General features: G+C 74.8%; 48 protein-coding genes, 3 pseudogenes and 1 riboswitch (2 of these 52 cut by a window edge). Of the genes and pseudogenes, 22 read left to right on the top strand and 29 right to left on the bottom strand.

The features are described from left to right. Both ACIPXM_RS28945 and ACIPXM_RS28940 read left to right on the top strand, forming a co-directional pair. A protein-coding gene (locus ACIPXM_RS28945) for a beta-glucosidase (RefSeq protein WP_401661317.1) crosses the window boundary here: on the top strand, positions 1 to 2,421 show its 3' portion. 171 nt of this gene lie to the left of the window's left edge; the window shows 2,421 of its 2,592 coding nt (coding positions 172-2,592); its start codon lies beyond the left edge, outside the window; it ends in the stop codon at positions 2,419 to 2,421. Positions 2,422 to 2,472: 51 nt separating this feature from the next. Next, positions 2,473 to 3,153, top strand: a complete 681-nt coding sequence (locus tag ACIPXM_RS28940) for a DedA family protein (protein ID WP_401661315.1) — start codon at positions 2,473 to 2,475, stop codon at positions 3,151 to 3,153. A gap of 71 nt (positions 3,154 to 3,224) precedes the next feature. On the opposite strand, the gene ACIPXM_RS28935 is transcribed toward ACIPXM_RS28940, so the two are convergent. Continuing rightward, the gene (locus ACIPXM_RS28935; RefSeq protein WP_401661313.1) at positions 3,225 to 3,770 is read right to left on the bottom strand and encodes a gamma carbonic anhydrase family protein; all 546 of its coding nucleotides are present in this window, start codon (positions 3,768 to 3,770) and stop codon (positions 3,225 to 3,227) included. A 213-nt stretch (positions 3,771 to 3,983) separates the two neighbouring features. Here ACIPXM_RS28935 and ACIPXM_RS28930 point away from each other — a divergent pair, with 213 nt between their 5' ends. Then, positions 3,984 to 4,814, top strand: coding sequence for an acyltransferase (locus ACIPXM_RS28930; RefSeq protein WP_401661310.1), 831 nt, complete (start codon positions 3,984 to 3,986; stop codon positions 4,812 to 4,814). Between the two features lie 55 nt (positions 4,815 to 4,869). Here the strand turns inward: ACIPXM_RS28930 and ACIPXM_RS28925 are convergent, their stop codons facing one another. Next, positions 4,870 to 5,739 carry an EamA family transporter gene (locus ACIPXM_RS28925; protein WP_401661447.1) on the bottom strand — a complete coding sequence of 290 codons (870 nt, stop codon included), beginning with the start codon at positions 5,737 to 5,739 and terminating at the stop codon, positions 4,870 to 4,872. Positions 5,740 to 5,843: 104 nt separating this feature from the next. Between ACIPXM_RS28925 and ACIPXM_RS28920 the strand changes: the two genes are divergently transcribed. After that, the gene (locus ACIPXM_RS28920; RefSeq protein ID WP_401661307.1) at positions 5,844 to 6,416 is read left to right on the top strand and encodes a helix-turn-helix domain-containing protein; all 573 of its coding nucleotides are present in this window, start codon (positions 5,844 to 5,846) and stop codon (positions 6,414 to 6,416) included. Between the two features lie 66 nt (positions 6,417 to 6,482). On the opposite strand, the gene ACIPXM_RS28915 is transcribed toward ACIPXM_RS28920, so the two are convergent. Then, the gene (locus ACIPXM_RS28915; RefSeq protein WP_401661305.1) at positions 6,483 to 6,920 is read right to left on the bottom strand and encodes a CoA-binding protein; all 438 of its coding nucleotides are present in this window, start codon (positions 6,918 to 6,920) and stop codon (positions 6,483 to 6,485) included. Positions 6,921 to 7,055: 135 nt separating this feature from the next. Here ACIPXM_RS28915 and ACIPXM_RS28910 point away from each other — a divergent pair, with 135 nt between their 5' ends. From ACIPXM_RS28910 to ACIPXM_RS28900, 3 genes are all read left to right on the top strand, one after another. Beyond that, the gene (locus tag ACIPXM_RS28910) at positions 7,056 to 7,682 is read left to right on the top strand and encodes a YigZ family protein (protein ID WP_401661302.1); all 627 of its coding nucleotides are present in this window, start codon (positions 7,056 to 7,058) and stop codon (positions 7,680 to 7,682) included. A 111-nt stretch (positions 7,683 to 7,793) separates the two neighbouring features. Continuing rightward, positions 7,794 to 8,969 (top strand): exonuclease SbcCD subunit D, encoded by a 1,176-nt coding sequence (locus ACIPXM_RS28905; RefSeq protein ID WP_401661299.1) that lies wholly within the window; start codon positions 7,794 to 7,796, stop codon positions 8,967 to 8,969. Then, a complete protein-coding gene (locus ACIPXM_RS28900; RefSeq protein ID WP_401661297.1) occupies positions 8,966 to 12,052 on the top strand; it encodes an AAA family ATPase in 3,087 nt (1,028 codons plus the stop codon). The genes ACIPXM_RS28905 and ACIPXM_RS28900 overlap by 4 nt, the downstream gene beginning before the upstream one ends. Before the next feature lie 45 nt (positions 12,053 to 12,097). Here the strand turns inward: ACIPXM_RS28900 and ACIPXM_RS28895 are convergent, their stop codons facing one another. The 8 genes from ACIPXM_RS28895 to ACIPXM_RS28860 all read right to left on the bottom strand — a co-directional run bounded on the left by ACIPXM_RS28895 (position 12,098) and on the right by ACIPXM_RS28860 (position 24,203). After that, entirely contained in the window at positions 12,098 to 12,547 is a 450-nt protein-coding gene (locus ACIPXM_RS28895) for an Lrp/AsnC family transcriptional regulator (RefSeq protein ID WP_401661294.1), read from the bottom strand. A gap of 89 nt (positions 12,548 to 12,636) precedes the next feature. Then, positions 12,637 to 14,361: a DUF885 domain-containing protein gene (locus ACIPXM_RS28890; protein ID WP_401661291.1), complete on the bottom strand. Its 1,725-nt coding sequence runs from the start codon at positions 14,359 to 14,361 to the stop codon at positions 12,637 to 12,639. A gap of 614 nt (positions 14,362 to 14,975) precedes the next feature. Beyond that, the gene (locus tag ACIPXM_RS28885) at positions 14,976 to 16,370 is read right to left on the bottom strand and encodes a GNAT family N-acetyltransferase (RefSeq protein ID WP_401661289.1); all 1,395 of its coding nucleotides are present in this window, start codon (positions 16,368 to 16,370) and stop codon (positions 14,976 to 14,978) included. 76 nt (positions 16,371 to 16,446) lie between these two features. Further along, positions 16,447 to 19,239 carry a DUF6493 family protein gene (locus ACIPXM_RS28880; RefSeq protein ID WP_401661287.1) on the bottom strand — a complete coding sequence of 931 codons (2,793 nt, stop codon included), beginning with the start codon at positions 19,237 to 19,239 and terminating at the stop codon, positions 16,447 to 16,449. After that, complete coding sequence (locus ACIPXM_RS28875; RefSeq protein WP_401661285.1) at positions 19,236 to 20,654, bottom strand: SWIM zinc finger family protein; 1,419 nt, start codon at positions 20,652 to 20,654, stop codon at positions 19,236 to 19,238. Before ACIPXM_RS28875 ends, ACIPXM_RS28880 begins: the two co-directional genes overlap by 4 nt. A gap of 114 nt (positions 20,655 to 20,768) precedes the next feature. Next, positions 20,769 to 22,364, bottom strand: a complete 1,596-nt coding sequence (locus tag ACIPXM_RS28870; RefSeq protein WP_401661283.1) for an alkaline phosphatase D family protein — start codon at positions 22,362 to 22,364, stop codon at positions 20,769 to 20,771. A gap of 155 nt (positions 22,365 to 22,519) precedes the next feature. Then, a complete protein-coding gene (locus ACIPXM_RS28865; protein ID WP_401661281.1) occupies positions 22,520 to 23,941 on the bottom strand; it encodes a PLP-dependent aminotransferase family protein in 1,422 nt (473 codons plus the stop codon). A 100-nt stretch (positions 23,942 to 24,041) separates the two neighbouring features. Beyond that, complete coding sequence (locus tag ACIPXM_RS28860; RefSeq protein WP_401661278.1) at positions 24,042 to 24,203, bottom strand: hypothetical protein; 162 nt, start codon at positions 24,201 to 24,203, stop codon at positions 24,042 to 24,044. Positions 24,204 to 24,244: 41 nt separating this feature from the next. On the opposite strand from ACIPXM_RS28860, the pseudogene ACIPXM_RS28855 reads away from it, so the two are divergent. Continuing rightward, positions 24,245 to 25,141: pseudogene (locus tag ACIPXM_RS28855) on the top strand (DMT family transporter); the annotation flags it as partial. Between the two features lie 54 nt (positions 25,142 to 25,195). On the opposite strand, the gene ACIPXM_RS28850 reads toward ACIPXM_RS28855, so the two are convergent. Beyond that, positions 25,196 to 26,032: an alpha/beta fold hydrolase gene (locus ACIPXM_RS28850; protein ID WP_401661275.1), complete on the bottom strand. Its 837-nt coding sequence runs from the start codon at positions 26,030 to 26,032 to the stop codon at positions 25,196 to 25,198. Positions 26,033 to 26,195: 163 nt separating this feature from the next. Here ACIPXM_RS28850 and sigJ point away from each other — a divergent pair, with 163 nt between their 5' ends. Then, positions 26,196 to 27,158, top strand: a complete 963-nt coding sequence (sigJ, locus tag ACIPXM_RS28845) for an RNA polymerase sigma factor SigJ (protein ID WP_401661273.1) — start codon at positions 26,196 to 26,198, stop codon at positions 27,156 to 27,158. Positions 27,159 to 27,471: 313 nt separating this feature from the next. After that, a complete protein-coding gene (locus ACIPXM_RS28840; RefSeq protein ID WP_401661271.1) occupies positions 27,472 to 28,221 on the top strand; it encodes a GntR family transcriptional regulator in 750 nt (249 codons plus the stop codon). Between the two features lie 84 nt (positions 28,222 to 28,305). On the opposite strand, the gene ACIPXM_RS28835 is transcribed toward ACIPXM_RS28840, so the two are convergent. Next, complete coding sequence (locus ACIPXM_RS28835) at positions 28,306 to 29,463, bottom strand: ROK family transcriptional regulator (protein ID WP_401661269.1); 1,158 nt, start codon at positions 29,461 to 29,463, stop codon at positions 28,306 to 28,308. Between the two features lie 185 nt (positions 29,464 to 29,648). Between ACIPXM_RS28835 and ACIPXM_RS28830 the strand changes: the two genes are divergently transcribed. Further along, positions 29,649 to 30,020 carry a hypothetical protein gene (locus ACIPXM_RS28830; RefSeq protein ID WP_401661267.1) on the top strand — a complete coding sequence of 124 codons (372 nt, stop codon included), beginning with the start codon at positions 29,649 to 29,651 and terminating at the stop codon, positions 30,018 to 30,020. Between the two features lie 88 nt (positions 30,021 to 30,108). On the opposite strand, the gene mug is transcribed toward ACIPXM_RS28830, so the two are convergent. The 3 genes from mug to ACIPXM_RS28815 form a co-directional block, all read right to left on the bottom strand. After that, positions 30,109 to 30,633 (bottom strand): G/U mismatch-specific DNA glycosylase, encoded by a 525-nt coding sequence (gene mug / locus ACIPXM_RS28825; protein WP_401661264.1) that lies wholly within the window; start codon positions 30,631 to 30,633, stop codon positions 30,109 to 30,111. Positions 30,634 to 30,713: 80 nt separating this feature from the next. Continuing rightward, on the bottom strand, positions 30,714 to 32,156 hold the full coding sequence (gene purB / locus ACIPXM_RS28820; RefSeq protein ID WP_401661261.1) for an adenylosuccinate lyase: 1,443 nt from the start codon (positions 32,154 to 32,156) through the stop codon (positions 30,714 to 30,716). 178 nt (positions 32,157 to 32,334) lie between these two features. Continuing rightward, a complete protein-coding gene (locus ACIPXM_RS28815; protein ID WP_401661258.1) occupies positions 32,335 to 33,126 on the bottom strand; it encodes an SGNH/GDSL hydrolase family protein in 792 nt (263 codons plus the stop codon). A 64-nt stretch (positions 33,127 to 33,190) separates the two neighbouring features. Here ACIPXM_RS28815 and ACIPXM_RS28810 point away from each other — a divergent pair, with 64 nt between their 5' ends. Continuing rightward, entirely contained in the window at positions 33,191 to 34,219 is a 1,029-nt protein-coding gene (locus ACIPXM_RS28810) for a maleylpyruvate isomerase N-terminal domain-containing protein (protein ID WP_401661255.1), read from the top strand. Between the two features lie 190 nt (positions 34,220 to 34,409). Here the strand turns inward: ACIPXM_RS28810 and ACIPXM_RS28805 are convergent, their stop codons facing one another. The 7 genes from ACIPXM_RS28805 to bioB form a co-directional block, all read right to left on the bottom strand. Then, positions 34,410 to 35,426 carry a hemolysin family protein gene (locus tag ACIPXM_RS28805; protein WP_401661252.1) on the bottom strand — a complete coding sequence of 339 codons (1,017 nt, stop codon included), beginning with the start codon at positions 35,424 to 35,426 and terminating at the stop codon, positions 34,410 to 34,412. Next, positions 35,423 to 36,790 (bottom strand): hemolysin family protein, encoded by a 1,368-nt coding sequence (locus tag ACIPXM_RS28800; RefSeq protein ID WP_401661250.1) that lies wholly within the window; start codon positions 36,788 to 36,790, stop codon positions 35,423 to 35,425. Before ACIPXM_RS28800 ends, ACIPXM_RS28805 begins: the two co-directional genes overlap by 4 nt. A 277-nt stretch (positions 36,791 to 37,067) precedes the next feature. Next, positions 37,068 to 37,514: a GNAT family N-acetyltransferase gene (locus ACIPXM_RS28795; RefSeq protein ID WP_401661247.1), complete on the bottom strand. Its 447-nt coding sequence runs from the start codon at positions 37,512 to 37,514 to the stop codon at positions 37,068 to 37,070. A gap of 136 nt (positions 37,515 to 37,650) precedes the next feature. Beyond that, the gene (locus ACIPXM_RS28790; protein WP_401661244.1) at positions 37,651 to 37,995 is read right to left on the bottom strand and encodes a VOC family protein; all 345 of its coding nucleotides are present in this window, start codon (positions 37,993 to 37,995) and stop codon (positions 37,651 to 37,653) included. 14 nt (positions 37,996 to 38,009) lie between these two features. After that, positions 38,010 to 38,780 (bottom strand): dethiobiotin synthase, encoded by a 771-nt coding sequence (gene bioD / locus ACIPXM_RS28785; protein ID WP_401661241.1) that lies wholly within the window; start codon positions 38,778 to 38,780, stop codon positions 38,010 to 38,012. 118 nt (positions 38,781 to 38,898) lie between these two features. Beyond that, positions 38,899 to 40,179, bottom strand: coding sequence for an adenosylmethionine--8-amino-7-oxononanoate transaminase (locus ACIPXM_RS28780; RefSeq protein ID WP_401661239.1), 1,281 nt, complete (start codon positions 40,177 to 40,179; stop codon positions 38,899 to 38,901). Further along, positions 40,172 to 41,440: a biotin synthase BioB gene (gene bioB, locus ACIPXM_RS28775; RefSeq protein ID WP_401661237.1), complete on the bottom strand. Its 1,269-nt coding sequence runs from the start codon at positions 41,438 to 41,440 to the stop codon at positions 40,172 to 40,174. Before bioB ends, ACIPXM_RS28780 begins: the two co-directional genes overlap by 8 nt. Before the next feature lie 143 nt (positions 41,441 to 41,583). Here bioB and ACIPXM_RS28770 point away from each other — a divergent pair, with 143 nt between their 5' ends. From ACIPXM_RS28770 to ACIPXM_RS28760, 3 genes are all read left to right on the top strand, one after another. Beyond that, a complete protein-coding gene (locus tag ACIPXM_RS28770) occupies positions 41,584 to 42,807 on the top strand; it encodes an 8-amino-7-oxononanoate synthase (RefSeq protein WP_401661234.1) in 1,224 nt (407 codons plus the stop codon). A 63-nt stretch (positions 42,808 to 42,870) separates the two neighbouring features. After that, entirely contained in the window at positions 42,871 to 43,482 is a 612-nt protein-coding gene (locus ACIPXM_RS28765; protein WP_401661232.1) for a hypothetical protein, read from the top strand. Between the two features lie 210 nt (positions 43,483 to 43,692). Next, positions 43,693 to 44,124, top strand: coding sequence for an ATP-binding protein (locus ACIPXM_RS28760; protein WP_401661229.1), 432 nt, complete (start codon positions 43,693 to 43,695; stop codon positions 44,122 to 44,124). A gap of 140 nt (positions 44,125 to 44,264) precedes the next feature. Here the strand turns inward: ACIPXM_RS28760 and ACIPXM_RS28755 are convergent, their stop codons facing one another. The 4 genes and pseudogenes from ACIPXM_RS28755 to ACIPXM_RS28740 form a co-directional block, all read right to left on the bottom strand. Then, entirely contained in the window at positions 44,265 to 44,741 is a 477-nt protein-coding gene (locus ACIPXM_RS28755; RefSeq protein WP_401661227.1) for a C40 family peptidase, read from the bottom strand. Between the two features lie 3 nt (positions 44,742 to 44,744). After that, positions 44,745 to 44,942: riboswitch (cyclic di-AMP (ydaO/yuaA leader) on the bottom strand. 315 nt (positions 44,943 to 45,257) lie between these two features. Further along, complete coding sequence (locus tag ACIPXM_RS28750; RefSeq protein ID WP_401661445.1) at positions 45,258 to 45,542, bottom strand: hypothetical protein; 285 nt, start codon at positions 45,540 to 45,542, stop codon at positions 45,258 to 45,260. 55 nt (positions 45,543 to 45,597) lie between these two features. After that, positions 45,598 to 45,726: pseudogene (locus ACIPXM_RS28745) on the bottom strand (ATP-dependent Clp protease proteolytic subunit); the annotation flags it as partial. 103 nt (positions 45,727 to 45,829) lie between these two features. Beyond that, on the bottom strand, positions 45,830 to 46,879 hold the full coding sequence (locus ACIPXM_RS28740; protein WP_401661224.1) for an ABC transporter permease: 1,050 nt from the start codon (positions 46,877 to 46,879) through the stop codon (positions 45,830 to 45,832). 108 nt (positions 46,880 to 46,987) lie between these two features. Here ACIPXM_RS28740 and ACIPXM_RS28735 point away from each other — a divergent pair, with 108 nt between their 5' ends. The 7 genes and pseudogenes from ACIPXM_RS28735 to ACIPXM_RS28705 all read left to right on the top strand — a co-directional run bounded on the left by ACIPXM_RS28735 (position 46,988) and on the right by ACIPXM_RS28705 (position 52,438). Then, entirely contained in the window at positions 46,988 to 47,632 is a 645-nt protein-coding gene (locus ACIPXM_RS28735; RefSeq protein ID WP_401661221.1) for a TetR/AcrR family transcriptional regulator, read from the top strand. Between the two features lie 136 nt (positions 47,633 to 47,768). Continuing rightward, positions 47,769 to 48,071, top strand: coding sequence for an urease subunit gamma (locus tag ACIPXM_RS28730; RefSeq protein WP_401661219.1), 303 nt, complete (start codon positions 47,769 to 47,771; stop codon positions 48,069 to 48,071). Between the two features lie 16 nt (positions 48,072 to 48,087). Then, positions 48,088 to 48,393: pseudogene (locus tag ACIPXM_RS28725) on the top strand (urease subunit beta); the annotation flags it as partial. A gap of 85 nt (positions 48,394 to 48,478) precedes the next feature. Next, positions 48,479 to 50,200: an urease subunit alpha gene (locus ACIPXM_RS28720; RefSeq protein ID WP_401661217.1), complete on the top strand. Its 1,722-nt coding sequence runs from the start codon at positions 48,479 to 48,481 to the stop codon at positions 50,198 to 50,200. Positions 50,201 to 50,217: 17 nt separating this feature from the next. Further along, positions 50,218 to 50,892: an urease accessory protein UreF gene (locus tag ACIPXM_RS28715; RefSeq protein WP_401661214.1), complete on the top strand. Its 675-nt coding sequence runs from the start codon at positions 50,218 to 50,220 to the stop codon at positions 50,890 to 50,892. 86 nt (positions 50,893 to 50,978) lie between these two features. Continuing rightward, a complete protein-coding gene (ureG, locus tag ACIPXM_RS28710) occupies positions 50,979 to 51,656 on the top strand; it encodes an urease accessory protein UreG (protein WP_401661211.1) in 678 nt (225 codons plus the stop codon). An 11-nt stretch (positions 51,657 to 51,667) separates the two neighbouring features. After that, the gene (locus ACIPXM_RS28705) at positions 51,668 to 52,438 is read left to right on the top strand and encodes an urease accessory protein UreD (RefSeq protein ID WP_401661208.1); all 771 of its coding nucleotides are present in this window, start codon (positions 51,668 to 51,670) and stop codon (positions 52,436 to 52,438) included. On the opposite strand, the gene ACIPXM_RS28700 is transcribed toward ACIPXM_RS28705, so the two are convergent. Together ACIPXM_RS28700 and ACIPXM_RS28695 are read right to left on the bottom strand one after the other, a co-directional pair. Then, complete coding sequence (locus ACIPXM_RS28700; protein ID WP_401661205.1) at positions 52,418 to 53,584, bottom strand: hypothetical protein; 1,167 nt, start codon at positions 53,582 to 53,584, stop codon at positions 52,418 to 52,420. The genes ACIPXM_RS28705 and ACIPXM_RS28700 overlap by 21 nt on opposite strands. 26 nt (positions 53,585 to 53,610) lie before the next feature. After that, a protein-coding gene (locus ACIPXM_RS28695; protein WP_401661202.1) for a CDP-glycerol glycerophosphotransferase family protein crosses the window boundary here: on the bottom strand, positions 53,611 to 56,063 show its 3' portion. 1,294 nt of this gene lie beyond the right edge of the window; only the last 2,453 of its 3,747 coding nucleotides appear in the window; the start codon falls outside the window, past its right edge — the gene reads right to left on this strand; it ends in the stop codon at positions 53,611 to 53,613.

Below are 56,063 nucleotides of genomic sequence, written 5' to 3'. Positions count from 1 at the left end.
ACCCCGCCCGCCCCGGGCACCGGCACCCCGGCCGACGCCCGGGTCGACGAGCTCATCGCCCGCCTCACCCTCGACGAGAAGACCGCGCTGCTGCACGGCGCCACCGACCCCGAGAGCCTCGGCCAGGCCGGACACGTGCCCGGCGTGCCCCGGCTCGGCATCCCGCCGCTCCGCCTCGCCGACGGCCCCGCCGGAGTCCGGGTCGGCAAGCCGGCCACCGCGCTGCCCGCGCCCGTGATGCTCGCCGCCGCCTTCGACCCCGGACTCGCCCGCGCGTACGGCCGGGTCATCGGCCACGAGGGCCGCGCACTCGGCCAGGACGTGCTGCTCTCACCGATGGTCAACCTGATCCGCACCCCCTACGCGGGCCGCAACTTCGAGACCTTCGCCGAGGACCCGCTGCTCTCCGCCGACCTGGTCGCCGAGGAGATCCGCGGCATCCAGGCCGAGGGACTGATCGCCACCGTCAAGCACCTCGCCCTCAACAACCAGGAACGCGACCGCACCCTCGTCGACGTCCGGGTCGGCGAACAGACCCTGCACGAGACCGAACTGCGCGGCTTCGAGGCCGCCGTCGACGCGGGCGCGGGCGCCGTCATGGCCGCGTACAACAAGGTCGACGGCGCCCACGCCACCGAGAACCACGCCCTGCTCACCGAGATCCTGCGGGACCGCTGGGGCTTCGAGGGCTGGGTGATGAGCGACTGGGAGGCCGTCCACTCCACCGGGCCCGCGCTCACCGCGGGCTGCGACATGGAGATGCCGGGCGGCGAGCACTACGGCGCGCCGCTGGCCCGTGCCGTGCGGGACGGCCTGGTCACCGAGGCCGCCGTCGACACCGCCGTCCGCCGGATCCTGACCGTACGCGCCCGGTTCGGGCTGCTCGACCAGGCGCCGCCCGCCCGGCCCGCCCGTGACGCCGAGGCCGGGGCCCGGCTCGCCCACCGGGTCGCCGTCGCCGGAGCCACCCTGCTCCGCAACGAGCGCGGCACCCTCCCGCTCGGCGCCCCCGCCGCCCGCGCCCTCGCCGTCATCGGCGCCACCGGCGCGGTCCCGTTCGTCAGCGGCGGCGGCAGCGCCCATGTCGTCCCCGACTCCGCCGTCAGCCCGCTCGACGCGCTGCGCGCCCGCGCCGCGGCCGAGGCCGGAACCGCCGCCTCCGTCACGTACACCCGCGGCGTCGACCCCTACGGCAAGCCGCTCGCCGAGACCGGCGGCCGCCTCGCCCCCGACACCTCGCCCGACGAACTCGACGACCGCACCGTCCCGGCGGGCCGGACCTGGACCCACGAGGCCACCCTCACCACCACCACGGACGACGACTGGAGCTTCTTCGTCCACTACGACGGCGGCGAGCGCCCCACCGTCACCCTCGACGGCACCGAACTCTTCCCGGTCCGCGCGGGCGTCGCCGAGTACTTCGCCGGTGGCCTGCTCGGCCGCGCCCCCGACGGCCTCGCGCTGCGCCGCGCCGACCGCAGGCTGAGCGCGGGCGCCCACCGGCTCACCGTGACCGCGCGCGCCGGGACCGGGCGCCTCCGCTTCCGGCTGCGGGCCACCGACGGCACCACCCGCGCCGCCGACACGGCCGCGGCCGTCGCCGCCGCCCGGGCCGCGCACGACGTGGTCCTCTTCGCCTACGAGGACGCCACCGAGGGCCGCGACCGCACCGGACTCGCGCTGCCCGACGGCCAGGAGGCCCTGATCTCCGCCGTGACCGCCGCCAACCCCCGTACCACCGTGGTCCTCAACACCTCGTCCGCGACCACCATGCCCTGGCTGGAGCGGACCGGCGCCGTGCTCCAGATGTACTACCCGGGCCAGGAGGGCGGGCGGGCCACCGCCGCCGTGCTGTTCGGCGACGCCGACCCCGGCGGCCGGCTCACCCAGACCTTCCCGCGCACCGAGGACGCCCACCCCACCGCCGGTGACCCGCGCCGCTACCCCGGACAGGGCGGTGTGGAGGAGTACTCCGAGGGTGTCCACATCGGCCACCGCTGGTACGACATGCGGGGCGTGGAGCCGCTGTTCCCCTTCGGCCACGGCCTCTCCTACACCACCTTCCGGTACGCGGACCTCACCGCCGTCCCCGCCGCCGACGGACTCCACGTCACCTTCACCGTCGTCAACACCGGGCCCCGCACCGGCATCGAGGTCGCCCAGGTGTACGTCGGGCCCTCGCCGGACCTGACCGCGCTCGGCGTCGACCAGCCGGTCCGGGCCCTCGCCGGATACCGCCGCCTCGAACTCGCGCCCGGCGAACGGCGCCGGGTCACCGTCCCGGTGGCCGCCCGCACCCTCTCCTCCTGGGACCCGGCCCGGCACACCTGGGTGCTCGGCACCGGGCCGCGCGAGGTGCGCGTCGGCGCCTCCTCACGTGCGCTGCCGCTGCGGACCGTGGCCCGGGTGCGGACACCGTGACCGGGTAGGCTGCCCGGGTTCGGTCGCCGACACCCCGGAAGAGGACCCGCCGTGCACGTCCAGGAGTGGCTGGAGACGATCCCCGCGGTCGCCGTCTACGCGCTGGTCGGGGTGGTGATCGGCCTGGAGAGCCTGGGCATCCCGCTCCCCGGCGAGATCGTGCTCGTCAGCTCGGCCCTGCTGGCCTCCCAGCACGGCGAGATCAACCCGTACGTGCTCGGCGCCTGCGCCAGCGCGGGCGCCATCATCGGCGACTCCATCGGCTACGCGATCGGCCGCAAGGGCGGCCGGCCGCTGCTGACGAAGCTGGGCCGGAAGTTCCCCAAGCATTTCAGCGAGGCCAACATCGGCCTGGCCGAGCGGTCCTTCGAGAAGTGGGGCATGTGGGCGGTCTTCTTCGGCCGCTTCGTCGCCCTGCTGCGGATCTTCGCCGGGCCGCTCGCGGGCGTGCTGCGGATGCCGTACTGGAAGTTCCTCATCGCCAACGTCTTCGGCGGCATCCTCTGGGCGGGCGGCACCACCGCCGTCATCTACTCGGTCGGCATCGTCGCCGAGGCATGGCTGAAGCGCTTCTCCTGGCTGGGACTGGTGCTCGCGGTCCTCATCGGCCTGGCGTCGATGCTGATCCTGAAGAACCGCGCGAAGAAGGCCGCCGCCGCGATGCGGGACGAGGAGCAGGGCCAGGCGCCGGACCGGAACCCGTCCCCGGCGGCCCCCGCCCCGGCGGAGTAGCGGGGGCGGGTCCGGGGCCCGGGCCCGGCGGCACGTTCCCGCCAGGCCCGCTCGCCGACTCGGCCGCTCGGCTACTCGGCGAAGGTCTCCGCGTGCGCCTTCGCCAGGTGCAGATACATCTCGGCGTTCAGCCGGATGCCCGCCAGCTCCTCCTCGGTCAGCGGCCGGCGCACCTTCGCGGGCACCCCCGCCACCAGCGAACCCGGCGGCACCTCCATGCCCTGCGGTACGAGGGCCTGCGCGGCGACCAGCGAACCGGCGCCGATCCGGGCGCCGTTCAGGACGGTGGCGCCCATCCCGACCAGGACGTCGTCCTCGATCACACAGCCGTGCACGGTCGCGTTGTGCCCGATCGTCACCCGCGCGCCGATCCTGACCGGGAAACCGGGGTCGACGTGCACCGTGCAGTTGTCCTGGACATTGGCGTCCTCGCCGACCTCGATCGGCCCGCAGTCCGCCCGCAGCACCGCGTGGTACCAGACACTGGCCCGCGGCCCCAGGGTGACGTCGCCGAGCACCACCGAGGTCGGCGCCGTGAAGGCGGTCGGGTCGACGCTCGGCTCCTTGCCGCCCACACCCCTGATCAACGTGCCGGTCACGTCCGTCGCCTCTGCCATCGTTCCGCTCCTGATCTCGTTCGTCGAACCGCTCGTCGAATCGGTCGTCGCGCCTTGCCCGGCAGCCTAGGGCCTGTCTGACAATTCCCGTCGGGTCCGGCCCGCCCGGCACTATCCGACGCGAATTGTCAGACAGGCCCTAGTCGCGGCCCATGACGGACATCACAGCGCACCGCACTGATCAGGCACGACACCGGCCACTACGGTGTCCGGGTGCCCCGGAACCGAAACACGTTCTCCTCGCTGACCGCCTGGCGCCGCCGGGTCGTGGCCCGTGCCCTGCAGGGCGGCTGGCGGCGGATCCAGCAGGCGGGTGCCGTCACCGCCGAACACCCGGGGCGGCTGCGCTTCCGCCGGCTCGGCGCGGGCACCCGGCTGGCGTTCCCGCAGGGCACGGTGTTCGGCGAGGAGTGGATCGAGGTCGGCGCCTGCTGCATCATCGCCGAACAGGTCACCCTGACCGCCGGGATGCTGCCCGGGTACGACCTCGGCGAGGACACCGTCCTCACCCTCGGCGACGGGGTCGTCCTCGGCCGCGGCAGCCACGTCATCGCGGACGCGCCGATCACCATAGGCTCCGACACCTACTGCGGCCCGTACGTCTACATCACGTCCACCAACCACAGTTACGACGACCCCGAGGTGCCGGTCGGACGGCAGTGGCCGCGCTCGGCCCCCGTCGTCATCGGCCCCGGCTGCTGGCTCGGCACCGGCGCCGTGATCCTGCCCGGCGCCCGGCTCGGCCGGAACGTCGTGGTCGCGGCCGGAGCCGTCGTACGGGGCGAGGTCCCCGACCACGCGGTCGTGGCGGGCGCCCCGGCGAAGGTGGTCCGCTCCTACGACCCCGAACGCGGCTGGCAGCCACCGCTGCGCACCCCCGCGCCCCGGCCGATCCCCGAGGGCGTGACGGCCGCACAACTGGCCGCGCTGGCGGCCCTGGAGGACCTGGCGGACCTGGGCGAGCTCGACAAACTCGACGAGCTCGGCACGACGGACCCGTCGGAGAGCCTGGGGCGGGGCGGCCTGGCGGACGCGGAGCGCTGACGGCGCCGCCGCGGGTGCCGGTGCCGGGCGGCGGGACGCGCCGGTACGGGGCCGGTCAGCCGGTCGCCAGCAGCACCGTGCCCACCAGGGCGAGGCCCGCGCCCGCCGCCTGCACCGCCTTCAGGCGTTCCTTGAGGACCACGCGCGCGGCGAGGGCCGTGACCACCGGGTAGAGGCTGGCGAGGACGGCGGCGACGGTGATCGGGCCGCGCTGGGCGGCGATCGCGTAGGTGCCGTTGGCGGCGACGTCCGCGAGGCCGATGAAGGCGAGCGCCGGGAGCGCGGCGCCGACGGCCCGCAGACCGCCGCCGTCCTCGGGGAGCATCGGGCCGCCGCGCCGGACCGAGAGCCACAGCGCGCCGCCGCCGACCACCACATTGGTCACCCGCTGCACGAACAGCGCCAGGAACAGGCCGGTGACCGTGGTGGACGCCTCGGCTATCAGGGCCATCACCGCGCCGAAGCCGAACGCGGCGAGGATGGTGAGCAGCACCGCCCGGCGCCGCACCGGGGCCCCGCGCAGCTCCGGGCCGCCCGCCAGGACCACGCCGACGATCGCGACGGCGATCCCGGCGAACTGCGCGAGCCCCGGGCGGTCGCCGACGAAGAGGCCCACGGCGACCGGGACCACCACGCCGAGCGAGCCGAGCGGCGAGACCACGCCCATCGGGCCGAGCGCGAGGGCGCGGTAGAAGGCGAGCATCGCGGCGGGGCCGATGACACCGGCCGCGACCGCGTACCAGAGCAGCGGACCCGCCTGGTCGAAGGCCCCGGTGGCGAGCACGATCGTGCCGAGGACCACGACGGCGATCGTCTGCGAGACCACGACCACGGTCAGCGCCGGGAAGCGCCGGGTGAGCAGGCCGCCGCCGAAGTCGGCGAGGCCGAAGAGCAGGCTGGTGCTCAGGGCGAGCAGCGCCGTCAGTGCCGTCATCGGGGGTGCCTCGCAGTACAGTGCGGTGAACAATCGGGTGCACCACACGGTAGTACAGCCTGTTGGACCCTGTCATTCAAAATATTGGACGGAACGTGTCGGACCTCGACCAGCTCACCCAGTCCCTCGCCCGGAACCTGAAGCGCTGGCGCAACGAGCGTGGCTTCACCCTGGACGCGCTCGCCGCCCGGGCCGGGGTCAGCCGCGGCATGATCATCCAGATCGAGCAGGCCCGCACCAACCCGAGCGTCGGCACCACGGTGAAGCTCGCCGACGCCCTCGGGGTCTCCATCACCACCCTGCTCGACTACGAGCAGGGCCCGCACGTCCGCCTGGTGCCGCCGGAGCAGGCCGTCCGGATGTGGTCGACCTCCACCGGCAGCAACACCACCCTGCTCGTCGGCACCGAGGCGCGCGGTCCGCTCGAACTGTGGCACTGGACCCTGAAGCCGGGCGACGGCAGCGCCTCCGACCCGCACCCGGACGGCACCACCGAACTGCTCCACGTCTCGGCGGGCACCCTCACCCTCGTCGTGGACGGCGCCGACCACGTCCTGCCGGCCGGCACCGCCGCGGTCTTCGAGAGCAATGTGCCGCACGCCTACCGCAACGACGGCGGGGAGACGGTCGAGATGACGATGGCCGTCTCCATCCCGCCCGTACGCTGACCCCGCCCCGCCCCGCCCCGCCCCGCCCCGCCCGGTTCAGGTCCGGGCCGGGCGGCCGTCGGCCGGTCAGGCCGACAGGCGGGGCAGCTCGATCGCGGGGCAGCGGTCCATCACCATGTCGAGCCCGGCCGCGCGGGTCCGCTCGTACGCCGCCTCGTCGATCACCTCCAGCTGGAACCACACCGCCTTCGCGCCGATCGCCACCGCCTCGTCCGCGACGGCGCCCGCCAGCTCGCTGTTGACGAAGACATCCACCACGTCGACCGGGAACGGGATGTCCGCGAGCGTCGCGTACCCCTGCTCCCCGTGCACGGTCTCCGCCTTCGGGTGCACCGGGACGATCCGCTTCCCGAAGCGCTGCAGGGTGGCCGCCACCCCGTACGCCGCGCGCGTCCGGTTGTTGGACAGGCCCACCACGGCCCAGGTGTCGCCGCTCTCGGTGAGGATCCGGCGTACCGCCTCGGATACGGACCCGGCCCCCGCCGTGCTGGTCTCGACGCTCATCCCACACTGCCTTCCGTGCCTGCTGCGAAACTCGTGGTCATGGGCGTGAACGACGGTCGACGCACGGTCATTCCCGGCGGCGCGACCGGCGTCGGCCCGTCCGGGCCGGTCCGCGCGGGCGCTTAGGCTTGCGGGATGCAGGAGCAGTACCGCACGCTCGCCGCCGAGGGCGTCCACGAATCCGAGATCAACCGCTCGCGCTTCCTCTGCGCGCTGGCGCCCGTCGCCGACGAGCGGGAGGCGCAGGAGTTCGTCGCCCGGATCCGCCGCGAGCACCCCACCGCCACCCACAACTGCTTCGCGTACGTCATCGGCGCCGACGCCTCCGTACAGAAGGCGTCCGACGACGGCGAACCCGGCGGAACCGCGGGCGTGCCCATGCTCCAGATGCTGCTGCGCCGTGAGATGCGTTACGTCGCCGCCGTCGTCACCCGCTACTACGGCGGCGTGAAGCTCGGCGCGGGCGGTCTGATCCGCGCGTACGGCGGCGTGGTCGGCGAGGCCCTGGACGCGCTCGGCACCGTCACCCGGCACCGCTACCGGCTCGCCACCGTCACCGTCGACCACCTGCGGGCCGGGAAACTGCAGAACGACCTGCGGTCCACCGGCCGCTCCGTGCGCGAGGTCCACTACGGGGCCGCCGTCACCATCGAGATCGGGCTGCCGGACGCCGACGTGGCGCAGTTCGAGGGCTGGCTCGCCGACGCCACCGCGGGCACCGCCACCTTCGAACTGGGCGGGGAGGCGTACGGTGACGCCTGACCCGGCCGGTCCCGCCCGACCCGCCCGACCCGCCCGACCCGCCGGTCCCGGCGGGGCGCTCGCCGCCGCTCCCGCCCGCGTTGTCCGACCCCACCGATACCCTCACGGATCATGAGGCTTCTGCACACGTCGGACTGGCACCTGGGCCGGTCCTTCCACCGGGTCGCCCTGCTCGACGCCCAGGCCGCGTTCCTCGACCACCTGGTGGCGACGGTGCGCGAGCGCGCGGTGGACGCGGTGCTCGTGGCCGGTGACGTCTACGACCGGGCCGTGCCCCCGCTCACCGCCGTCGCGCTGTTCGACGCCGCCCTGCACCGGCTCGCCGACGCGGGCGTGCCCACCGTGATGATCTCCGGCAACCACGACTCGGCCCGCCGCCTCGGCGTCGGCGCCGGACTCATCGACCGCTCCGGCATCTTCCTGCGCACCGACCCGGCCGGGGCCGGCACCCCGGTGGTGCTCGCCGACGACCACGGCGCCGTCGCCCTCTACGGCCTGCCCTACCTCGAACCCGCCCTGGTCCGCGACCAGTTCGGCGTCGAGAAGGCCGGACACGAAGCGGTCATCGGGGCCGCCATGGACCGCGTGCGCGCCGACCTCGCCACCCGCCCCGCCGGCACCCGCTCCGTGGTCCTCGCGCACGCCTTCGTCGCCGGTGGCGAAGCCAGCGACAGCGAGCGGGACATCACCGTCGGCGGCGTCGCCGCCGTGCCCGCCGGGGTCTTCGACGGCGTCGACTACGTGGCCCTCGGCCATCTGCACGGCAGCCAGACCCTCACCCCCCGGGTGCGCTACTCCGGCTCCCCGCTCGCCTACTCCTTCTCCGAGACCGACCACCGCAAGACCATGTGGCTGATCGACCTCGGCGCCGACGGTGCCGTCGACGCCGCCGAGCGGATCGACTGCCCGGTGCCCCGGCCGCTCGCCCGGCTCCGCGGCCGGCTCGACGACCTGCTCGCCGATCCGGAGCTGGCCCGTCACGAGGACGCCTGGGTGGAGGCGACCCTCACCGACCCGGTGCGGCCCACCGAGCCGATGGCCCGGCTCACAGGCCGCTTCCCGCACACCCTGCACCTCGTCTTCGACCCCGAGCGCGCCGCCGACGACCCCGACGTCTCGTACGCCTCCCGGCTGCGCGACCGCACCGACCAGCAGATCGCGGAGGACTTCGTGGCCCACGTCCGCGGCGGCGCGGGCCCCGACAGCGCCGAACGGGGCGTCCTGCACGGCGCCTTCGACCACGTCAGGGTCGACAGCGCGGTCCACGAGCGGGAGACGGGCCGATGAGACTCCACCGCCTCGCCGTCACCGCCTTCGGGCCCTTCGGCACCACCCAGGAGATCGACTTCGACGCCCTGTCGTCCGGCGGTCTCTTCCTCCTCCACGGCCCCACCGGCGCCGGGAAGACCTCCGTCCTCGACGCCGTCTGCTTCGCCCTGTACGGGGCGGTCCCGGGCGCCCGGCAGAGCCCCGGCGGCACCCTGCGCAGCGACCACGCCGCCGCCGGCACGTACACCGAGGTCACCCTCGACCTCACCGTCGGCGACCGGCGCCTGGAGATCACCCGCCGCCCCGCGCAGGCCCGCCCCAAGAAGCGCGGCGGCGGCTTCACCACCGAGAAGGCCCAGAGCTGGCTGCGCGCCCATGACCCCGAGACCGGTGACTGGCAGGCCCTCAGCCGCTCCCACCAGGAGATCGGTGAGGAGATCACCCAGCTGCTCGGCATGAGCCGGGACCAGTTCTGCCAGGTGGTGCTGCTGCCCCAGGGCGACTTCGCGCGCTTCCTGCGGGCCGACGCCGAGGCCCGCGGCCGGCTCCTCGGCCGTCTCTTCGACACCCGCCGCTTCGCCGCCGTCGAGGACCGCCTCGCCGAACTGCGCAAGACCGCCGAGCGCGAGGTCGGCGCGGGCGACGAACGGCTCCTCGCCCTCGCCCACCGGATGGCCCAGGCCGCCGGACCCGGCTCCGCCGCCACCGCCATCGAGGAGCGCCCCGGCGAACCAGGCGTCGCCGAGGCCGTGCAGACCCGCGCCGCCCTGGCCCGCAGCGAGGCCCGCGAGACCCTCGACATCGCCCGGCTCAAGTCCGCCGCCGCCGAGCGCCGCCAGGCCGCCGCGCGCGCCGCCCTCGACACCGCCCGCGAGCTCGCCGACCGGCAGGCCCGGCACGCCGACGCGCTGCGCCGCCAGGACGAGCTGACCGCCCGCCGCCCCGAGCGCGACCGCTGCCAGAGCGCCCTCGACCGCTCTCTGAAGGCCGACCGGGTCGCCCCCGCGCTCGCCCTGCGGGAGCACGCCGACCGCACCCACCGGGGCGCGGGCGCCGCCCGCGACCGGGCCCGCGCCCAGCTGCACCCGGAGCTCACCGAGGCGAGCGCCGAGCACCTCTCCACCGTCGAGCGGCGGCTGCGGGCCGAGCTCGGCGGGCTCGACGCGGCCCGTCGCGCCGAGCGGCGCAGCGCCGAACTCGCCACCGAGCGGGCCGCCCTGGACCGCGACGCCCGCGACGACGAGGACTTCCTGGTCGACGCCGCCGCCTGGCTGGCGGGCTGGGAACCGCGCCGCGCCGAGCTGATCCGGCACGTCGAGGCCGCCCAGGACGCCACCGCCCGCGCCGAACAGCTCGCGGGCCGCCTCGAACCGCTCCGCCGCAGGCTCGCCGCCGCCCGCCGCCGCGACGACCTGGCCGCCGCCCTCACCGAGGCCCGCGAGCGGCTGACCCGGGCCCGCGAGCGGCGCAACGACGCCCATGAGCACTGGCTCGACGTCAAGTCCCGGCGGCTGCGCGGCATCGCGGCCGAGCTCGCCGCCGCCCTCACGCCCGGCGCCCCCTGCCAGGTCTGCGGCTCCGCCGAGCACCCCGCTCCGGCCGTCGCCACCGCCGACCATGTCGACAAGGCCGCCGAGGACACCGCCTACGCCGCCTACACCCGCGCTGACGAGGCCCGTACCGGAGCCGAGACCGCCGTCGCCGCCACCACCGAGGCATGGGAGGCCGCCCGCGCCGAGGCCCGCGCCGCCGACCCCGCCGACCCGGCGGACCCGGCGGGCGGCTCCGCGCTCCCGGCCGGACCGGACGGACCGGCCGTCGAGCCCGCCGTCGCCGAACTCACCGCGCGCGCCGCCGAACTGACCCGCGCGCACGCCGAGGCGCACGCGCTGGCCGCCCAGACACACGCGGCCCGGGAGGCCCTGGCCCGGGCCGAACGCGAGCACGAGGAACGCGAGGGCGCCCGGCGCGACGCCGAGCGGCGGGTCGCGGCCAGGACCTCCCGGCGCGAAGCCCTCGACCAGCAGCGGACGGCTCTGGAGGACGAACTCGCCGCCGTCCGGGGCGAGTCCGGCAGCGTCGCCGCGCACGCCGGTCTCCTGGAGCGGCGGATCGCCCTGCTCACCGACGCCGCCGAGACCGTACGGGCCGCGGAGAGCGCCGCCGTCGCCCTCAAGGAGGCCGACGACCGGCTCGCCGACGCCGCCTTCAAGGCCGGGTTCGACACCCCCGCCGAGGCCGCCGCCGCGCTGCTCGACGAACCCGCCAGGGTCGGGCTCCAGCGCCGTGTCGACGCCTGGCAGGCGGAGGCCGCCGTCCTCGCCGACCGGCTCGCGGACCCGGCCACCACGGCCGCCGCCGCGCTGCCGCCCGCCGACATCACCGCCGCCACCGCCGAACACACCGCCGCCGAACGCGCGTCGCGCGAGTCCGGGGCCGCGCTCGCCGCCGTACGCGAGCGCTGCGAGGCCCTGGACCGGCTGTCCCGGCAGGCCGACCAGGAGGTGCGCGGGCTCGGCCCGGTCCGCGCGGACCACGAGCGGGTGGCCCGGCTCGCCGCGCTCACCGCCGGTACGTCGGCGGAGAACGAGCGCAAGATGCGCCTGGAGTCCTACGTCCTCGCCGCCCGGCTCGAACAGGTCGCAGCGGCGGCCACCGCCCGGCTCCAGCGGATGTCCGCCGGGCGCTACACCCTGGTCCACTCCGACGTCCGCAGCGGCGGCCGCCGGGCCGGACTCGGCCTGCACGTGGTCGACGCCTGGACCGGCAACGAGCGGGACACCGCCACCCTCTCCGGCGGCGAGACCTTCTTCGCGTCCCTCGCGCTCGCCCTCGGCCTCGCCGATGTCGTCACCGACGAGGCGGGCGGGGTCAGACTCGACACCCTCTTCATCGACGAGGGCTTCGGCAGCCTCGACGACCAGACCCTCGACGAGGTCCTCGACGTCCTGGACTCGCTGCGTGAGCGGGACCGCAGCGTCGGCATCGTCAGCCACGTCGGCGACCTGCGCCGCCGCATCCCCACCCAACTGGAGGTCGTCAAGGCCCGGCACGGCTCGGCCGTGCGGCTGCGCACCGGCGGCGACGCGCTCGGCGGCTGACCCGCCGGGCCGGCCGGGCCCGTCCGGCCGGGCGGCTTCCGGGGCTCAGCGGCCGATGGCGCGGCGGGGGAGCGGCGAGGAGTAGACGACGCTGGTGGTCACCGAGCCGAGCGCGCCAACCTTTCCGGCGATCTCCTCCAGGTGCCGCATCGACCGGGCGGCGACCTTCAGGACGAAGCAGTCGTCGCCGGTGACGTGGTGCGCCTCCAGGACCTCGGGGGTGGTGGCGATCAGGTCGTGGAACGGCTTGTAGTTGCCGTTCGGGTAGCGCAGCCGGACGAAGGCGAGGATCGGCAGGCCGAGCCGTTCCTGGTCGACGACCGCCGTGTATCCGGCGATCACCCCGGCCTCCTCCAGGCGCCGCACCCGCTCGGTCACCGCCGACGGGGACATGGAGACGGCGCGGGCCAGCTCGGCGAAGCTGGCCCGGCCCTGGGACTGCAGGGCGTCGAGGATCCGCCAGTCGGTGGCGTCCGGGGTGTATCCGCTGGTCATGGGCGTGACCTTGCAGGGAAAACCCCGGGAGTTCAAGCCCTCCCGGGGTATCTCACACCGCGCTCGCCCGGCAGCCGGGAGAACTCGCCCTACAGCCGGGAGATCTCGTCCACCAGGTCGTCGAGCCCCAGCGGTCCCTGCGAGAGCGCCGCCATGTGCCACGCCTTCGCGTCGAACCCGTCGCCGTGCCGGGCCCGCGCGTTCGCCCGGCCGGTCAGCCAGGCCCGCTCGCCCAGCTTGTAGCCGATCGCCTGGGCGGGCACCGACAGATAGCGGGTCATCTCGCTCTCCACGAACGACGGCGGGCGGCTGCTGTGCCGCTGGAAGAACTCCTGGGCCAGCTCCGGCGTCCACCGCTCGCCCGGGTGGAACGGCGACTCCGCCGGGATCTCCAGGCCCAGGTGCATGCCGATGTCCACGATCACCCGGCAGGCCCGCATCATCTGGCCGTCCAGATACCCGAGCCGCCGCTCCGCGTCGCCCAGGTAGCCCAGCTCGTCCATCAGCCGCTCCGCGTACAGCGCCCAGCCCTCGGTGTTGGCGCTGACCTTGCCGATCGTCGCCTGGTAGCGGGAGAGCCGGTCGGCGACGTGCGCCCACTGGGCGATCTGCAGATGATGGCCGGGGACGCCCTCGTGGTACCAGGTCGACACCAGGTCGTACACCGGGAACCGGGTCTGTCCGTCCACCGGCAGCCAGGTGCGTCCCGGCCGCGAGAAGTCCTCCGAGGGGCCGGTGTAGTACGGGGCGGCGGCGCCGCCCGGCGGGGCGATCCGGGACTCCACCCGGCGCACCCGCTCGGCGAGTTCGAAGTGGGTGCCGTCCAGGGCGGTGATCGCCTCGTCCATCAGGCCCTGCAGCCAGTCCCGTACCGCGTCCACGCCCTCGATGTGGGTGCCGTGCTCGTCGAGGTGGGCCAGCGCCTCCCAGGGGTCGGAGCCCGGCAGGATCCGGTCCGCCTCGTGCCGCATCTCCCCGAGCAGCCGGTGGAACTCCGACCAGCCGTACGCGTACGCCTGGTCCAGGTCCAGATCGGTGCCGTTGAAGAAGCGCGCCCAGCGCCGGTAGCGCTCGCGGCCCACCGTGTCGGGGGCGTCGGCGACCGCGGCGCCGTACACCTCGCGCATCCAGTCCCGCAGTTCGACCACGGCCAGGTCGGCGGCGTCGCCCGCCTTCGCGAGCTCGGCCCGCAGCGCCTCCGGCACCCCGGCGACGCCCTCGGCCCCGGCGGCGAGCCCGGCGAACCAGCCCCGGTCCGTGCCGTCGGGCCCGGCGCCGCCCGCGACCGCCCAGTCGGTCAGCTGCCCGACGAAGGTGGCGGTGGCCCGGGGGCCGCCCCGCATCCCCCGTTCGAGGCCGAGCGCGAGCGAGGCGCGGTAGCCCTCCAGGGCGGCGGGGACCGCGCGGAGCCGGGCGGCGATCGCGGCCCAGTCCTCCTGGGTGGCGGTCGGCAGCATGGTGAAGGAGATCCGCACGCTGTGCGCGGGCGAGCGGAGATTGCTCACCACGCACAGGCCCTCGCCCGCTTCGTGCACCAGGAGTTGGGCGGTCAGCCGCTCCCGCAGCAGCCGGGCGCAGCGCCGTTCCGCCTCGCTGTCGGCGCCGGGCTCCCGCTCGGCCGCGTCGAGCAGCGCCAGGGTCCGCCGGGCGAGCTCCGCGACCGCCTCCTGGCCCGCGGGGGAGAAGTCGGGAAGGCGGCCGGCGCTCTCTCGGACTCCCAGGAACGTGCCGGTGATCGGGTCGAGTCGGATGAGTTCGTCGACATAGGCGTCGGCGATCTGGCGGGGGAGCGCGGGGCTGGAAGTCTCTGGCATGGGTCTCATCCTGACCCGTGCACGGGTCCCGCGTCACCCTCGGCCGGACGCGCGCGGCTGACAACCGAGCGCCGGAGGACGGCGCGAGGAGGGGACCGGGCACGCTCTCGCGAGGGTCCGGCGGGGGCGGTGGGCGGGCCGTTCCGCGCGCGGAACGCGCGGTGTCCGGGGCCGGACGCCGCAGGTCGGCGGGGCCGGTGACGGTGCCGGGCGCCGGACCGGGGCCGGATCCCGGTGGGCGGAGCGGGGCGCGGGGCCCGTCCGGCGCCGGACCCGGGCCAGGAACGGGACGACGGGTTCGCGCCGGTGCGTCCGCACCCCGGCGCGGAGCGACGCCTCATGTACTCGGCCGAGTTTGGCCGGATCCAGCCGTAGTCGGTGACCGGTGATCACGCGGGTGCGGCGGCGCCGGGCGGGCCGGTCCCGACAGGTGGGGACGCCCGCCCCCGCCCCGGCGGCGCGCTCCCGGCAGGTGGCCGGGGCGGGGGTGGCGGGCCGGTACGCGACCGGCGGGGAATGAGCGGACCGCCCCTGTCCCCGCCGACGGATCCGGCCAGTGGCCGAACTTCGTGGGTCGATTTCCCGCTACCCGCCGGTATCCGTCCGGACACGACCTAGGAACGGCCGGTGGTGGCGGTGGCCTGGCTGCCGCTGAGGCGGGCGGTGATGACCAGGGTGCCCTCCTCGATCTGGTAGTCGAGCGGCAGGTTCAGGGCGCGCATCGCGGCCACCATGCCGGTGTTGGAGGACTGGGTCACCGCGTAGACGCTCGCGCAGCCCGCTTCCTCGGCGAGCGCCACCAGGCGGCCGAGGAGTTCCGAGCCGATGCCGCGGCGCTGCCAGTCGTCCTCGACGAGCAGCGCGACCTCGGTCTCGTCGCCGTCCCACAGCAGGTGTCCGAGCGCGACCACCCGGCCGGACGTGGTCTGTACGGCGAGCGTACGGCCGAACCGCGGGCTGAGCAGATGGTCGAGGTAGCGGTCCGCGTCGCCGACCGGGCCGTGGTAGCGCAGCGCCAGGGTGCGGTCCGAGCAGCGGTCGTGCAGGGCGCGGGCGGCCCGCAGGTCGCGCTGGTCGGCGCGGCGGACGGTGATCTCGTTGCCCTCGGGCAGGGTGAGCACGTCACGGCCGTGCGGGACCCGGGGGCCGAGCCGGGCGTCGAGCTCGACCAGCGCGCGGGCCCGGGCGAACTCGGTCGGGGTGAACGGCAGATAGGGCCGCTCGATGACCAGCGTCCCGCCGTTCGGGTCGCGCAGCCGCATCTCGGTCTCCTCCAGGACGCCCTCCACCGGGGCGACCGGACCGGTGGGGCGGCCGGTGAGCGAGACCGGCGGCACCGAGCGCAGGGTGCAGCGGCCGAGCAGCTGGCGCAGCGCGAGCGGGAGTTCGGCGGCGTCGAGCGCGGTGCGGGTGGCCAGACCCAGCACCCGGGTGGGGGTGTCGACGAGGTCGTGGGCGTCGGCCCGCTCGGTCCAGGTGTCGGTGCCGCCCGCCTCGGCGATGGCGTCGGTCAGCAGGTCCGAGCCGAGCCCGGCGGGGGCGCGCAGCAGGAACTCGTCGACCGTGCCGGCGGCGAGCGGGTGGGTCTGCAGGGTCAGGATGTCGACCCCGTGCCGGGCGAGCACCGCGCACACCGCCGCCAGGCTGCCGGGCGCGTCGGCGACCGTGGTCCGCAGCCGCCACAGCGCCGTGCCGGTGGCCTCCGCCACGGGGGCGGAGGCATCGGCCGGCCGCTGGTCCCGCGGCAGCGGGGCGCCCGGCCCGCTGCCGCCGGGATCGGCGGGTGGTGCGTGACTGTGCCTGCGGGCCCACCAGGTGTGGAACGCGGCCGTGGCGACCAGGGCGATCGCCGAGAACACGAGCAGGTACGGGCCGTCGGGGCCCTTGGCGACGGCCTTGGCGATCGAATCGGCCACCACCACGGCGGTGAACAGGGCGGCGAGCTCGATCACGTCGTGCCGCCAGTGGTGGGTGCCGCGAGTGGTCCGGGTGCGCGTCTTGTCCGTCATGACCTCACTGTGACCCAGTGGTGTTGCGTGATCACGAACGCCTTGTGTCTGACGGGTTAAGCGCCGATCTGGGGGTTTAACTTCCGATTTCGACCGGTTGTGCTGCCGTCTGATCGACCCCCTGACCGAGTGCGACCGCGAGCCGCCGCGCCTGCGTCACCAGCCGGCTCGTACCGCCCCGCGCCGCGAGCACGGCGAGACCCGGTATCTCCCGCTGCCCGGCAGCCGCCGACGGCGCGCCCGCCCGCTCCACGCACTCGGCCGCCACCGCCAGCAGCTCCCCGGCCCCGTGCACCGGCCGGTCACCGCCGATCAGCGACGGAAGCAGCGCGAGCAGCACCCCGCGCACCGTCCCGTACGCCCCGGTCGCCGCCGCCGTACGCAGCGCGTCCGCCAGCCGGTTCGGCTTCGCCATCCCCTCCGCCGTCAGCTCCGCGAGCCGCGCACCCAGCAGCGCCGGATCGAGGTCGCCACGGGCCGCGAGCACGAGCAGCGCGTCCACCGCCGTCAGCCGGTCCTCCGCGTGCCGGCAGCCGAGCCCGACCGCGACCGCCAGATGGAACGCGGGCCCCGCCGCCCCCTCCGCCTCGGCCAGCGCGGTGAGCCCTTCGGCCGCACCCCGCAGCTCCCACTCCGCCGCCGCACCCAGCGGCGGCAGCAGCCAGGCCGCCAGCGCCTCCCGGTCGTCCGGCAGGATCCCCGGCCACAGCGGCCGCAGCCCCGACCAGTGGTACGGGTTACAGCCGGGCGACGACTCCGCCGGTGCCCCGCCCAGCCACTGGAAGACCGGCGGGAACTCGTCCCGGATCGCCCGGCGCTCCCGGACCGCGAGCACCAGCCGCTCCGCGAACCACCGCCGCCCCTCCGTCCGTTCCCCCCGCGTCCCGCTGGTGGCCCGCAGCCGCAGGCCCGGCGCCAGCGACTCCGGCTCCGTCAGCCACGCGGCGAGCCGCGCACCCGCCCGGGTGCCGAGCGCCGCCGCCTCCCCGGCCACCCGGGCCGCCAGCGGATCGGCCTTGCGCACCCGCAGCAGCGCCTGCGCCAGATCCACCGGCAGCGGCTCGACGCCGCCGTCCCGGTACGCCCGCAGCCGCTCCACCAGCACCACCGGATCCACCGAACCGGTGTGATGGGTCGGCGTGGCGAGCAGGAACGGCACCGGCCCCGCCGTCGCGAGCAGCCACGCCACCTCCCACACCCGGGTGTCCACCACCCTGGCCAGCACCTCGTGGGCGCACCGGGCCGTCCCGCGCGGCCGCCTGCGGGCCAGATCGAGCGTGGAAACCCCCACCTCGCCCGCGAGCGCCGCGAGCACGGTCATCAGCCCGCGCGAACCGCTCCGCACATGCTCCCCGCCGACGAACCCGTGCCACTGGCCGAACATCTCCCGCACCCGCGCCGTCAGTACCTCCCGGTCCCGGTGGGCGTGCCGCACCACCCCGTCGAGGGCCCGCTCGAAGTCCACCGGCGCGTCGTACGGATGGCGCGCCAGGACGATCAGCTCCTCCATCAGCTCGGGCACCGTACGGGCGGGCGCCGCCACCGGACGGCGCTCCGGCACCGGCGGCAGCACCTCCTCGTACGCCACCGGGAGCCCGGCCACGGACCCGCCGAACAGCTCCGCCGCGGCCGCCCGGTGCACCGGGCTCAACAGCTCGGCGGCGCCCGCCAGTTCCGCACGCACCGCCTCCGGCACCCGGGCCAGATACCGGCCCACCAGGGCGAGCGCCCGCTGCTGGATCGCCGTGTCCTCGTGCCCGAAGGCGTCCGTGACCACCGGAAGCAGCTCGGCCGCCTGGCCGGGATCCCGCCGCAGCACCTTGCCGAGCAGCGTCAACTGCGCCCGCACCAGCTTCTTCTCCGGCCGGAACAGCACCGCCCCGGACAGCTCCGCCAGCTCGGCCACCGCGAGCCCGCCGTCGAGCGCCAGGCCCGTCAGGATCTCCTGCGCGTGCGCCGCCACCGGCGACGGCGCGTCCGCCGCCATCCCCAGCCAGTCGGGGATCCGCGCCCGCCGCTCCTCGCCGGTCGTGGCGAGGGCCTGCAACACGGCCAGCGGGAACCGCAGATCGCGCGCCCGGCCGCCGCGCAGCAGCCGGGACACACAGCAGTCGACCAGCGCCGCCCGGTCGAGCACCCGCTCCTCGGCCAGGGCCCGCAGCGCGGAGGGCCAGTGCCCCGGGTCGTCCGCCGCCGTCGTCCAGCTCAGCCGGGCGGGCGCCTCGGTGAGGGCCAGCACGAGCGGCAGCAGGACCGGCGTCTGCGGATCGGCGCGCAGCGCCGCGAGCAGCTCCCGCTCCGGCAGTGCCTCGGTCCAGCCCCGCAGATACGGCTCCGCGGTCGGCACGGCGGCGCCCGAGCGGACCACGAGGGCGTGCACCAGCCGGTACTGGTCCTGCGCCACCTGCCGCTCGGCGAGCCGCCCCGCCACGTCCGCCAGCCACCCGGACGGACGGCCGTCGAGGACCTCCAGGACCCCGTCCACGGCCTGGCCCGTCCAGCCGGTCAGATCGCGCGCACCGATCCAGGCCGCCGCCGCTGCCGCCCCCGGCAGACAGCCGGCCCCCGCCACCCGCAGCGCCTCCCGGGCGTGCATCTGGTCGTGCCAGCGCTCCCAGCCCCAGCCCCGCACCTCGCTCCGCAGCTCCTTCAGAAGCGGCAGGGCCGCCTTGCGGGCCGCCGCGTCCAGCGGCGCGAGCAGCCCGGGCACCCGGTCGTGCCGCCCCGCGCGGACCGCCGCCAGCAACTCCGCGACCGCCGCCTCCACCACCGTGTCCACGGCCGTGCCCTCCGCCGTCATCCCGCTGTCCGCCGTCCCCGTCGTCCCCGTCGTCCCCGTCGGCCCCGTCGGCGTCGTCGGCGTCGTCATCGGGTCACCCCCGTCGTCTCGAACCCCGCCTCGAACCCCGCCCCGGCCGGTGCCGCGGCGTCCGTCGCGCCACGCCGGCGCATCCGTACCGCGAGCGCGTGCTTGCACGGGCCGCGCCGCCCCTGGTAGTCCGCCCACCACGCGCACGTACAGCTCAGCCGCCCGTCCGCCGACTCCCGCACCTGATAGCGCCGGTCGCCCGACAGCACCGAGGCCAGCGCCCCGTCCACGGTCACCGCGCCGGCCGCGAGCAGCGCCCGGGCGGCCAGCAGCCGGGGGTTGTGCCGCTCGGCGCGCTCCGCGTCATAGGGCAGCTCGCGGTGGAAGTAGGCCGCCTCCGCCACGTCGTAGCCCACCTGCCCGGCCGTGCCGAGCCGGGTCAGCGCCGCCCGCACCCGCTCGACGGTCAGCCCGGCCCGCCCGGCGAGCTCCGCCGGATCGATCCGCGGCTCCCAGGACAGCAGCACCGACACCAGCTCCGCGTCCCGCTCCGCCTCGTCGGTGGCCAGCGCCTCCAGGACCCCGCCCTCGCCGGAGAACCCGCGCGCCGGATCGGGCGACAGGGTCAGCGTCAGCCGCATCCCCGGCAGCACCACCTCCCAGGCGCTCGCTGCCGCCGCGCCGTCCGGCACCGGCCCGTACACCCGCAGTGCCGTCGCGAAGCGCAGCACCCGCTCCAGGGCCACCAGCCGGTCGGGTCCGGCCAGACAGACCGCGCCCGGCACCGGGCGGGTCGTCGGCCGCAGCGTCCGCCCCGACGGGACCACCCACAGCGGGCCCCGGCCACGCCCGGGGGAGCGCGGCAGCGACCGCAGGAAACGCACCGCCTCCGCCCCGGTCAGCTCGGCCCGCAGATCGAAACCGGCGGACGCCACCTGGGACTCGGCGAAGCCGCGCAGCCAGCGCTGCGGCAGCGGCACCTTCTTCTCCACCACCGCGCCCGCCATCGTGGTGACGGCCAACTCCTCGGGACCGACCCGCAGATGAAGCGGATCGTCCCCGGTGAGCCGGGAAAGCGCCTCCCGCAGCGGGTTGTTCACATCCACGTTCGTCGTACCGTGCCCGGTCTCCGCCCCGTCGAGACCCGCGCTCAGCACATCGAGGCGCGCGTACACCCCGCCGCAGCCCGAGAAGGACTCGAAGCGCAGCCGGTCGCCGTTCCCGGTCACCACCGGGTCCAGCGAACCCGGTCTGATCCGCTGGTGGTAGCGGGCCGCGGCCACGTCGGCCACCGCCAGCAGACCCCGCGCGCCGATCTGCGGCGAGGTGAGGAACCCGGAGAAGAACCGGGGCCGGGCCACCGCGCCCCGAGGGGTGCGGCCGCCGGAGGTCTCCAGGCCGAGCAGCCGCCCCGAGCCCGATGGCTGGAGGGCGGACGGGCATGCGTAGGCCAGCGCCTGTACGGATCGCGTCATGGGAAAAACGCTAGGCCCCGGCACTGACAACGGGCCCGGAGCGGCCTCGCACGCCCGCCCCGGACCCGCCCCGGACCCGCTCCGACCTGCGGATCCGCCCCGCCCGCCGGGCTGTTACTGCCCGACGCGGCCCGGCTGGAGCGACCGCGCGAACAGCACCGTGCCGCCCTCGGCACGCAGCCGGACCGTCAGTTCACCGCTGTCGCCGTCGATGTCGACCTCGCCGAAGTACTGCGGGCTCTCCATCGGCGACAGGTTCGCCCGCTCCGGCGCCCGCACGAAGACCCGGTCCGGGCCGAACGTGCCGTCCAGCTGGTTCGCCGGGAAACCGCCCGCCGCCAGCGGACCCGAGACGAACTCCCAGAACGGCGCGAAGTCCTTGAACGCCGCCCGCTCCGGCGCGTAGTGCTGCGCCGAGGTGTAGTGCACGTCGGCGGTCAGCCACAGCGTGCCGGTGATCCGGCGGTGCTTGATGAACCGCAGCAGCTCCGCGATCTGCAGCTCACGGCCGAGCGGCGCGCCCGGGTCGCCCTGCGCGACGGCCTCGAAGTCGGTGGCGCCGTCGTTCACCACCAGCCCCAGCGGCATGTCGGCGGCCAGCACCTTCCACACCGCGCGCGACCGGCTCAGCTCCCGCTTCAGCCACTCCAACTGCTCGGCGCCCATGATGCCGGTGGTGTCGTCGGGCTGCCGGCCGGGCGAGTTGGCGTTGCGGTACGACCGCATGTCGAGCACGAACACGTCGAGCAGCGGGCCGTAGCGCACCACCCGGTGCATCCGGCCCTCGGAGCGCGACTCGCCCGCGCGCGCGTGCAGCGTGGAGACCGGGAAGTACTCGGCGAAGGCGCGCGAGGCGCGGGCCGCGAGGACGTCGATGTTCTTCTCGGTGTAGCGGACGTCGTCGAGGATCTGACCCGGGTACCAGTTGTTGCGCACCTCGTGGTCGTCCCACTGCACGATCGACGGCACCTGCGCGTTGAACGCGCGCACATTGTGGTCGAGCAGGTTGTAGCGGAAGTTGCCCCGGTACTCGGCGAGCGTCTCGGCGACCTTCGCCTTCTCCGGGGTGGTGACGTTCCGCCAGACCCGCCCGTCCGGGAGGGTCACGGACGGCTGGATGACACCGTCCGCGTAGATGGTGTCGCCGCTGCACAGGAAGAAGTCCGGGTTCAGCCGCCGCATCTCGTCGTACGCGCGGAAACCGCCGATGTCCGGGTTGATGCCCCAGCCCTGGCCCGCGATGTCGCCCGACCACAGGAACCGCACCCCGTCCCGGCGCCGCGCGGGCGCGGTCCGGAAGGTGCCGGTGACCGGCCTGCCGGTACGGCGCGGGTCGTCCGGGTCGGCGAGCACGACCCGGTAGTGGATCTGCTCGCCCGCGGGCAGCCCGCGCAGCGCCGTGGTGCCGGTGAAGTCCGTGCCGGGGCCGATCAGCGGGCCGACGTGCCGGTGCACCCGGCGGAAGGACTCGCCCGACGAGGTCTCCACGATCATCCGGGCCGGGCGGTCGGAGCGGATCCACACCAGCGCCGAGTGCGCGGTCACGTCACCGACCTGCACGCCCCAGTCGGCCGAGGGCCGCCCGGACAGGGCGAACGCCGGGCTCGCGAACGCGCCGCCGCCGACCGTCAGAGCGGCGGCCGAAGCGGCGAGCGAGCCGCGCAGGACGGAGCGGCGGGCGGGAGCCGGGCCGGGGGTGGGCTGGGACATCGAGCGCCTCCAAAGGGATCGGGACAGAGCGGTACGGGGCCGTCGGCGATCGGCCCGACCCACCCCGCGCCCCCATGCCTAGCGGCCGGTGGCGGCTGCCAGCCGAACCCCGTGTGAACAACGGCGGCGCGGGCACCGCCCGTTGGCGACACCCGCTACCCGCCGACGTACTCCGCCGCCACCGCCGCCACCCCGCGCGCGATCTCCGCGGGCGTCAGATGCGCGTACCCGATCACCAGCCGCACCGCCCCGTCCCCGGGCCGCGCCGTGCCGTACTCCTCCAGGGTCCGTACGACGACGCCCGCCGCCCGCGCCCGCGCGAGGAACCGCTCCGGCGGCCCGAAAACGGGCGGCACGCGCGCGATGACGTGCAGACCGGCCGCTATGCCCGACACCTCGGTGCCGGGCAGGTACGTGGTGAGGGCGGCGACCAGGGCGTCCCGGCGGGCCCGGTAGGCCCGCTGGCAGCGGCGCAGCTGGCGGTCGTAGCCGCCGCTCGTCACCAGCCGGGCCAGCACCGCCTGGTCGAGCACCGTGTTGCCGAGGTCCGCCGTCCGCTTGCGCTCCACCACCTCGTCGAGCAGCGCGTCCGGCAGCAGCATCCAGCCCAGCCGGAGCCCGGGGGCCAGCGACTTGCTCACCGAACCCGCGTACACCACCCGCTCCGGGTCGAGCCCCTGCAACGCGCCCACCGGCGCCCGGTCGTACCGGAAGTCGCCGTCGTAGTCGTCCTCCAGGACGAAGCCGTCCACCGCGCGCGCCCAGTCGAGGAGTCCGGCCCTGCGGTGCGCCGCGTACCCGATCCCGGACGGGAACTGGTGCGACGGCGTCACCACCACCGCGCGCACCCCGGACCCGGCCAGCGGCCCCGGTTCGAGACCGTCCGCGTCGACCGGCAGCCACACCGTGTCCAGACCGGTCGCCGCGAACAGCCGGGCGTGCTCGGGACTGCCCGGGTCCTCGACGCCCACCGACGTGTGCCCGCGCGCGCGAAGGGCGTGCCCGAGCAGCGTCGCCGCCTGCGCGACCCCCGAACACACCACCAGACGCTCCGGATCGGCCACCACCCCGCGCCGCCGCGCGAGCAGCGCCGCGAGGGCACCGCGCAGTTCGGGCAGCCCGCGCGGATCCGGGTAGCCGAGCCGCCGGTGCGCCAGCTCGGCGAGCACCACGCGCTGCGCCGCGCCCCAGGCGGCCCTCGGGAACAGCGACAGGTCCGGGGTGCCGGGCCGGAAGTCCACCCGTACCCCCGCGCCCGCGCGATCCGGCGCGCCCGGCGCCAGATCCCGTACCGCAGGAGCCGCCGGGGCCCGCGCCGCGCCGCCCACCCAGGTGCCGGAGCCGCGGCCGCTGCGCAGATAGCCCTCGGCGGTCAGCTGCTCGTACGCCTCGGTCACCAGACCGCGCGACACCCCGAGATCGGCGGCGAGTTCCCGGCTGGACGGCAGCCGGGTCCCGGCCGCGAGCCGCCCGGTGCGCACGGCGTCCCGCAGCGCCTCGCGCAGGGCCCGGCCGCGTCGGCGGGCCGGGGCGGCGGCCGCGGGAAGCAGCAGTTCCCAGGCCGGTCGGCCGTCCATCAGCCCGCCCCTCTCACCGGTGTCCGCAGGAGCGCGAGCGTACCCGGCGCGGCGGGCCCGGACGGCACGCCCGTCGGGCACGCCCGCCGGAGAGCATCCGTCAGAACACGAGGTCGCGCAGCCACCCCACCACGGCGAAGAACCCCACCGCGAGCAGCACGACGACCCCGAGGATCACCACCGTCACCCAGTTCCAGGAGCCCCCGGTGTCCGGGACGTCGTGATCGCGTCCGCCGCCCAACTCCCCGTCGAACCAGTCCATGTGATCCCCTTCCCCCGGGGGACCCGGCCAAGTGGTCCCCGATGACGTCAGACAAGTGGACCTCTTTTCGGGCCCGTCCGGTTCCTAGCGTCGGGGACATGAACGCGAACTCCCCGCGCGGCGTCCTCCTCGTGACCGTCGCCTACGCCCTCGTGGGCGCCTCCTTCACCGCCAACAGCCTGCTCGGCGACTATCCGTACGCGGGCGGCCAGGCGCTCCGCTACGGCGCCGCCTGCCTGCTGCTGCTCCCGCTGATCGGCGGGCGGGCCGCCGCCGGGCCGCTGCGGGCCCTGACCGGACGGCAGTGGGTGCGGATCGGCCTGCTCGCGGCGGTCGGCATGGTCGGCTTCAACCTGGCCGTGCTCGCCGCCGAGCGCACCGCCGAACCCGCGGTCCCCGGCGTTCTGGTGGGCTGCGCCCCGGTGGTCGCCGCGGTCCTGGTGCCGCTGATCGAAGGCCGCAGGCCGACCAGGGCGGTGCTGTACGGGGCGGTGCTCGTCGCCGCCGGGGCGTTCACCGTGCAGGGCTGGGGCCGCACCGACGTGGCCGGACTCGGCTGGTCGGCGGCGGCGCTCGCGGGCGAGGTCGGCTTCACCGTGCTCGCCGTACCGGTGCTGCGGGTGCTCGGCCCGAAGCTCCTGACGGCGGTGGTGTGCGGCGTCGGCGCCGTCGAATCGGCGCTGCTCGCCCTCCTCGTCGACGGCGCCGACGCCCTGCGCGTCCCGACCGCGCCCGAAACCGGCGCCCTTCTGTGGCAGGCGGTGCTCGCCACCGTCTGCGGCTTCGTCCTCTTCTACCAGGGCGTCCAGCGGATCGGCATGGAGCGCGCCACCCTCTTCACCGGCGCCATCCCGGTGGCCGCCGCTCTGACCGCCGCCGCCCTCGGCCACGGCTCCTTCGGCCCGGCCCAGGCGGCGGGCGCCCTCCTGGTGGGCGCGGGCGCGGCCCTGGGCACGGGGCTGTTCGGCGGCGCGGACACGGTCCGCGCCGGATCAGGCGACCGCGCTGCCGTCCAGGATGACCCGGGCGACCAGGGCCGGGTCGTCGTTCATCGGGACGTGGCCCGCGCCGGGGAGGCGGATCAGGCGGGCGGCCGGGATGGTGTGCTTGGCGCGGATGCCCTGGCGGCGCAGGAGGAGGCGGTCGCGGGTGCCCCAGGCGATGGTGACCGGGACGGCGGGGACGTCCTCGTGGAAGCGGACGCCGCCGCCCGCCGCGAGGGTCTGCTCGAAGCCGGTGGCCGTGCGCAGGGACAGCGTCTCGGCGACCGCCGCCTCCGGTGACAGGCGGGCCGGGCGGGCGTAGATGGTGCTGGTGAGGGCGGTGCGGCCGGCCGCGCTGCGGGACAGCCGCTCGATCAGCGGCAGCGGCATGGCCCGCGCGGCGCCCCGCATCGCGCGGAGCGTGGCGAACGCGTACACCCGCTCCGCCTCCGACCAGAATCCGGCGGGGGAGAGCGCGGTCACCGAGCGGACCCGCTTCTCGCGGCCCAGTTCGAGCGCGAGCAGCCCGCCGAGCGAGTTGCCCGCCACATGCGGCCGGTCGATCCCGAGTGCCTCGCAGAACGCGCCGAGCACCGGGGCGACGGTCGCCAGGTCGTACGCCAGCGGCTCGGGCAGCGCGGGGGAGGCGCCGAAGCCCGGCAGGTCCACGGCGATCACGTCGCGCTCGGTGGCGAGGACGTCGAGGACCGGCTCCCACGCCTGCCACAGGTGGCCGATGCCGTGGAGCAGCAGCAACGGTTCGCCGGTGCCGCGCCGCTCGTAGGTCACCGTGACGGTGCGCGGGCCCGCGGTGGACTCCACGGGGAACGAGATCTGTGCGGGCATGGTGGCTCCCTGTCGGTCCGACGGTGGTTCACCGGCTGCTCCCGGCCTCTGCGAGACAGCCTGTCAGCAAGAATTACCCGTGGGTAGAGTCGAGTTCAAGACCTACGACCGCCAGACGTACGACCGCGAGCCATCGCGACGGCACAGGAACGACGGGGAACCCGTGACGACACACGCACCGAACGAGACACCGAACGAGACGCCGCCCACGCCCGGACCGCCGAACGACCCCACCGAAGCCCTCACCGAGGTCTTCGAGCGGCACCGGGGGCTGCTCACCGGCGTCGCCTACCGCATGCTCGGCCGCGCCGCCGACGCCGAGGACGTCGTCCAGGAGGCATGGCTGCGCTGGGCCGCCGCCGACCGCGGCGACATCCGCGAACCCCGCGCCTATCTGGTCCGGGTCACCACCCGGCTCGCCGTCGACCGGCTGCGCCAGGCCCAGACCCGCCGCGAGACCTACGTCGGCCCCTGGCTGCCCGAACCCATCGTCACCGACTTCGGCCCCGCCGTCCCCGACACCGCCGAACGCGCGGTCCTCGCCGACTCCGTCTCGCTCGCCCTGCTCGTCGTCCTCGAATCCCTCTCGCCCCTGGAACGCGCGGTGTTCGTGCTCCGCGAGGCGTTCGGCCTGCCCTTCGCCGAGATCGCCGAGACCCTCGACCGTGCCGAGCCCGCCGTCCGGCAGCTCGCCGCCCGGGCCCGCAAGCACGTCGACGAGGGCCGCCCCCGCTACGACGTCGACCCGGTCCAACAGCGGGACCTCACCGAGCGGTTCCTCGCCGCCGCGTCCGGCGGCGACCTGGCGGGCATGCTCGCCCTGCTCAGCCCCGACGTGCGGCTGGTACCGGACAGCGGCGGCAAGTCCAAGGCCCCGCTGCGCGTCCTGCTCACCCCGGACAAGGTCGGTCGCTTCCTGGTCGCCGTCGGCCAGGACGCCGACGAGACCTACGCGTTCCGCTTCGCCGAGATCAACGGCGCCCCGGCGCTCGTGGCCCTCGTCGACGGACGGATCGACTCCGTCTTCCAGGTGGAGGTACGGGACGGCCGCATCGTCTGCCTCTACATCCTGCGCAACCCCGACAAACTGGCCCTCCTCGCCCTGGACCGGCCCCAGTCCACCTGACCCGGCACCCCTGACAGCCCGACCCGGCGCCGCACACCCAAGGCCCCGCCCCGGAAGCCCAGCCTCCGGCGCGGGGCCTTCGGCATGCCCGATCGGTGGCCAGGACAGGGACATTGCTGCGCAGGGCACACGCGCACGCGAACGTCCTGTGAACGATCTAGGTCAGAGGGCCATATTCGGGGCCGTTCGACGGAGGATTGGTCTTGACCAAGGGTGTGGGTCGGCCTATGGTCGCAGTGTTAGTGCAGGAACCTTTAATAAACAAGGGCGCGGAAAACGCCGCGGGACACGGCGAATGTGCGGAGGATTCAGGGTGGGGACCACGCAGCTGGAAGCGGCACCGGAGCCGAAGTACTGGCACCTGAAGACCGTGATCGGTGAAGCACTCGACTCGGACTTCACGGTCGGCGAGGTGCTGCCCAACGAGCGCGACCTGGCCGCCAGATTCGGCGTCGCCCGCGCCACCCTCCGGCAGGCCCTGGAGCAGCTGGAGCTCGAAGGCCGGCTGCAGCGCCGCCGCGGCGTCGGCACCACCGTCGCCCCGCCGCGCGTCGGCGTCGACGTCTCCACCACCCAGCACAGCTGGCCCGGCATGGGCGAGGACGGCTGGCAGTCCGTCGACCGCGCCGCCGACGCGGCCCCGGCCGCCGTCGCCCGGCTCCTCGAACTCGCCCCCGGCGAGCAGGTGCACGTCGTCCGGCGGCTGCGCGTCACCGACGGCCAGACCGTCGCCGCCGAACTCCTCTACGTGCCCGCCGGATCGGTTCCCGCGCTCACCGACGCCGACGCCCCCGACCCGGTCGGAACGGCCACGCACGCGCGTGGTGTGCTCCGTGAGCTCGGGCGGCTCGCGCTCGAAGGCCAGGACCGGTCCGTCGAGCTCGGCTCGGCCCGCGCAGACGACGCCAAGGAGCTCGACCGGCTGCCCGGCGCCCCGGTGCTCGTCGTCACCACCCGCTACCTCTCCGCGGGCCGCACCGCCGCTGTCGCCGTGGCCACCTACCGCGCCGACACCTGCCGGCTCACCTTCGGCGACTCCGGCGACCTCGCGATGGCCTCCTGACCTCCGCCGCACCCCCGCGTATGTGAAGGGCCCCGGGCATCTTGCCCGGGGCCCTTCACATACGGCACACCGCTGCCGCGAACGTCACCGCCGCGCCGACACCGTGCCGTCCACCGCGAACAACTGCTCCTCCACATGGTCGAGCGCCAGCCGCAGCGCGCCCGTGCCCACCGCCGCCTCGCCGAGCAGCGACAGCGCCACCCGGGGCGGGCGCAGACAGAACCGGGCCAACTCCTCGCGCAGCGGCTGCAGCACGCCGTCGAGACCGGCCGCCCAGCCGCCGATCACCACCAGCTCCGGATCGAGCGCCAGGACCAGCGCCGCCACGTCGTGCACGAGCCGCTGGATGAACCGCTCCACCGCCGCCTCGGCCGCCGCGTCGCCCTGCCGGGCCAGCGCGAACACCTCGGCCACCGCCTGCTCGTCCAGCGGATGCAGCGGCTCGTCCGTCCGCGACAGCAGATGCTCCGGAGTGACCCCGCGCCCCAGCAGGTGCAGCGCGCCGATCTCGCCCGCCGCGCCGCCGTACCCCCGGTGCAGCCGCCCGCCGATCAGCGAACCGGCCCCCGGGCTCAGCCCGGCGAGCACGAACACGATGTCGTCGGAATCCGTCGCCGCGCCCTTCCAGTGCTCGGCCACGGCCGCCGCGTTGGCGTCGTTCTCCACGATCACCGGGCAGCGGAACGACCGGCGCAGCCGCTCGCCGAGGGCCAGGCCGGTCCAGCCGGGCAGCGCCGTGCCGAGCCGTACCGTGCCGTCCGCCTCCACGATCCCCGGCGTGCCGACGCCGACCGCGCGCAGATTGGACCGGGGCACCCCGGTCCTGCGCAGCACATCGGCGACCACCGCACGCACCCGGTCGAGCCGCTCGTCCTCCGGGGCGGCCTCGTCGACCTCGCGCGAACCGGCCCCGATGATCCGGCCGTCCAGGCCGGAGATCAGCGCGGCGACCCGGTGCGGGCCGATCTCGATCCCCAGCAGATGCCCGGCCTCCGCCCGGAAGCGGAACCTCCGGGCGGGCCTGCCCTGCCGCCGGGCCTCGCCCTCCTCGGGCGCCGACTCGACGACGAGACCGCCCTCGATCAGCCCCTCGGTGACGCCCTCGACCGTCGGCCGGGAAAGCCCGGTCACCCGGGTCAGATCCGTCAGGGTCAGCGCGTCGGAGCCCCGCAGCGCATGGAGTACCACCGCGGAATTGATCCGCCGCAGCAGCGACGGATCCCCGCCGGTCAGCCGCCCCACCGTGTGCCTCCCAGCTCGTGCGCCTCTTTGGCCGGATGTTACTCAATGGACGGGGGCGCGGCGAGTGCCGCCCAGGACGGATTTCCCCAGGTCGCGGGCCGGATGGCCGGTACGGACCCGGTCAGATCGGCGTGAGCGCGACTGACGGGTCACCAATTGTCGGTGCCCGGCGCTTTACTGGACCCATGACCACTCTGGCACGGCACGTCGCCGCACTCGACCTGCTGCGCGGGCGCCCGTTCCGCGACGGCGGGCACCACCTCGCCGAGTTAGCCCCGGCCGACCCCTCCGAGGAGCAGGCGGAAGCGGAGCGGACCGCGCTCGGCGGCCTCCTCACCGGCCGCTGGGGACCCCCGCAGCACCTCGGCCTCGGCTCGATCCCGCTGCGGGCGGCCCGCGGCGAGCACATACCCCGGCCCTGGGACCTGCTGGGCGACGCCGTGCCGGACATCGAGCTGTGGCGCGCCGAAGGCCGCTGGATAGCCCTCGGGGTCGTACGGACCGCGCAGGACGAGCACCGGATCCTGGTCTGCGTCACCACCGTCGACCCGCCCTGAGCCGCCACCCCGCTGCCGTACGCCACCGGCCCCCGGCAGGCCCTGGATGGCCGGCCCCGGATGGCCCGCGCCGGAGGATCCGCCCCGCTCAGCGGTCGGTACGCAGATCCGGCAGACCCGCCGCCTCCCGCAGCCGCCCGTACTCCTCGGCCATCGTCGCCGCCGTCCAGTGCGCGTTCAGCCCGCTCGGATTCGGCAGCGCCCAGATCCGGGTGACCCCCGAAGGCCCCTCGATCGTCCGCTCCTGCGGCCCGATCACCGCCTTGGGCTCGCCGAAGGCCGTGCGGTACGCCGTGACGCCGACGACCGCGAGCCAGCGCGGCCCCAGCGCGCGCACCTTCCCGGTCAGGATCCGGCCACCCTCCCGGTACTCCTCGGCGCTCAGCTCGTCGGCCCGCGCGGTCGCCCGCGCCACCACATTGGTGATGCCGAGGCCGTACGAGAGCAACTCGTCCTGCTCGGCGGGCGCCAGCAGCCGTGGGGTGAAGCCGGACAGCTGGAGCACCGGCCAGAAACGGTTGCCGGGGCGGGCGAAGTGGTGGCCGGTCGCCGCCGTCATCAGACCCGGATTGATCCCGCAGAAGAGAACCGAAAGGCCACCCGCGACCGCCACGTCGGGGACGAGGCGGTCACGAGCGGCCTGGAGTTCCTCCCGCGTGAAACGCGGGGAACCGGCGGACCGGGGGGTCCGGGTCAGAGGATCGCCCCGGGGGTGTAACCGGCGGCCTCCGGGTACCGCTTGGCGATCTCGTCGATCCGCGCGACCACCGTGGCCACCTGGGCCGACGCGGCACCCGTGAACGACAGCTTGTCGGCCATCAGCGCGTCGAGCTGCGCCCGGTCCAGCGGGATCCGCTCGTCGGCGGCCAGCTTGTCCAGGAGCTCGTTGCGCTCGGCGCCCTGCTCGCGCATCGCGAGCGCGGCGGCCACCGCGTTCTCCTTGATGGCCTCGTGCGCGACCTCACGGCCGACCCCGGCCCGCACCGCGCCCATCAGGACCTTGGTGGTCGCCAGGAACGGCAGGTAGCGGTCCAGCTCGCGGGCGACGACGGCCGGGAACGCGCCGAACTCGTCGAGCACCGTCAGGAAGGTCTCCAGGAGACCGTCGAAGGCGAAGAAGGCGTCCGGCAGCGCGACCCGGCGGACCACGGAGCAGGACACGTCGCCCTCGTTCCACTGGTCACCGGCCAGCTCGCCGGTCATCGACGCGTAGCCGCGCAGGATGACCATCAGGCCGTTCACGCGCTCGCAGGAGCGGGTGTTCATCTTGTGCGGCATCGCCGAGGAGCCGACCTGGCCCGGCTTGAAGCCCTCGGTGACCAGCTCGTGCCCGGCCATCAGGCGGATCGTCTTGGCGAGCGAGGACGGGGCGGCGGCCAGCTGCACCAGGGTGGTCAGCACGTCGTAGTCGAGCGAGCGCGGGTAGACCTGGCCGACCGAGGTGAAGGCGTGCGCGAAGCCGAGGTGACCGGCGATCCTGCGCTCCAGCTCGTCCAGCTTGCCCGCGTCGCCGCCGAGCAGGTCCAGCATGTCCTGCGCGGTGCCGACCGGGCCCTTGATGCCGCGCAGCGGGTAGCGGCCGAGCAGCTCCTCAAGCCGGGTGTAGGCGGCCAGCAGCTCGTCGGCGCCGGTCGCGAACCGCTTGCCGAGGGTGGTGGCCTGGGCGGCGACGTTGTGCGAACGGCCCGCCATGACCAGCTCCGCGTACTCGGCGGACAGCTTGCCGAGCCGGGCCAGGACGGCGACCGTACGGTCCCGCATCAGCTCCAGGGAGAGCCGGATCTGCAGCTGCTCGACGTTCTCGGTGAGGTCGCGCGAGGTCATGCCCTTGTGCACGTGCTCATGACCGGCGAGGGCGTTGAACTCCTCGATCCGGGCCTTCACATCGTGCCGGGTGACCTTCTCGCGCTCGGCGATGGACGCCAGGTCGACCTGGTCCACCACCCGCTCGTAGTCGGCGAGCGCCGCGTCCGGCACCTCGATCCCGAGGTCCTTCTGGGCACGCAGCACGGCGAGCCACAGCCGGCGCTCCAGCTTCACCTTCTGCTCGGGGGACCAGAGCACGGCGAGCTCCGCCGAGGCGTAGCGGCCGGCCAGGACATTGGGGATGCGGGGCTTCGCAGTCGCAGCAGTCACGTGTCCAGATTCTACTGGCGGTTTCTGCAGGCCAGCGCCAGGGTCCGGACTGGAGCTTGCTACGAGACCCAGCTCACGCCCGGCCGCCCGCCGCTAGCCGCCGGCCGCCAGGGCCGTGCGGCCCCCGGCCCGCCGCGTCCCCCCCGGCCGGAGTCGGACGCGGTCGGCCGGAGTCGGCTCAGCGGCCCTCCGGGACCTCGGTCCGTTCGTACGGCAGCAGCTCCGGGCGCTTCGCCGGGCGGCCGTCGCCCGACGACCGTCCGGTCAGCCGACGGCCGATCCACGGGCCCAGGTGCTGCTTCGCGAAACGGGCGTCGGCGACCCGCCGGGTCGACCAGCCGGGCTGCGGGGCCGGGCCGAGCGGGGCGCGCCAGTCGTCCTCGGCGGGCAGGCCGAGGGTCTGCCAGACCGCCTCCGCCACCCGCCGGTGGCCTTCGCCGGTCAGATGCAGCCGGTCGACGTCCCAGAGCCGCTGGTCCCCGAGCACCGGGGCGCCGTACAGGTCGACCACCAGAGCGCCGTGCCGGGCGGCGAGCTCGTCCACGTACCCGAAGAGCTCCTCCATGCGCGGCCGGAACCGGTCGAGCACCGGGCCGTTGCGGCCCGGGCTGCGCATCAGGACCAGCTGCCCGCAGGCCGGGGCGAGGCGCTCCACCGCCTCGCCGAGCAGGGCACGCACCCGGCCCATGTCGCACTTCGGGCGGAGGGTGTCGTTGAGCCCGCCGACCAGTGTGGCGATGTCCGCTTTCATGGCCGCCGCGGGCTCGATCTGCTCGTCGACGATCTGCCCGATGAGCTTGCCGCGTACGGCCAGATTGGCGTAGCGGAAGCCGGGCGCGCGGGCGGCGAGACGGCCCGCGAGGACGTCGGCCCAGCCCCGGTAGGAACCGTCGGGCCGCAGATCCGACATACCCTCGGTGAAGCTGTCGCCCACGGCGACAAGACTGGTGTACGTGGCATTGATCTCCATGGCCCAGCGATCGTACCGCGCGGTATGGCCGCGGCGCCGAGCGGAGACCCGGGAGGGGAAACCCATGAGCGAGGCGCTGCTGAGTGCGCTGACCGAGGCGCTGGCCGAGCTGGTGACGGCGGTCGGGACCGCCGACGAGGAGGTCCTCGACCCCGGCACCGGGACGGCCTGGCGGGCGAGGACCGCGCGGGTCCTCGACCGGCTGCCCGCCGCCGACCGGCGCACCCTCGACCGGCTGCTCCAGGAGGCCGCGCTGCGCCGCCCGGGCGGGCCCCGGCCCGCGGACCTGCTCAAGGCCCCCGCCGGAGGCGGCCTCACCGACCCGCACGACGCCCACCGGCACGCCCGGCGCCTCGACCTCGTCGCCGCGCACGTCGACCGGCTGCTCGCCCTCGTCCGTACCGCCGACCCGGCGACGCCGGTGCCCAGCCGCCCCGGCTGGACCCTCGCCGACCTGGTCGAGCACCACGGCACCACCCACCGCTGGACCGAGCACCTGGTCCGCACCCGGGCCACCACCCGGGTGCTTGCCCGTGACGTGCCGCTCGGTCTGCCGGCCGACCCCGCCGAGCGCCCCGACTGGCTGGCCGCGAGCGCCGCCACCGCGCTTGCCGCGCTGCGCGCCGCCGATCCGGGCGCCCCGCTCTGGTCGTACGGCGCCGACCCGCACGTGCGGTTCTTCGCCCGCAGGCTGCTGTTCGAGGGCGTGGTCCACGTCGCCGACGCCGAGCTGGCGCTCGGCCGCCCGGTCGGGCCGATCGACCCGGGCACGGCCGCCGACGGCATCGAGGAGCTCCTGGAGAACCTGCCGTACTTCGGCTGGGCCGCCGAGCCGGTCGCCCAGCTCGACCGGGACGGCGCCGTCGTCCGCTTCCTCGCCACCGACACCGGGGCCGGCTGGACCCTCACCCTCGGCGGCGGCGGTTTCGCCTGGCGGCGGGCCGCCGACGGCGCGGCGACGGTGACCGTCGAGGGAGCCGTCGCCGACCTGCTGCTCCTGCTCCACGGCCGGTACCGGGCCGACGCGCCGCGCTTCACGGTGACCGGGGACCGTACGGTCCTCGACGCCTGGCTGACCGCCACGGCCGTCTGACAGAGCGGGGCAGGGCAGGGCGAGACAGCACAAGACAGGGCAGGGCAGAACAAGGGGAAGGGCCCCGGACACGAGCGGTGTCCGGGGCCCTGCTTCGAACGGTGGCGCACGGTGGCGCACGGTGGCGCACGGAGGCGCACGGTGGCGCACGGAGGCGCACGGAGACGTACGGAGGCGTACGCGCCGGGGATCAGGCGGCCGGTCGGCCCACCAGCTCCCGCAGCACGTCCTCCATCGTCACCAGACCGGCGAGCTTGCCGTCCTCGTCGATGACGGCCGCCAGATGGGTACGGCTGCGCCGCATCGCCGTCAGGACGTCGTCCATCGGCGTCGCCGCCCGTACCCGGGCGATCGGCCGCATCGCCGCCACCGGTATCGGCAGATCGCGCGGGGTCACGTCGAGCGCGTCCTTCACGTGCAGGTAGCCGAGGATCCGCTGTCCCTCGTCCACCACCGGGAAGCGGGAGAAGCCGGAGCGCGCCGACAGCGCCTCCAACTCCTCCGGAGTGGTGCCCACGTGCGCGTAGACGACCTTCTCGACCGGCATCACGACGTCGCGCACCGGGCGCCTGCCCAGTTCGAGGGCGTCGTGCAGCCGCTCGGCGGCCCGGTCGTCGAGCAGTCCGGCGTCACCGGCGTCGGTGACCATCCGGGCCAGTTCGTCGTCCGAGAACGTGGCCGCGACCTCGTCCTTGGCCTCCACCCGCAGCAGCCGCAGGATCGCGTTGGCGAACGCGTTGATCGTGAAGATCACCGGGCGCAGGGTGCGCGCCAGGGTCACCAGCGGCGGGCCGAGCAGCAGCGCGGTACGGGTCGGCTCGGCGAGCGCGATGTTCTTCGGGACCATCTCGCCGAGCAGCATGTGCAGATAGGTGGCCACGGTCAGCGCGATCACGAACGAGATCGGGTGCACCAGGCCGTGCGGCACGCCGACCGCGTCGAAGACCGGTTCGAGCAGATGGGCGATGGCGGGCTCGGCCACGATGCCGAGCACCAGGGTGCACAGCGTGATGCCGAGCTGGGCCGCCGCGAGCAGCGCGGAGACGTGCTCAAGACCCCAGACGACGCTGCGGGCCCGGCGGTCACCGGCCTCCGCGAGCGGTTCGATCTGGCTGCGGCGCACCGAGATCAGCGCGAACTCGGCGCCGACGAAGAAGGCGTTCACGACCAGGGTGGCCAGGCCGATCAGCAGCTGGATCATGATCATCGGTTGGCCTCCCCGTCCTTGGTCTCGTCCTTGCCGTCACTGTCACCGTCACCGTCGCCGGGCAGTGGCGCGTGCAGCAGCACCCGGGCCGCCCGGCGGCCGGAGGCGTCGACCACGTCGAGCCGCCAGCCGGCCAGCTCCACCGCGTCGCCGACGACCGGGATCCGGCCGAGCTCGGTGGCGAGCACGCCCGCCAGCGTCTCGTACGGGCCTTCCGGCACCCGCAGGCCGATCGCCTCCAGCTGGTCCGTACGGGCCGCGCCGTCCGCCGACCACAGCGCGCGGCCGTCGGTGTCCTGGCCCGCCGGGGCCAGGTCCGAGGTCTCGTGCGGGTCGTGCTCGTCGCGCACCTCGCCGACGACCTCCTCGACGATGTCCTCCAGGGTCGCGACCCCGGCCGTGCCGCCGTACTCGTCGATGACCACGGCCATCGTCTGCTTCCCGGACAGCCGGTCGAGCAGCCGGTCCACGGTCAGGCTCTCCGGCACCAGCAGCGGCTCGCGCAGGATGTCGCCGACCGAGCGGCGCGGGCGCTCGTCGGCCGGTATCGCCAGCACGTCCTTGACGTGCGCGATGCCGACCACCGAGTCCAGGTTGCCGCGGTACACCGGGAACCGGCTCAGACCGGTCGCCCGGGTCGCGTTCAGCACGTCCTCGGCGGTGGCGTGCGCCTCCAGGGCGGTGACCTGGACCCGCGGGGTCATCACGTTCTCCGCGGTCAGCTCCGCGAGGTTGAGGGTGCGCACGAACAGCTCGGCGGTGTCCGCCTCCAGGGCGCCCTCCTTCGCCGAGTGCCGGGCGAGCGCCACCAGCTCCTGCGGGGAGCGGGCCGAGGCCAGCTCCTCCGTGGGCTCCATGCCAAGGCGGCGCAGGATCCGGTTGGCCGTGTTGTTGAGGTGGCTGATCAGCGGCTTGAACGCGGCGGTGAAGATCCGCTGCGGGGTCGCGACCACCTTGGCGACGGCCAGCGGGGACGAGATCGCCCAGTTCTTCGGGACCAGCTCGCCGACGACCATCAGGACGACGGTCGACAGGGCGGTGCCGAGCACCAGGGCCACCGACGAGGCCACCGAGGGGGAGAGGCCGAGGGCCTCGACCGGGCCGCGGATCAGCTTGGCGATGGACGGCTCGGAGAGCATGCCCACGACCAGGTTGGTGACGGTGATGCCGAGCTGGGCGCCGGAGAGCTGGAAGGTGAGCGACTTGACCGCCTTCATCGCCCCGGCCGCGCCGCGCTCGCCGCGCTCGACGGCCTCTTCGAGCTCGCCGCGCTGGACGGTGGTCAGCGAGAACTCGGCCGCCACGAACGCGCCGCAGGCGAGCGAGAGCAGCAGCGCCACCACCAGGAGCAGTACCTCGGTCATCGATTCACCTCCGTCCCCGGGTGATTCCCATGATCAGTCAGGGGAGGAAGGACCGCGCGATGTCGGCTTCGGGAACGGCTACTGGGAGGCTCGCCCATGGGCGGACGCTCACACCTTTCGGTCGTATGTCGGTCGTGGATCGGTCGGATGCCGGTCGTACGCGGAGATGATCGGGTACGTCGGTCACTGCGTGTCCATGGTAAAGGACGGGCAAAGCGGGGTGGTCGAGGCCCCGGACGGGGTTTGGTGCGGAGGGGCCCGGCCCCGCCGCCGGTCCTCAGGCGCCGGTCCGGGTCTCCCGCGGCCCCAGCGGCTTCACCCAGCGCGACCATTGGTCCTCCTGGTGGTACGCGGCGGCCCGCCACGCCGACCGGCCGCGCTCGTTGGCGTCCAGGACCATCGCGTCGGCGCGCCGCCCGCCGAGACCGACGAATCGTTCCTCCGCCGCGTCGAGCAGGGCGCCGCCGATGCCGAGCCGACGGTGGCCCGGATGGACGGCGAGCCGGTAGAGGTGGCAGCGCCAGCCGTCGAAGCCCGCGATGACCGTGCCGACCAGCGCGTCCGCCCGTTCCGCGAGGAGCAGCGCCCCGGGGTCGCGGTCCAGGAGCCGGGCCACGCCCGCCGGGTCGTCGCTGATGCTGGTGCCCTCGGCGGCGTCGCGCCAGAAGGCGAGCACCGCCTCGATGTCGGCCGCCGCGGCGGCCCGTATCCGAAGATCGTCCATGACGGCGATCCCATCATCGGCGGCCCGGGACCGTCGACCGTGTTTCGGCTGACGGACGCGGTACGGCGACACGGCGCGGTACGGCGACACGGCGCGGTACGGGGGCGTGGCGGACGCGGCACGAGCACGGGCCCCGTCACCCGGTGACGAAGCAGAACTCGTTGCCCTCCGGATCCAGCATCACCTGGAACGAGCCCTGCTCGTCCGTCACGATCCCGCCGGACCGCACCGCGCCGAGCGGCAGCGCCTCGTCCGCCGCCGCCGACGGGTCGGCCACCGCCAGGTCCAGGTGCAGCCGGTTCTTCACCGCCTTGCCCTCCGGCACGCGCTGGAAGGCGACCCGTACGAACTCCGGCGGATCGACGTACGACCAGTCCGGGCCGCGGTCCACCGGCTCCCCGCCGAGCAGCGCCGTCCAGAACCGCACCAGGGCGGCCGGGTCGGCGCAGTCGAACACGATCTCCTGAACACGTGCGCGCATGGGGGCAGCGTAGATCAGCGGGCCCCCGCCGCACCGGCCCCCGTCGCACCGGACTCCGCCGCCCTCGCCGGGGGCGCGAAGCGCTCGGCGAAGCCCGCCGCGTCCCAGCCGCCGCCGAGCGCCGGGGCCAGCCAGCCGGGCGCCGCCGCCCGGAACGCCTCCGGCGCCAGCGCGCCCGCGCCCGCCGGGACCGCGCCGAGCAGCGGGGCGTCCGCCGCCGTCGGGAGGTCGGCCAGGTTGCAGCGGGCGGCCAGGTCGGGCGCGTCCGGCCAGCTGCCCACCACCACGCCGGACTGCTCGATCCCGCGCGCCCGCAGCGCCTCGGCGGTGAGCGCGGTCGAGTTGAGCGTGCCGAGCCCGGCGGGCACCACCACCACGACCGGTGCGCCGAGCAGCGCGGCGACGTCCGCGAGCGTGCCGCCCGCCTCGTCGAACCGTACGAGCAGCCCGCCCGCGCCCTCCACGAGCACCAGGTCGTGCTCCTCGGCCAGCTTCCGCGCCGCGTCGGCGACCTCGTCCGGCCGGACCGGCGCCATCCCGGCCCGCCGGGCGGCCGTACCGGGCGCGAGCGGCTCGGGGAACCGGGCCAGCTCGGTGCCGGTCACGGCGCCGGAGAGCCGTACCGCCTCGTCGGCGTCACCGGTCTCGTCCGGCCGCAGACCGGTCTGCGCGGGCTTGAGCACGGCGACCCGCAGTCCCGCGGCGGTCGCGGTGGCGGCGAGCGCGGCGGTGACCACGGTCTTGCCGATCTCGGTGCCGGTGCCGGTGACGACGAGCACGGTCATGGGAGGAAGCGCCTTTCCTGGAAGGGGGGTTGAGGTGAGGGGAGTGGGCGGTGCGCGAGGCCCAGGGACGGGGCGGGGTTGTGACGGGGGCCCTAGCGGGGCCCCCGTCAGGGCCCGGCTACCCCGCCCGGGCCGCCGCGAGCACCGCCCGGCAGATCCGGGCCACGTCCTCGTCGCCCGTGACGAACGGCGGCATCGTGTAGATCAGGTCCCGGAACGGGCGCAGCCAGACGCCCTCCGCGACCGCCGCCCGGGTCGCCGCCGCCATGTCGACCGGGTGGTCGAGCTGGACCACGCCGATCGCGCCGAACACCCGGACGTCCGCGACGCCCGGCAGCCCCTCGGCGGCGGCCAGGCCGGACCTGAGGCCCGCCTCGATCCGCTTGACCTCTTGCCGCCAGTCCTGGCCGAGCAGCAGGTCGATCGAGGCGAGCGCGACCGCCGAGGCCAGCGGGTTGCCCATGAAGGTGGGGCCGTGCGCGAGCACCGGCACGTCACCGCGCGAGATGCCGTCGGCGACCCGGCCGGTGCACAGGGTGGCCGCCATCGACAGATAGCCGCCGGTCAACGCCTTGCCCACGCACATCACATCGGGCGAGACCCCGGCGTGGTCCGCCGCGAACAGTTCGCCGGTGCGGCCGAAGCCGGTCGCGATCTCGTCGAAGACGAGCAGCACGTCGTGCGCGTCGCACGCCTCCCGCAGCACCCGCAGGTACCACGGGCTGTGGAAGCGCATGCCGCCCGCGCCCTGCACCACCGGCTCCACGATCACCGCGGCGAGCTCGTCGGCGTGCTCCGCGATCGCGGCGCGCAGCCGCTCCGCGTACGCCTCCTCGTACCCGACCGGAGGCGCGTCCACGAACACCTGCGGCTGCAGCACGCCCGCCCACAACTCGTGCATCCCGCCCTCGGGATCGCACACGGACATCGGCTGCCAGGTGTCCCCGTGGTAGCCGCCGCGCCAGGTCAGCAGCCGCCGCTTGGCCGGCCGGCCGAGCGAACGCCAGTACTGCAGACACATCTTGGCGGCGACCTCGACCGACACCGACCCGGAGTCGCTGAGGAAGACGTGCCGCAGCGGCTCCGGGGTGATCTCCACCAGGCGCGCGGCGAGCCGCACCGCCGGTTCGTGGGTGAGTCCGCCGAACATGACGTGGCTCATCCGGTCGAGCTGGCCGCGCGCGGCCTCGTTGAGCACCGGGTGGTTGTAGCCGTGCACGGCCGACCACCAGGAGGACATGCCGTCGATCAACTCGTCCTGGCCCTCGACGGGTTCGGCGAGCCGGAGCCGCACCCCGGACGCGGACGCGACGACCAGCGGGTCGGTGCGGCCGGGCATCGGGCCGTACGGATGCCAGACGTGCGCCCGGTCCAGGGCGAGGAGTTCGGAGTTACGCATTCGGCGCGAGGTCCGTACCGGCGCCCCGACGGCGCACCGCGACCAGATCCGTGCGCGCTCCGTCGGCGCCCGGCGCGGCGGCCTGCTCCGGCACCGGCTCGGAGCCGGTCACCGCGGCAGCGCCGCCGCCGCACGGGCCGCAGCCGCCGCCCGCACCGGCGTGCGAGCCGCAACCGCCGCCGGACTCCGCCGCCGCGTGCGAGCCGCAGCCGCCCGCCGCCGGGGCACCGGCCGCGCCCGCGGCCGCCGCCAGGTCGGCCCGGTGCGCCGGGAGCGTGGTGGTGCCCGCGCCCTCCACCTCGAAGCCCGCGTCCGCGATCATGTCGAGGTCGGCCTGCCCGGCCTGGCCCTCGCTGGTCAGGTAGTCGCCCAGGAAGATGGAGTTGGCGATGTTCAGGGCCAGCGGCTGCATGGTGCGCAGATGCACCTCACGGCCGCCCGCGATCCGCACCTCGACGTCGGGGCAGACGAACCGCACCATCGCCAGGATCCGCAGACAGCGCTGCGGGGTGAGGTTCCACTCCTTGGCGAGCGGCGTGCCCTCGAACGGGATGAGGAAGTTGACCGGCACCGAGTCCGAGTCCAGCTCGCGCAGCGCGAACACCACGTCGACCAGGTCCTCGTCGCGCTCGCCCATGCCCGCGATCAGCCCGGAGCACGCGGAAAGGCCCGCCCCGTGCGCCTTCCGCACCGTGTCCACCCGGTCCGCGTAGGTGTGGGTGGTCGTGATGTCCCCGTACGTCCCCTCGGACGTGTTGAGGTTGTGGTTGTACGCGTCGGCGCCGGCGTCCTTCAGCCGCTCCGCCTGGCCGTCCGAGAGCAGACCGAGGCAGGCGCAGACCTCCACGCCCTCGTTCTGCTCCTTGATGGCCTCGATGGTCCTGCCGACCCGCTCCACGTCCCGGTCGGTCGGGCCGCGCCCGCTCGCCACCAGGCAGACCCGCTTGGCGCCGCCCGCGACGCCCGCCGCGGCGGCGGCCGACGCCTCGTCCGGCTTCAGCCAGGAGTACTTGAGGATCCCGGCGGTCGAACCGAGCCGCTGCGAACAGTAGGAGCAGTCCTCGGGGCAGAGCCCGGACTTCAGGTTGACGAGATAGTTGAGCTTCACCCGCCGCCCGAACCACTGGCGGCGCACCTTGCCGGCAGCGCTCACCACATCGAGCAGGTCGTCGTCGGAGGTCGCCAGCACGGCGAGCGCTTCTTCACGGGTCGGCGACTCGCGCCGCAGCCCCTTCTCCACCAGCGTCTTCAGCAGGTCCATAAGCGCTGATCCTGGCCTACCGCGCACCCCCTGGCCAAGGAGGAACCGAACAAACGGCTGCGAATGAGGTGTGTGCATGGCCACACCCTTGTCGTGGCGGCTTGCCGTTAGGGTCTGTGCGCTGCCTACAAAAGGATCCGCATATGCCGTCGTACGCCGAGGACCTGCCGGAGACCGGCCCGGACACCGGCGGGAACGCCGGTCAGGACACGGATCCGCGGCTGGCCGCGTTCGCCTGGACCGAGACGGCCGCCCGGCGGCGCGCCGCGGCCGGACTGGTCCGCACGCTGCGGCCGCGAGCCGCCGAGTCCGACCTGCTCGACCTCGCGGGCAACGACTACCTCGGCCTCACCCGGCGCCCCGAGATCACCGAGGCGGCCGCCGCCGCGGCGCTGCGCTGGGGCGCCGGCGCCACCGGCTCGCGCCTGGTGACCGGCTCCACCCGGCTGCACGCGCGCCTGGAACGCGAACTCGCCGAGTTCTGCGGCTTCGAGGCCGCCCTGGTCTTCTCCTCCGGGTACGCGGCCAACCTGGCGGCGCTGACCGCGCTGTCCGACCGGGACGGGATCGTCGTCTCCGACGCGGGCAACCACGCCTCGATCGTGGACGGCTGCCGCCTCGCCAGGGCCGAGACCGCCATCGTCCCGCACGCCGACCCGGCCGCCGTCGCCAAGACCCTCGCCGCCCATCCCGGCCGCCGGGCCCTGGTGGTCAGCGACTCGGTGTTCTCGGTGGACGGCGACCAGGCGCCGCTCGGCGCCCTCGCGGCGGCCTGCCGGGCGCACGGCGCGGCCCTGGTCGTGGACGACGCCCACGGCTTCGGGGTGCTCGGCGACGGCGGGCGCGGCGCGGTGCACGCGGCGGGCCTCGCGGGCGCGCCCGACGTGGTGGCGACACTGACCCTGTCCAAGTCCCTGGGCAGCCAGGGCGGCGCGGTGCTCGGCCCGGCCCGGGTGATCGAGCACCTGGTCAACGCCGCCCGCACCTTCATCTTCGACACCGGTCTCGCCCCGGCCGCGGCGGGCGGCGCGCTCGCCGCGCTGCGCCTGATCGCCGCCGAACCCGGCCTGGCCGGACGGGCCCGTACGGTCGCGAGCACCCTGCACCGGCGGCTCACCGAGGCCGGGCTCACCGCCGTACGGCCCGACGCGGCCGTCGTCTCGGTGCGCGCCCCCGGCCCGGCCGAGGCGCTGCGCTGGGCCGCCGACTGCCGGGAACTCGGCCTCGGCGTGGGCTGCTTCCGGCCGCCGTCGGTGCCCGACGGCATCTCCCGGCTGCGGCTCACCGCCCGCGCCGACCTCACCGGTGCGGAGATCGAGCGGGCGGTCGCGACGATCGTGCGGACGGCGCCGGAGGGCGCCCGCTGAGCCGGGCGGCGTCCGGCCCCTCGGGCCGGGCCGGTTGTCAGTGGGGCTCGCTAGCTTGATCGCATGAGTTCTTCGCTGAGCGTGTATCTGATCGATCCCAAGGCGGCCCGGGCCCTGGTGGGTTCCGGCGACCAGTCGCTGCTCGACGTGGTCCGGGAGAACTTCGCGGCGGACCTGGCGTCGGACGACGACTGGTTCTCCGCGGAGATCGAGGACGGCGCGCCCACCGCGTTCGAGGCGCTGACCGCGGTGGTGCGGGGCGGGCCCTTCGAGGCGGCGCGGCACCACTCCTTCCCGTACGGCTACGCGTACAAGCGGCTGTGCTCGCTCACCGGTTCCTTCCTCGACAACTCGGCGTTCTCGCCGTTCCGCGGTGACTGGCTGGAGGTCGTCGACGAGGGTCTGACGGCGCTGCGGATCACGGCGGTGTCGGTGGCCGAGTTCGGCTACGGAGGCGGGCTTCCGCAGCCGATACCGCGGGACGACCTGCCGCGCTGCGGCGAGTGGACCCACGAGCAGTGCCTGGCGGCACTGGAGCAGTTCGAGCGGACGAAGGAGGCCGGGCACGCGCCGCCGCTCGACCCCGAGGTGGTGGCGGCCGTGCGGGACGTGACGGGCTGGCTGCGGCACGCGGCGGCGCGGCCGGGCTTCGGGGTGATCGGCTTCGTCTCATGAGCGGGGCGCTGCGCCGGACGGCGGGCCGACGCCCGGGAGTCCCCGACCGGTGCGGGCAGGAACGATCCGGTCGCCCGTCGGACGCTTCACCGCTTCGGGCGACAGATATCCGTATATCTGGTGGATCGCCTCCCGCGGGCCCGGCATCGGTGGCAGTCTGACGCGCAGTGCAGTCCGGGCGTCGCCCGGTGGGAAAGGGACGGCGTCGCCATGGCAGACCTCCAGGAAGCAACCGTCACGCTGCCGAGCGACCCCGCGTCGGTCTCCGTCGCGCGGCGGTACGTCGCGGAGGTGCTGTCCTCCTGGGGCCTCGGTGACGCGACCGGTCTGGCGGACACGATCCGGCTGATCGTGTCGGAACTGGCGACCAACGCCGTACAGCACACCTTCGGGCAGTCGCCCACCTTCACGGTCGACCTGCGTCTGGAGGAGGACGAGCGGCTGCGGATCGGGGTGACCGACAGTCACCCGCGCTGGCCGCAGCGGCTGCCGGCCGCCGTCCAGCAGGACAACGGGCGCGGGATGGTGATCATCCGCTCGCTCGCGGCGGAGGCGGGCGGCAGGCTGTCCGTGACGCCGACCCCGGAGGGCGGCAAGACGGTGTGGATCGCGCTGCCGTGGCGGGCCGTGGTGCCGAGCTGACCGCAGCACCGGACAAGGCGCCCGGACGTGTAGGGCCCGGAGGCTTGGGGCCCGGAGGCCCGGGGGCCCGGGGGCCCGGCGGCCGGGTGCTCCTGGGACGGGAGCAGCGGGCCACCGGGCGTCCCGGTGGACGGAGCGGGTCAGCGGACCCGGCCGTAGTAGACCTTCGACGACCAGATCCGCTCCAGCTTCACCCAGGAACCCGTCTTGGGGGAGTGCCAGATCTTGTTGTCACCCGCGTAGATACCGACGTGGTAGACCCTCCCGCCGGAGTGGAAGAAGACCAGGTCCCCCTTCTGCCTGCTGCCCGACGAGATGTGCCGGGTCTTGTTGTACTGCTGCTGCGCGGTGCGGGGCAGCGTCTTGCCCGCCTTCTTGTACGAGTAGAGCGTGAGCCCCGAGCAGTCGAACCTGGTGGGTCCGGCCGCGCCGTACTTGTAGGGCGATCCCTTCTTCGAGGCCGCGATGTTCAGCGCCTTGTTCGCGTAGGACGTGGCGGCCTGGGCCTCCGGCGCCGCTCCTGGGGCGAGCAGCGTGCCGCCGACGGCGGCGAGGGTGAGAGCCGAGACGGCTCCGGCCCGGGACAGCAGGGACGGGACATGTTTCTGCGCAGTCATGCGCAACCCTTCGTCAGCCGCCTGCGAAGGATGACCTGTCGGGTTCGGGCTGGCGAAGTTGCCCGGCCGCTCGCACGGCTTCACCCCGAGGAACGTCCGCACTGCTCGGACGTCCCGTACTGCTCGGGTCCTCCACTCCTGCCGATCCACTCCTGTCGACCAGTCGTCCGGGACGGCGGCAGGACTCGGCGTCCGCCCGGACCGCCCCGCCGTGGGTGGCGGGGGCTTGTCGTCGACGAGGATCTTGACCCACGGGCAGGGCGAAATCCGAGCTGAAACGGCGATATGTGAGGCTCCTCACGACTGATCCATTCGAGTGGACAGTCAGGTTTCGCGATCTTCGGAGGTTTGGCCGACGAGCCTCCCACCAGCGGCGGAACGCAATATTCCGCCAAATGCGTCTACCTGTTGCGCAACTCTCGGGGATCCTCTGTCGACAGATCGACTACACCGAACGGGGGAGGGAATCTGCCGCTCCGGTGCTCCGTGTGGACCTCGACACGACACGCGTGACTGTCAACTGGCCCTGACTTCGCGGAGGGTGACCCGGTCCGATCGGCGGGCTCCGTCCAACACCCTGAGCGCACGCGCCAATGCCTCCGCGTGGACCTCGCTCTCGCCCCGCAGACGCATGAGGGTGAGCGCGTCCCGCAGGGCCGATGCGCGCCCGACCAGGGCCTGGGCCGCCCGGAGCGCCCCATAGGTATGCGAGCTCCTGGATGGATTGATCCGCCCGAGCAGGTCGACGACTTCGAGGTGGGCGTCGACGAACTCGCCCTCGGCGCGGGTCAACGCGGGCAGCGGCGGGCGCGTCGAGCACCGTCGTACGGCTCAGCTCGGCGTCGATCAGAGCGCGGTCCCGGCCGGTGTGCCCGGCGAGCAGCCCGATGGCCAGCTCCCGCTGGCGCGGCAATTCCCCGGCCTGGATGCCGAGATCGCTGTGCCGGCCCCGCAACGGCTCGTCGAGCGACGGCTCCTGGAGCACGATCCGGGCGCCCGGCAGGGCGAGGCGCCGCCCCGGGGTGCCGGCCGCGAGCAGCACGATCCGCTCGGCGAGCAGCTTCTCGTACGGGTCGAGGGTGCAGGGGTCAGCCGACCGGGGCCGCCGCCGGGGCTCCGGACGGCGCCGGGGTGCCGGTGTCCGGCGTGCCCGGGGATCCGGCCGACCGGCCCGCCGCGCGCCGACCGCCGATCAGCACGGCCGCGAGACCGGCCGCCGCCCACAGCGCCAGGATCAGCAGCGGCGTCCCGGCGCCCGCCCCGTCGAAGGACGACACCGAGCGCAGGGCGGTGCCCGCCGCGCCCGGCGGCAGCCACTGGCCGAGGGTGCCGACCGGCGCGGGCAGCAGCTCGGGCGCGCTGGTGATGCCGGAGAAGGGGTTGCCGAGCAGCACCATCAGGACCGCGCCGAGGCCGATGCCCGGCTTGCCGACGAGCGCCGCGATGCCCGCGATCGCCGAGCCGACGGCGAGCACGGTGAGCGCGAGCACCCCGGCCTCCGCCCACCAGGCGCCTTCGAGCGCGCCGAGCCAGCTGTCGGCCAGGCTCGCGCCGACCACGCCCGCAAGGAGTGCCGCCCCGAGCAGCGCGAGCGCGGCACGGGCGCCGCGCAGGCCGAGCAGCGTCGCCACGATCCCGGCCGCGGCCCCGGCCATGACCAGCGGCAGCAGCCCGGCCCCGAGCACCGCGCCGCGCGGATCGGCGGCGGGCGCCGGGACGACGTCGGTCACCTTGGGCACGGCGCCCGGCGGCAGCTGGGCGGCGACCGCCTCCTTCAGGAGCCCCGCGACCACCGGGCCCGCGGCGGTCGCGGTGAGCAGCTCGGGCCCCTGCGGGGTGACCACCACGGCGCCGTACACGGTCCGGTCCTCGATCGCGGCCCGGGCGGCGGCCGCGTCCGGGTAGCGGTGCACCTCGAAGGCGCCCTCGTGCGCGGCGAGCCGCTGTTCGAGGGCCGAGGTCGCGGTGGCGGGCCCGGCCACCCCGAGCGGCAGGTCGCGGGGCGCCATCCGGGCGGCGGGCCAGGCGAAGGCCCACAGGGCGAACGCGACGACCACCGGGACGAGCAGGATCACCGCGACGGTCTTCCGGCGGGCGACGGAGGCGGCGGCCGCGGCAGGTGCGGCGGTTGCGGGCATGGTGGAGCTCCCTCAATCAAAGAGAAGGATCGTTCGTTTTACGTGTTCCTCACTCTCCGCAGGAGTGTCGACGTTGTCAAGAATGAATGTTCGTTTTACGTTGGAGGCATGGCTCGTGTCTCCCAGGAACATCTCGACGCCCGCCGCCGCCAGATCCTCGACGGTGCCGCGCGCTGCTTCGCCCGCAACGGCTTCCACGCCACCTCCATGCAGGACGTCCTCGCCGAGGTGGGCCTCTCGGCCGGTGCCGTCTACCGCTACTTCGCGGGCAAGGAGGAGCTGATCGCGGCCATCGCCGACGAGGCGTTCGCCGGGATCCACGGCGCGTTCGAGGAGGCGTCCCGGCAGTCCCCGCCGCCCACCCCCGAGGTGCTGCTCGGCGCGGTGCTGCGACTGTTCCTGGAGGAGCGCATCCCGGGCGCCGACCGGCGCGCGTTCGCCCGGCTGATCCTCCAGGTGTGGAGCGAGACGGCGCGCGACGAACGGCTCGCCGCCAGCCTCCAGGACGGCTTCGACGGGATGCGGGTGCTCTGGACGAAGATCGTCGACGGCTACCGGGAGAGCGGCCTGCTCGCCGCCGACGTCCCCGCCGAACACCTGGCCCGCACCCTGATCGCCGTCGCCCAGGGATACATCGCCCAGCAGGCGCTGTTCGGCGACATCGACGTCACCATGCTGGAGGACGGGCTGCGTGGCCTGATGTCCATGTCGGTGTACGGCTCAGTCACCATGGACCCGCAAAGCGCGAGTTAACGCGTCGGAAAAACTTCCGCCCTAACGTGCAATGTCTGACGGGCGGCCCATCGACCCAGGTCAACAGAGTGTTGAAGCTGGGTAAGGTCCGCTGCTGTCCGGGGGAGCCCCCGGTGGACGTTTGTGAGGTGGAAGCGTGCAACTCAGCCCACACGAGCAGGAACGCCTGCTCATCCATGTCGCGGCCGACGTGGCCGAGAAGCGCCGGGCCCGTGGCGTACGCCTCAATCACCCCGAGGCCGTCGCCCTCATCACCGCGCACGTCCTGGAGGGCGCCCGGGACGGCCGTACCGTCGCCGAACTCATGGCCACCGGCCGCAAGGTGCTGACCCGCGACGAGGTCATGGACGGCATCTCCGAGATGATCCACGACGTCCAGGTCGAGGCCACCTTCCCGGACGGGACCAAGCTGGTCACCGTCCATGACCCGATCGTGTGAAGGCGGGCCGTCAACGATGATCCCCGGCGAAATCCTTTACGGGGACGGCCCGGTGGCCCTCAACGAGGGGCGCCCCGTCACCCGGCTCACCGTCCTCAACGCGGCCGACCGGCCCGTCCAGGTCGGCTCCCACTACCACTTCGCCGAGGCCAACCCGGGCCTCGACTTCGACCGCGCCGCCGCCCGCGGCCTGCGCCTGCACATCGCCGCGGGCACCGCCGTGCGCTTCGAGCCGGGCGTCCCGGTCGAGGTCGAACTGGTGCCGATCGCGGGCCGCCGGATCGTGCCGGGGCTGCGCGGCGAGACCGCAGGACCGCTTGACGGTGCCGCCCAGGCCGCCCCGGCCGCCCAGTCCGTCGGCGCGCCCGCCGCCGACCCCACCGCCCCCGAGACGAACGGAGGCGACCGTGCCTGAGCTGCACCGCGCCGTGTACGCCGACCTGTTCGGCCCCACCACCGGCGACCGCATCCGGCTCGCCGACACCGATCTGCTCGTGGAGATCGAGGAGGACCGCTCCGGCGGCCCCGGACGCGCGGGCGAGGAAGCCGTGTTCGGCGGCGGCAAGGTCATCCGCGAGTCGATGGGCCAGTCCCGCACCACCCGCGCCGAAGGCGCCCCGGACACCGTCATCACCGGCGCCGTCGTCATCGACCACTGGGGCGTCGTCAAGGCCGACATCGGCATCCGCGACGGCCGCATCACCGCCCTCGGCAAGGCCGGGAACCCCGACACCATGGACGGCGTCCACCCCGACCTGGTCATCGGCCCCGAGACCGAGGTGATCGTCGGCAACGGGCGGATCGTCACCGCGGGCGCGGTCGACACCCATGTCCACTTCATCTCGCCGACCGTCGTCGACCAGGCCCTCGCCACCGGCGTCACCACCCTCGTCGGTGGCGGCACCGGACCCGCCGAGGGCACCAAGGCCACCACCATCACCCCCGGGCCCTGGCACATGGCCCGGATGTTCGAGGCGCTCGACACCTTCCCGGTCAACATCGGCCTGCTCGGCAAGGGCAACACGATGTCCCGCGACGCCATGCACTCCCAACTGCGCGGCGGCGCCCTCGGATTCAAGATCCACGAGGACTGGGGCGCCACCCCCGCCGTCATCGACGCCTGCCTCGACGTCTGCGAGGAGACCGGCGCCCAGCTGGCCATCCACACCGACACCCTCAACGAGGCCGGGTTCGTCGGCGACACCCTCGCCGCCATCGCGGGCCGCACCATCCACGCGTACCACACCGAGGGTGCGGGCGGCGGGCACGCGCCGGACATCATCACCGTGGTCTCCGAGCCGCACGTGCTGCCCAGCTCGACCAACCCGACCCGGCCGCACACCGTCAACACCATCGAGGAACACCTCGACATGCTGATGGTCTGCCACCACCTCAACCCGGCCGTCCCCGAGGACCTCGCCTTCGCCGAGTCCCGCATCCGGCCGTCCACCATCGCCGCCGAGGACGTGCTGCACGACCTCGGCGCCATCTCGATCATCTCCTCCGACTCGCAGGCCATGGGCCGCATCGGCGAGGTGATCATGCGGACCTGGCAGACCGCGCACGTGATGAAGAAGCGCCGCGGCCCGCTGCCCGGCGACGGCGCCGCCGACAACCACCGGGCCCGCCGCTATGTCGCCAAGTACACGATCAACCCGGCGGTCGCCCAGGGCATGGGCCACCTGATCGGCTCGGTCGAGCCCGGCAAGCTCGCCGACCTGGTGCTCTGGGAGCCGGCCTTCTTCGGCGTGAAGCCGCTCGTCGTGGTCAAGGGCGGCCAGATCGCCTACGCCCAGCTCGGCGACGCCAACGCCTCCATCCCGACGCCCCAGCCGGTGCTGCCCCGGCCCATGTTCGGCGCGCTCGGCCGGGCCGCCGCCGCCGGATCGGTCAACTTCGTGGCCCAGGCCGCCCTGGAGGACGACCTGCCGCAGAAGCTCGGCGTGGCCAAGGAGTTCACCGCCATCGGCTCCACCCGGCGGATCACCAAGGCCGACATGCGGGAGAACGACGCGACCCCCCGGGTCGAGGTCGACGCCGACACCTTCTCGGTGACCATCGACGGCGAACCGGTCGAACCGGCCCCCGCCGTCGAACTCCCCATGGCCCAGCGTTACTTCCTCTTCTGAGCGCCGAGCAGACCACCATGTCACGCTCCGCACTCCTGGTGCTCGCCGACGGACGCTTCCCCGCCGGCGGGCACGCCCACTCGGGCGGCGCCGAAGCCGCCGTCAAGGCCGGCCGGATCACCGACGCGGCGGGCCTGCTCGCCTTCTGCCGCGGCCGGCTGCACACCACCGGCCTCACCTCGGCGGCGCTCGCCGCCGCCGCGGCACTCGGCGCCGACCCGGACGGGCTCGACGCCGCCGCCGACGCCCGCACCCCCTCGCCCGCGCTGCGCACCACGAGCCGCCGGCTCGGCCGGCAGCTGATGCGGGCCGCCAGGGCCGCCTGGCCGAGCCCCGAACTCGACCGGCTGGCCGCCGCGTTCCCGCGCGGCGCCCACCAGCCGGTCGTGCTCGGCACCACCGCGCGCGCCGCCGGACTCGGCCCCGAGGACGCCGCCCACTGCGTCGCGTACGAGACCGTCGGCGGCCCCGCCACGGCCGTCGTCCGACTGCTCGGGCTCGACCCGTTCCAGGCCACCGCCGTGCTCGCCCGGCTCGCCCCGGACCTGGACGAGACCGCCACGCGCGCCGCCGAGCGGGCGCGGACCGCGCTCACCGACGGCCTCGACACCCTGCCCGCGGCCTCCGCCCCGCTGCTCGACCTCACCGCCGAACAGCACGCGGCCTGGCCGGTCCGCCTGTTCGCCTCCTGACCCCACCGGTGGCCGGTGCCCCGCGCCCCGGCCCGTACCCCCGCCCCCGCCGTCCCGTCCTCCCGTCCCGCAAGGAGCCGTCACCCATGCACCTCGACCACGGCCACGACCACCACTCCGCCGTCTCCGCCGACGCCCACCGCCCCGACGGCACCCGCCGGGCCCTGCGCATCGGCCTCGGCGGCCCGGTCGGCTCCGGCAAGACCGCCACCGTCGCCGCCCTCTGCCGGGAACTGCGCGACACCCTCTCGCTCGCCGTCGTCACCAACGACATCTACACCCGCGAGGACGCCGAGTTCCTGCTCCGCGAGGCCGTCCTGCCGCCCGAGCGGATCACCGCCGTCGAGACCGGCGCCTGCCCGCACACCGCCATCCGCGACGACATCTCCGCCAACCTCGAAGCCGTCGAGGACCTGGAGGACAGCGTCGGACCGCTCGACCTCGTCCTCGTCGAGTCCGGCGGCGACAACCTCACCGCCACCTTCTCCAAGGGCCTCGTCGACGCCCAGATCTTCGTCATCGACGTGGCCGGCGGCGACGACATCCCGCGCAAGGGCGGCCCCGGCGTCACCACCGCCGACCTGCTCGTCATCAACAAGACCGACCTCGCCCCGTACGTCGGCTCCGACCTGGCCCGGATGGCGAGCGACGCCAAGGAGCAGCGCGGCGAACTCCCCGTCGCCCTCCAGTCGCTGCGCGGCCCCGACGGCGTCGGCCCGGTGGCCGGCTGGGTCCGCGAACGCCTCGCCGCCTGGACCGCCTGACCATGGACCGCATGAGCCTGGCCGCCACCGCGCGGATCGTCGCGGCGGCGGACGGCGGACTGCCGGTCCTGACCGGTGAGGGCCCGCTCGCGCCGCGCCGCACCCGGGCCACCGGCCCGTACACCCGGGTCACCGTCGTCGGCGCGATGAGCGCCCCGCTCGGCGGCGACCGGCTCGCCCTGCACACCGAGGTACGAGACGGGGCGCGGCTGCTCGTCGACTCGGCCGCGGCCACCGTCGCGCTGCCCGGCCGGGGCGGCGCGCCCGCCACGTACGACCTCGTCCTCACCGTCGGCGAGGACGCCGAGCTGCGCTGGCTGCCCGAGCAGCTGGTGTCGGCGGCCGGTTCGGAGCTGCGGATGCGCACCGTCGTCGACCTCGCGCCCACCGCCCGGCTCGTGCTCCGCGAGGAACAGGTCCTCGGGCGGCACGCGGAAGAGCCCGGCACCCTGCTCAGCCGCCTCACCGTGCGCCGGGCCGGTCGCCCGCTGCTCGACCAGGAGCTCGGCTACGGCCCCGGCGCGCCCGGTGGCTGGGACGGGCCCGCCGTCCTCGCCGGGCACCGGGCGACCGGCCAGCTCCTCGTCGTCGACCCGGAGTTCGCCGACCGCCCGGTGGAAACCAGGCTGCTCGGCGAGCACGCCGTCGTCGCGCCGCTCGCCGGACCCGCCGCCCTGGTCACCGCCGTCGCCCCGGACGCCCTGGTGCTGCGCCGCGCCCTCGACGAGGCACTGGCCGAACTGGCGCCGGAGCGGGTGGGCTCAGGCCACGGCATCCGGTGACACGGTCACCGAGGTGCGCTCCGACTCGGCGCCGTCCGTGGTCAGGGCGAAGGCCCTGATCACCTGGCGGTCCGCGGGCCAGGCCCGGGCCGGCGCCCAGGTCCAGTGGCCGTCCGGTGCGACGGGGGCGGTGCCGAGCCGGGTGCCCCGCTCCCAGAACTGCACCGCGACCGCGCCCGGGGCGGTGCCCGCGAGCCGTGCCGTCGGGCCTTCGGGTCCCGGCAGGACCGCCGAGGACGTGACCACCGGCGGAGCCACCCAGCTGCCGGGGCGCGCGGTGGCCGCGAGGTGGGCGTGCAGCGCCGTCCGGTCGGCCCCGGGATCCTCGTGACCGTTGCGGACGAAGCCGAGGCGCGGCGCCATCCCGTCGGCGAGGAGGTTCACCAGGCCCAGGACGACGGGCACGTTCCGGCCCGCCACCCGGGTGTGGTCGGGCACGTACGGGGAGTCGGTGAACACGAAGTTGAAGTTCTCGTGGCCGTGGAAGAGCAGCAGGAAGGGCTCGATCTGCTCGGGGTACTGGGCGTCGGCGGGCGAGGAGAACACATACAGGTTGGCGCCGGGGTTCCGGCCCTCGCGCACCAGGTCCGGCAGGCACGCGTCGAGTTCCCGGGCGGCCGCCCCGTCGGTGTCCTCGCCCAGCATGAAGCGGGCGGTCACCGGATGGACCCGCCGCACGTAGCTGCCGATGGCGAACTGCGGCGCTATCGCCAGGACGTTGCGGAAGCCGTACGTCAGGCCGAACCACAGGGCCGCGCTCGCCCCCTTGGAGCTGCCGAGCAGCGTGCAGTCCTGACGGGTGAGCGCGAGCGCGGCCAGGAAGCCGTCGATGAGCCCGGCCACCGACCGCTCGACCGAGAACTCCCCTTCCCTGCACAGGTAGTAGGAATTGTGGCCGTCGAACCGGTCCCGGATCCACAGCACGTTGGCGCGCACCCCGTCGAGCACGCCGTTGGACCAGCCGTAGTCCTCGGGCGCGTCGAAGTTGGCGAAGACCACGAGGAGGTGCCGGTTGCCGTTGCGGGCCGCCTGGAACCGGTAGTCGACCGGGAGTTCGCCGGAGGTGTCGGTGCCGGTGTGCAGGGGACGGCCGAGGGACGAAGGGGCGGTGCGAGCGGCGGGGACGGTGGGGGCGGTGGGGGACATCGGATCTGTTGCCTTTCCGGTTCGGGTCACGCGGCCCGGTCGAGTGCGGCGGGGGAGTGGGCGGGCACGCCGAGCATGCGGTCGACGACCCGGCCCGCCGCGTGGCCGTCGTCGAGTCCGCAGAAGTCCCGCCGGAACCTGCGGTAGGGCAGGGCGTACCGCTCGCGCAGGCCGTCCGCGTCGCGGATGGCGTCGACCAGCTCGGGCGAGGTGGCGAGGAGCGGGCCTGGCGCCGCCGCCTCGAAGTCGAAGTAGAAGCCGCGCAGCGTGTCCCGGTAGTGGCCGAGGTCGTAGGTGAAGAACAGCATCGGACGGCCGGTGTTCGCGAAGTCGAACATCAGCGACGAGTAGTCCGTCACCAGGACGTCCGTGACGAGCATGAGGTCGGCGATGTCCGAGTAGTCCGTCACGTCCCGGACGAAGCCGTCGCCCGCGCCGGGCACCGGGTCCACCACGTTGGGGTGCCGGCGGACCAGCAGGACGTGGTCGTCGCCGAGCCGTCGCCGCGCGTCCGCCAGATCGATCCGGAAGTCGAACCTGTACCGGCCGGGCCCGTAGTGGAGGTGGTCCCGCCACGTCGGGGCGTACAGGACGACCCGCTTGCCGTCCGGCAGCCCCAGGCGGCGCCGCACCGCCGCCGCCCGCTCGGCGCGGTCGGGCGCGTACAGGACGTCGTTGCGCGGGTAGCCGGTCTCCAGGAGCTCACCGCCGAAGCCGAAGGCCCGGCGCATGATCGGCGTCGAGAACCGGTTCGGCGAGACCAGCATCGACCACTGGCCGACCTCGGTGGGCAGCCGCTCCAGGTAGTCGCGGTCCGCGAAGCGCGGGGACTCGATGTCGTGCCCGATCTTCTTCAGCGGGGTGCCGTGCCAGGTCTGGACGACGGTCTGCCCCTCGCGGCGCCGGAACCAGGGGGGCAGGTGGTTGTTGAACACGAGGTGGCGGGAGCGGGCGAGCGCCTCGTACCACTCGGGCGACCACATGCGGACCGCGCGGGCGTTCGCGGGCACCTGGATCTGGTCGTCCCGGACCACCCACAGCAGTTCCAGGCCGGTGCCGCGCCGGGTGAGCTCGTCGAACACGGCACGCGGGCTGTCCGAGAGCTGGGTGCCGCGGAAGCTGTCGAACAGCACGGCCTCGCGGAGCGGCTTGCGGCGCGCCGCCGGATAGTGCCGGGTGCGCAGCAGCCTCTGCCGGTACGGGCCGCGCCCCTCGACCGGCATCGCGGAGTGCGCGAGCAGCGTCAGCCGGTCGTGCCACTGCGTCTGCACGTCGTAGCGGCGGTCGTCCGACGTGCCCCGTACCGGCATCTCGGCGATCAGCCTCCGGTGGGCGCGGCACGGCACGTCCACCGGGGGCAGCCCCGCGCCCCGGCCGACCCGCAGATCGAGGTCCCACCGGCCGGAGGCCAGCGGGGCGGACCCGTTCGGGCCCGTCACGTGCGCCGGGTCGAGCGAGACCTGGAAACGGCCGCCCACCGAGCGCACGGGGAAGGTCCTCTCCTGCCGTCCGGCCCGCTTGCGGACCACCAGGCGCAGCTCGGCCCGCTGCCGCTCCGACAGCCGGGAGAGCCCGGGGAACGCCCCGACGAGGGTCAGCGTGCCGTCCTGTGCCCAGTGGCACGCGTCGGCCACGGGTGCCTCGGCGCGCTCGAACAGCACCAGGAAGCCCTGGGCGTTGGCGTGCACGACGACCTCACGGCCGGATCCTTCCGCCGGGGTGCCGTCGGCGGCGGGCGGCGCGGGGTAGCAGCCGTCGGGGGTCTCCGGGGCGACGACGGGGTAGTAGGGGCGCTCGCGTCCGGGGATGTGGAGGGTGGTCTTCCAGCCGTGGATGCCGGAGGTGTCCGTGGCGCCGGGAGTCCCCGGTACCGCCGGTACGGGCGGTGCCCCGGGTGTGCCTGTTGTGTCTGTTGTGTCTGTTGCGGCCGGGCTGCCCGGGCCTTCGGGGGACGTGGCCCGTGCCCCGGCCGTACGTGCCCGGCGCGGGCGGCCCGCACCGAGCGGGCGGACCGGGACGCGGGTGCGGAAGCGGCACCAGCCCGGGCCGCCGGGGGTGAACACGACGTCGGCCTGCTGCTCGGCCACGCCGGAAAGCGCCCGCAGCCGCAGCGTGCCCGACGCGGGCACCTGGTCGGCCAGCAGCACGCCGGACAGTTCCAGGTGGTCACCGCGCAGCGCGTGGCCGGTGACGCGGCAGCGGACCCGCTCGACCCGCAGTTTCAGCACGCCGTCGACGAACAGCGGCACCACCCGGGTGTTCCGGTCCAGCTGGAGCGGGGCCGGGTGGGACGCGGTGCACGCGTCGCCCGCGATCAGGCTCTTGTACCGGAACACGCCCCGGCTGAGCGCGCCGACGGCCACGTCCCAGGTGCCCTCGACCCACGCGCCGCCGTGCCGGAGCCGACGCGGGTCGATGACGGTCTCGAAGCCGGACCAGTCGTAGGAGTAGCGGTCCTGGCCCGAGTGCTCGGTGGCCT

It is taken from the genome of Streptomyces sp. NPDC090025 (assembly GCF_044748125.1).
Taxonomy (GTDB): domain Bacteria; phylum Actinomycetota; class Actinomycetes; order Streptomycetales; family Streptomycetaceae; genus Streptomyces.
The sequence above is the reverse complement of the archived record's forward strand: the minus strand, read 5'-3'. Positions and strand labels throughout refer to the sequence as shown.

Excerpts from the sequence above, each read along its gene's own strand:
- ACIPXM_RS28935 (WP_401661313.1), bottom strand. The coding sequence starts at position 3,770 with ATGGCAGAGGCGACGGACGTGACCGGCACGTTGATCAGGGGTGTGGGC.
- ACIPXM_RS28915 (WP_401661305.1), bottom strand. The coding sequence starts at position 6,920 with ATGAGCGTCGAGACCAGCACGGCGGGGGCCGGGTCCGTATCCGAGGCG.
- ACIPXM_RS28910 (WP_401661302.1), top strand. The coding sequence starts at position 7,056 with ATGCAGGAGCAGTACCGCACGCTCGCCGCCGAGGGCGTCCACGAATCC.
- ACIPXM_RS28905 (WP_401661299.1), top strand. The coding sequence starts at position 7,794 with ATGAGGCTTCTGCACACGTCGGACTGGCACCTGGGCCGGTCCTTCCAC.
- ACIPXM_RS28900 (WP_401661297.1), top strand. The coding sequence starts at position 8,966 with ATGAGACTCCACCGCCTCGCCGTCACCGCCTTCGGGCCCTTCGGCACC.
- ACIPXM_RS28895 (WP_401661294.1), bottom strand. The coding sequence starts at position 12,547 with ATGACCAGCGGATACACCCCGGACGCCACCGACTGGCGGATCCTCGAC.
- ACIPXM_RS28890 (WP_401661291.1), bottom strand. The coding sequence starts at position 14,361 with ATGCCAGAGACTTCCAGCCCCGCGCTCCCCCGCCAGATCGCCGACGCC.
- ACIPXM_RS28885 (WP_401661289.1), bottom strand. The coding sequence starts at position 16,370 with ATGACGGACAAGACGCGCACCCGGACCACTCGCGGCACCCACCACTGG.
- ACIPXM_RS28880 (WP_401661287.1), bottom strand. The coding sequence starts at position 19,239 with ATGACGACGCCGACGACGCCGACGGGGCCGACGGGGACGACGGGGACG.
- ACIPXM_RS28875 (WP_401661285.1), bottom strand. The coding sequence starts at position 20,654 with ATGACGCGATCCGTACAGGCGCTGGCCTACGCATGCCCGTCCGCCCTC.
- ACIPXM_RS28870 (WP_401661283.1), bottom strand. The coding sequence starts at position 22,364 with ATGTCCCAGCCCACCCCCGGCCCGGCTCCCGCCCGCCGCTCCGTCCTG.
- ACIPXM_RS28865 (WP_401661281.1), bottom strand. The coding sequence starts at position 23,941 with ATGGACGGCCGACCGGCCTGGGAACTGCTGCTTCCCGCGGCCGCCGCC.
- ACIPXM_RS28860 (WP_401661278.1), bottom strand. The coding sequence starts at position 24,203 with ATGGACTGGTTCGACGGGGAGTTGGGCGGCGGACGCGATCACGACGTC.
- ACIPXM_RS28850 (WP_401661275.1), bottom strand. The coding sequence starts at position 26,032 with ATGCCCGCACAGATCTCGTTCCCCGTGGAGTCCACCGCGGGCCCGCGC.
- ACIPXM_RS28830 (WP_401661267.1), top strand. The coding sequence starts at position 29,649 with ATGACCACTCTGGCACGGCACGTCGCCGCACTCGACCTGCTGCGCGGG.
- ACIPXM_RS28815 (WP_401661258.1), bottom strand. The coding sequence starts at position 33,126 with ATGGAGATCAATGCCACGTACACCAGTCTTGTCGCCGTGGGCGACAGC.
- ACIPXM_RS28810 (WP_401661255.1), top strand. The coding sequence starts at position 33,191 with ATGAGCGAGGCGCTGCTGAGTGCGCTGACCGAGGCGCTGGCCGAGCTG.
- ACIPXM_RS28805 (WP_401661252.1), bottom strand. The coding sequence starts at position 35,426 with ATGATCATGATCCAGCTGCTGATCGGCCTGGCCACCCTGGTCGTGAAC.
- ACIPXM_RS28800 (WP_401661250.1), bottom strand. The coding sequence starts at position 36,790 with ATGACCGAGGTACTGCTCCTGGTGGTGGCGCTGCTGCTCTCGCTCGCC.
- ACIPXM_RS28795 (WP_401661247.1), bottom strand. The coding sequence starts at position 37,514 with ATGGACGATCTTCGGATACGGGCCGCCGCGGCGGCCGACATCGAGGCG.
- ACIPXM_RS28790 (WP_401661244.1), bottom strand. The coding sequence starts at position 37,995 with ATGCGCGCACGTGTTCAGGAGATCGTGTTCGACTGCGCCGACCCGGCC.
- bioD (WP_401661241.1), bottom strand. The coding sequence starts at position 38,780 with ATGACCGTGCTCGTCGTCACCGGCACCGGCACCGAGATCGGCAAGACC.
- ACIPXM_RS28780 (WP_401661239.1), bottom strand. The coding sequence starts at position 40,179 with ATGCGTAACTCCGAACTCCTCGCCCTGGACCGGGCGCACGTCTGGCAT.
- bioB (WP_401661237.1), bottom strand. The coding sequence starts at position 41,440 with ATGGACCTGCTGAAGACGCTGGTGGAGAAGGGGCTGCGGCGCGAGTCG.
- ACIPXM_RS28770 (WP_401661234.1), top strand. The coding sequence starts at position 41,584 with ATGCCGTCGTACGCCGAGGACCTGCCGGAGACCGGCCCGGACACCGGC.
- ACIPXM_RS28765 (WP_401661232.1), top strand. The coding sequence starts at position 42,871 with ATGAGTTCTTCGCTGAGCGTGTATCTGATCGATCCCAAGGCGGCCCGG.
- ACIPXM_RS28760 (WP_401661229.1), top strand. The coding sequence starts at position 43,693 with ATGGCAGACCTCCAGGAAGCAACCGTCACGCTGCCGAGCGACCCCGCG.
- ACIPXM_RS28755 (WP_401661227.1), bottom strand. The coding sequence starts at position 44,741 with ATGACTGCGCAGAAACATGTCCCGTCCCTGCTGTCCCGGGCCGGAGCC.
- ACIPXM_RS28740 (WP_401661224.1), bottom strand. The coding sequence starts at position 46,879 with ATGCCCGCAACCGCCGCACCTGCCGCGGCCGCCGCCTCCGTCGCCCGC.
- ACIPXM_RS28735 (WP_401661221.1), top strand. The coding sequence starts at position 46,988 with ATGGCTCGTGTCTCCCAGGAACATCTCGACGCCCGCCGCCGCCAGATC.
- ACIPXM_RS28715 (WP_401661214.1), top strand. The coding sequence starts at position 50,218 with ATGTCACGCTCCGCACTCCTGGTGCTCGCCGACGGACGCTTCCCCGCC.
- ureG (WP_401661211.1), top strand. The coding sequence starts at position 50,979 with ATGCACCTCGACCACGGCCACGACCACCACTCCGCCGTCTCCGCCGAC.
- ACIPXM_RS28705 (WP_401661208.1), top strand. The coding sequence starts at position 51,668 with ATGAGCCTGGCCGCCACCGCGCGGATCGTCGCGGCGGCGGACGGCGGA.
- ACIPXM_RS28700 (WP_401661205.1), bottom strand. The coding sequence starts at position 53,584 with ATGTCCCCCACCGCCCCCACCGTCCCCGCCGCTCGCACCGCCCCTTCG.